Below are 56,744 nucleotides of genomic sequence, written 5' to 3'. Positions count from 1 at the left end.
GTGTGAGCCAGGCCGCGGTCCTTGCGCACGGCGGTAAGGAAGCGCTTGCGGGAGGCGCCGACGAGCACCGGGAACTCGCCCGCGACGAACTCCGGCAGGGCGGCGAGCAGCGCCCAGTTGTCCGCGGCGGTCTTGGCGAAGCCCAGCCCGGGGTCCACGGTGATCTGGGCGGGGTCGACACCGGCGGCCACGGCGTTGTCAGCCAGCGCGGCGAGAATCTGCTGGACGTCGCGCACCACGTCGCCGCCGTGGTCGGCGGCGCCGGAGGCGTTGACGAAGGCGTCGGCGCGCCAGTGCATGAGGCACACCGGCAGGCCCGTCTGCGCCATCGCCGCGTACATGTCCGGGTCGGCGAGGCCGCCGGAGACATCGTTGATGAGGTCCACCCCGGCCTCGGCGGCGACGAGGGCGGTGGAGGCGCGCATGGTGTCCACGGAGGTGCGGATGCCCTCCTCGTGCAGCGCCGCGATCACGGGGCGCACCCGGGCCGCCTCCACGTCGGCGGGCACGCGGGTCGCGCCCGGGCGGGTGGATTCGGCTCCGACGTCGATGATGTCGGCGCCCAGGCGCACGAGCTCGCGGGCGTGCTCGACGGCGTCGTCGACGTTGAGCCAGCGGCCCCCGTCGGAGAAGGAATCCTCGGTGACGTTGACGATGCCCATCACGGTCGTGCGGCCGGGCACCGTCAGGTCCTGCACGGTGGTCACGTTCTAGCTCCTAATCAGGCTCAGGACTTCGGCGCGCGAGGCGGCGTTCGTCTTGAAGCCGCCGCGCACCGCCGAGGTCGTCGTGGTGGATCCGGGCTTGCGGATGCCGCGCATCGCCATGCACAGGTGCTCGCACTCGATGACCACGATGACCGCCTGCGCGCCTAGCTTCTCGACGAGCGCGTCGGCGATCTGTCTGGTCAGCCTCTCCTGCACCTGCGGGCGCTTCGCGTAGAGGTCCGCGAGCCGCGCCAGCTTGGACAGGCCGGTCACCTTGCCCTCCGGCCCGGGAATGTAGCCGATGTGCGCCTTGCCGTAGAAGGGAACGAGGTGGTGCTCGCAGGTGGAGTAGATCGGGATGTCACGCACGAGGACGAGCTCGCTGTGATCCTCGGCGAAGCTCTTGTTCAGCACCTCGGTGGGGTCGGTGTGCAGCCCGGCGAAGACCTCCTCGTAGGCGCGGGCGACGCGGGCGGGCGTCTCCTCGAGGCCGGGCCGGTCGGGGTCCTCCCCCACGGCGAGCAGCAGCTCGCGCACGGCGGCCTCGGCGCGCTCCCGGTCGAAGTTAGTTTCGCTCATCGGGGTCCTCCTCCCGGGGGTTCGGCGGGGTCAGCTCGGTGGTCTCAGGCTTGGCGACGTCCCCCGCGTCCACCCGGGGGATCTCCGACGTCGGGGCGTCCGAGGGGCCCGGCTCCTTTGGGCCGTGCTCCTTCACGCCGCGCTCCTTGTCGGGCTCGCCGGGCCGCTCGTTCTCGGGCAGCTGGAAACCGATCAGCGGCTCGCGCTCTCGGTCAGGCTCGGCGGCGTGGCGCGGGCGCGCGGGCTGCGCGCCGTCGCCGTAGTTGCGCACGCCCGGGTGCTGGGCCTGGTTCTCGGCCTGAGCCTGCTCCGCGTCCCGCGTGTCGGTCCCCGGCCCGGGCAGCACCTCGGTGCGCTGCTCGGCGCCTGTGTAGGTCCAGCCGGGCGGGGGCGTGGGCCCGCCGTAGCCGCCCGCGGGGCCGGCACCCGTGCTCTTTCCGGCGCGCCACTTGGAGGAGCCGCCGGCGGTGATGGTGTCCAGGGCCGGGGCCTGGCCGCGCTCGGCCGTGCGGCGCTTGCGGGCCTCGCGGGACATCTCCAGGAGGGTGACCTTCTTCGGGGGTTCCTCGCCGCGGGCCTCGGCCAGCTCGACCGGGGTGAGCACGGGCTCGCGGCCGGGCTGGGCGGTGAAGCGGGCGTCGACAGCCGGCAGGCCGGAACCCTGCGGCTCGATGCCCTCGAAGATGTCCTCAAGGTCGGGGCGTCGCACGGTCTCCTTCTCCAGCAGCACCGTGGCCAGGCGGTCCAGGTAGTCGCGGTGCTCGGAGAGGATGGTGTAGGCGCGCTGGTGGGCGACGTCGAGAAGCTCGTGCACTTCCCTGTCGATGGTCTCGGCGACCGCCGGGGAGTACTCGAGGGAGCCTCCGCCGCCGCGGCCGGAGAAGGGGTCGCCGTCCTCGGAGCCGTACTTGACGGTGCCCAGGACGCTGGACATGCCGTATTCGGTGACCATCGCGCGGGCGATCTTGGTGGCCTGCTCGATGTCCGAGCTGGCGCCGGTGGTGGGCTCGCCGAAGACGAGCTCCTCGGCGGCGCGCCCGCCGAGCGCGAAGACGAGCCGGGCGAAGAGCTCGTCGCGGTTGTACATTCCCTTGTCGTCCTCCTGCGCCGTCATGGCGTGGCCGCCGGTGCGGCCACGGGCGAGGATGGTCACCTTGTACACGCGCTCGATGTCCCTGAGCGCCCAGGCGGCCAGGGTGTGGCCACCCTCGTGGTAGGCGGTGACCTTCTTCTCCTTCTCGGAGATGATCTTGGAGCTGCGGCGCGGCCCGCCGATGACGCGGTCGGTGGCCTCCTCCAGCGCGTCGGCGGTGATCACGTTGCCGCCGATGCGGGCGGTGAGCAGCGCGGCCTCGTTGAGCACGTTGGCCAGGTCAGCGCCGGACATGCCGGCGGTGCGCTTGGCCAGCGCGTTGAGGTCGGCGTCGGGGCCGAGCGGCTTGTCCTTGGCGTGGACCTTGAGGATCTGCTGGCGTCCGGCCAGGTCCGGGTTGGTCACGGGGATCTGGCGGTCGAAGCGGCCCGGGCGCAGAAGCGCCGGGTCGAGGATGTCGGGGCGGTTGGTCGCGGCGATGAGGATGACTCCCTCGCGGTCGCCGAAGCCGTCCATCTCCACGAGCAGCTGGTTCAGGGTCTGCTCGCGCTCGTCGTGGCCGCCGCCCATGCCGGAGCCGCGCTGGCGGCCGACGGCGTCGATCTCGTCGATGAAGATGATGCAGGGCGCGTTGTCGCGCGCCTGCTTGAACAGGTCGCGCACGCGGGAGGCGCCCACGCCGACGAACATCTCCACGAAGTCGGAGCCGGAGATGGTGAAGAAAGCCACCCCGGCCTCGCCCGCGACCGCGCGGGCGATGAGGGTCTTGCCCGTTCCGGGCGGGCCGTAGAGCAGCACGCCGCGCGGGATCTTCGCCCCGAGCTTCTCGTAGATCTGCGGGTTCTGCAGGAAGTCGACGACCTCCTGCAGCTCGTCGACGGCCTCGTCGGCGCCCGCGACGTCGGCGAAGGTGTTGGTGGGGTTGTCCTTGGTCAGCTGCTTCGCCTTGGAGCCGCCGATTCCGAACATGCCACCGCCGGCCTGCATGCGGTACATGAAGTAGGACAGCAGGCCGAAGATGAGGATCATCGGCAGCATGAAGCCCAACATGGACATGAGGAAGGATTCCTGCGTCACGTTGGTCTTGTAGGAGTCCGCCCCCGAGTCGCGCACCGCGTCGAAGATCTCGGGTGTGGTGCGCGCGGGGTACTGCGCCATGACGGATTCGACGCCGTCGCGCTCCTTGACGGTGATGGGCTCGCGCAGGTCGATGCGGACGCGCTGCTCGCGGTCGTCGATCTGCACCTTCTCGGCGTTGCCGTCCTGCAGCTGCTGCAGGGCGACGGAGGTGTCCACCGTCTGGTAGGTGCGGGTGTCGTCCCCGATCAGCGTGAACAGGTAGAGAACGATGAGGGCGACGGCGCCGGTGAGGCCCCACCGCAGCACTTTTTTGTTGTCCATGTAGTCCTGTGTTCTGTGATGTTCAGTAAGGGTGGCAGAGGCGGTCGGCCGGTGGCCTAGATCTCGCTCGCCTGGATGTCCGCGTGGACGGCTTCCTCGACTTCGCCGCCGTAGACGCGCGGGTGCAGGGTGCCCACGTAGGGCAGGTCGCGGTAGCGCTCGGCGTAGTCGAGGCCGTAGCCGATGACGAACTCGTTGGGGATGTTGAAGCCGATGTCGAGCAGGTCCACCTTCGCGGTCTGCACCTCGGGCTTGCGCAGCAGGGTGATCACGTTGAGGGAGCGCGGCTGGCGCCCACGCAGGTTCTTCATCAGCCAGGACAGGGTCAGCCCGGAGTCGATGATGTCCTCGACGATGAGCACGTCGCGGCCCTGTATGTCCTTGTCCAGGTCCTTGAGGATGCGCACGACGCCCGAGCTGGTGGTCGAGTTGCCGTAGGAGGACACGGCCATGAACTCGAGCTGGCAGGGGATGTCGAGCTTGCGGGCGAAGTCGGTGAGGAAGAACACCGCCCCCTTGAGTACGCAGACGAGGATGAGTTCCTGCTCGGCGTCGCGGTACTTCTCGGAGACCATGTCGGCCAGTTCCTGGATGCGCGCCTGCAGCTCCTCCTCGGGGATGAGGACCGCCTCCACGTCGTCGCCGTAGCGGTTGGCGGGGACGTTGAAGTCCTTGGTGTCGTGCAGCTGGTGGTTAAGCTCCTGGTTAAGCTCGGTCATCGGTGCCCTTTCTTACAAGCCCGCGCGTCTCGCGTAACTTCCTCATCTTGCCACTTCCCCGGCGCCGGGGACAACCACCAGCAGGTTTGCCGCCCGCCGCACGCTGCGCCCGCCGCCCACGGCGACGCCGCCCTGCCCCCTCCAGCGGGTGACGAGGGCGTCGATGGCCTCGAGCTGGTCCCCCTGCACTTCCACCCCCTGTTCGATCAGCCACGCGACGAGCCTGCGGCGCCGGATCGGGGCAGGCTCGCGCGCAAGCTCGGCGCAGTCGTCGGTCGCGGAGAGCTCGCTTATCGACGCCACCAGTGCCCTCTCCTCCGCAATCCGGTCCGCCGTCTTCGCCAGCGCCGGTACCGCGTCGCCGCCGATGAGCTCGCTGAGCTGCGGGATGATCTCGGTGCGCAGGTGCACCCGGCGAAACGACGGGTCGCGGTTCATGGGGTCGTGCCAGGGTTCGACGCCCAGCTCGGCGCAGGCGCCCTCGGTGTCGGCGCGGCGCACGCCCAGGAACGGCCGGACGATGCCGCCCTCGCTCGGCGCCATGCCAGAGGGGTTGCCGCGCAGCGCCCCGAGCAACAGCGTCTCGGCCTGGTCCTCGGCGGTGTGGGCGACCCACACGTCGCGGCCGAAGGAGCGCAGCGCCTCGTAGCGGGCCTCGCGGGCGGCGGCCTCGAGATTGCCGGCGCGCACGCGCACCCGCACCACCTCGGCCTCGAGCCCCCACGCCCGGGCCTGCGCGGCGGCGCGCTCGGCGATGACGGCGGAGCCCTCCTGCAGGCCGTGGTCGACCGCGACCACGCGCGCGTCCTTGCCCTCCGCGGCGGCAGCCGCGGCCAGCGCCAGGGAGTCCGCTCCCCCGGACAGGCCGATCACGGCGGGGCCGGTAAACGGGCGCACGGCGCGCCGGCAGGCGAGGAAGTGGGGCGAGCGGCGCGGCCAGAACGGCTGCATCTAGTACTCCCGCAGCTCCGAGGCGAGCTTGTCCATGGCCTCGCGGGCGGCGGTGATGTCGCTGCCGTTGGACATGAAAGCGAAGGTGTAGACGTTACCCACGCGGCTCGTCACCGTCCCGGCCAGCGCGGAGGTCTGGTCGAGGGTGCCCGTCTTGGCGCGCACCCAGCCGCGCCCGGACAGGTCGGCGTAGCGGTCGTGCAGGGTGCCCTCGCCCGCGGCGACGGGCAGGGTGGCCAGCAGGGGGCGCAGCGGTTCCTTGCGCGCGGCGTCGAGGAGCAGCTGGTCGAGCAGCCGCGGCGGGATGAGGTTGAAGGTGGACAGGCCCGAGCTGTCGGAGAGCGTGACGTGGGTGATGTCGTAGCCGTGCCCGGTGAGCACGTCGAGCGTGGCCTGGGGGCTGGTAGTACCGCGGTGCGCGGCGATCTCGCGGCCGATCGCCTCGGCCATGACGTTGTCGGAGTCCTTCATCATCGCGCGCAGGCGGGTGGTCAGGTTCGGGGACTCCACCCCGGCCACCTTCTCCGCGCCCGCCGGGGCGGGGGCGAAGCCGACGGTCTCGGCGCCGAGCCGGTCGGCCAGCGCGCGGGCGACGTCGAGGGCCGGCGTGTGGGAGCGGGGCACGTCGCCCTCGGTGGCGCCGATGCGCCCGCCGTTGAGCATGAGCGGCTCGAGCGGGGCGACGTAGCCGCCGTCGATGTCCTCCGGGTTCCACCCCGGCAGCATCGTCTCCTCCGGCCAGGCGGAGACGTCCACGTAGACCGCGTTGGCGCTGCCGATCTGGGCGGCGAGATCGTCGATCTTCTCCTCGGTCAGCCACACGTCGCCGGCGGCCTTGATCACCACGTCGCCGGGGTGGGCGCCGGCGACGACGTCGGTGGCGATCGTGTCGGCGGGGCCGAGCTCGAGCAGCGCGGCGGAGGCGGTGAGCAGCTTCGTCGAGGACGCCGGGCGCAGCGGCTCCGCCGAGACTTTGTCAAAGACCACCTCGCCGGTGTCGGCGGACGAGATCCGGGCGCCGAAGGTGGCCAGGGCGGGGTCGGCGGCGAGCTCGGCGAGGGCGGCGTCGCGCGCGGTGGCGTCGATAGGCGCGGGGCTTGCGGGCTCGAGCGCCGGGGCGGGCGCGGTGAGCTCATAAGCGGGGGCGTGGACGAGCGCCGCCCGCTGCTGCTGCGCGGCCACCCCAAAGCCCGCGACCCCTCCGACCGCGAGGACGGCGACCGCGCTGACTGCCCATGTCCATACCTTCATCGGGCTAAAGACTAGTCCACGTATGATGATTTTCCGTAGATTCCTCCACCCTCTGCAGCACGTAAGGAGCGCACATGAGCGACAAGAGCATCGAAGTCATCATCGAGATCCCCAAGGGTTCCCGCAACAAGTACGAGGTCGACCACGAGACCGGCAAGGTCTTCCTCGACCGCTACCTGTTCACCCCGATGGCCTACCCGGCGGACTACGGCTTCATCGACAACACGCTCGCCGACGACGGCGACCCGCTCGACGCTCTCGTCATCACCCCGGAGCCCGTCTTCCCGGGCGTGACCGTCATCGCGCGTCCGATCGGCGTGTTCAAGATGACCGACGAGGCCGGCGGCGACGACAAGCTGCTCTGCGTCCTCGACGACGTCCGCTACGACTCCTTCCAGGACATCGACGACATCGACGACTTCACCAAGGACGAGATCGAGCACTTCTTCGTGCACTACAAGGACCTCGAGCCGAACAAGGAGGTCACGGGCTCCGGCTGGGGCAACCGCGAGGAGGCCGAGCGCATCTTCCAGGAGTCCCTGGACAACTTCAAGAAGGTCGGCGACAACTCCCGCGAGGGCCTCGAGGACGAGAAGGAAGCCAAGACCGAGAACTAGGCTTTTCGACGCCACACCCGGCCACCCGGAGCACGGAAAAGGGCACCCACGGTGGGTGCCCATTTCTTTGTCCGTGCGTTGTGCAGCGGGGGCCGGCTCCCCGCTACCTCGTCGCGCTCAGGTTAGCGCGACGACAACCCGAAGCTGGACGTCGGCTCCGGAGCCGGGCGGAAGAAGTTCTGCACCGACTCCTGGATGTGCTGGATGGGGTGCGCCCCCTGGAGGTTGTGGGCCATATCGGCGGCGTTCTGGATGTGTTCAAACACGAGCTTTTTCCTTTCTGTCGTGATCAGCTTGTGCACGGACCACGATAAAAACCCGTCCTGAAACCACCATGGCGTTTCTCCCCGAGCTGCACCCCACTTCGCTGCGCGAACCCCCGGCCCTTGGGCGCCACATCCCGGCGCCCTGCAAAAACACCCGGCCCCTCGGAGCACACCCCGCCCCCGCTCGGGAGAACATGCAAGCCAGCCGGGCGCACCGCAGTGCAGCTCAGCGTCTACTCGACCAACACGCACCTCCTGCCGAGCATTTCGTCCCTCAAGGATGCCTCTCCGGCGCGAAATCTACCGAAACGGCCCAAAACGGAAAGTGGGCACCCCAGCGGGGTGCCCACGTCACGTTGTTCCCGAAGCTTTCAGCGCTGACCCGGCGCCTCCGGCTGCGCTAGACGAGCTGCTTGCGGCCGAAGTGGAAGGCCGCGGCGCCGAGGACGGAGGCGATCAGGAGCGCCACCAGGCCCTTGGCCAGGGAGTTCGAGCCGGTCTCTGCGCTGATGCCGCGGACCTGCGGGGCGGCGGCCTCTTGGCGGTTGGCCGCGACCTGGATGGAGGGGGCGGCCTGGGACTGGCGCTGCACCTCGGGGCGGTTGCTGCTCAGCAGGCTCTCCGAGGAGGCGCGCTCCTGCGCGGTCGGGGCGGAGCTGGTGCGCGAGGAGCTGTCCACGTAGGTGCGCCCGTCCTGGTTGAGGTAGTAGGAGATGCCGCCGATGATGAGCACGGCCGGCAGGGCGACGAGGGCGAGGCGGGCGGCGTCGCTGGCGGAGCTGCCGCCCTCGATCGAGCCGTTCGCGGAGATGCCGTTGGAGGAGCCGAGGGCGGCGTTGACCACCTGGGAGGCCGTCTCCCCGCCGAGGGTGGCGCTGGAGCCGCCGGCGGTCTGGTTGCCGGTCTCGGTGGCGGGCAGGCTGCTGCCGGGGAGGGCGCCGTTGGCGCTGGAGCCGGCGTTGGCGTTGCCGTTCGCGTTGGTGTTGGTCTCACCGGTGTCGGCGGTGTTGCTCACGGTCGCGGCGGAGGAGCCCTGGTCGAGGACGACGTTGATGGGCAGGGCGCGCTGCAGCTGGCGGGCGAAGTCGACGGTGAGCATGACGCCGCCCTGACCGCCGGCGACGTCCTTGTCCACCAGCTCGCGGGAGTTCACCACGAAGTTGATGTCCCGGTTGTAGTACCACTCCTGGCCGTTGATCTGGCCGGCGGTGTCGCCGACGATGGCGAGCGGGAGCATCGGTTGGGTGGAGGAGGTGGCGAGGAGCTTGAGCACGGACTCGGCGGTGAGGCCGGACTGGCTGGCCTCGGAGGAGGTGCCTGCGCGGCTGCTGCTGTTCTGCTGCGAGCCGGACTCGGGCTGCGCGTAGCCGGCCACGTCGGCGAACTCCTTGGTGGTCATCTGGTCCTCGCCGAGCGCGGCGATGTCGGCGTTGACGTTCTTGACGTCGGCAACGACGTGGGTGCGGTCGGCGTGGTAGTACCAGACGGCGTCCTTGTAGTTGCCGGCCTCGCCGCCCGCCTCCCAGGTCTTGAGGTGGGGCAGGTCTTCCTGGCCCGGGGCGGGGGCGGGCAGTGCGGCGCTGCTCTCGGTGGCAGCGGCGCTGCTGCCGCCTTCTGCGGACTGCGCTGCGGCGGAGGGAGCGACCGCGAAGGTCAGCGCACCGGTCAGCGCTAGGGCGGGGAGGGTTGTGGCGAGGTTCTTCATGGCTGGCTCCAGGACGTTGGGCGCGGGACCCCACCGAGCATCAAGTCTCAAGTGAGGGTTGAGGGTCACGCTCCAATGTAACTCAGATGCACTGAAATCACATCAGTCACACAGACAACACCCGCCCCTGCCCTAATTTGGGGGCACCTTACTCGCCCATGTTGGCCCTGACCTGCTCCTCACTGACAACTCTGTCGAAACGCCAGCCCACCACAGCGTTCTGCACCGAGTCCGCGAGAGGGTTGGCGGGCTGGATGCAGCTGATGGTCAGCAGCCGGCCCGGGGTAGCGCCCGTGCCCCAGATCTCCGCAGACTCGGCGAGCCCGTCCTTCTTCGGCTCGTGCAGATCGGTGGCCACGTACGTCAGCCAGTCGCCGCCCGAGGCCTCCGTGCGCAGGTAGAGGACGTCGCCGATGGAGACGTTGTGGCGCTTGGCCCGGCCGTCGTAAAGCGAATTGAACACGGCGGGCACGCCGGCGCCCGTGTGCCCCGCGATGACCACGACGTCGCGCGCGGCGGAACCGGGCAGGGAGTATGGGCGGTCCGGGGAGGTGTAGGCGCAGGCCTCGCGCAGGGTCGCGGGGTCCAGGGCCTCCCCGACGACGCGGCAGTCGCCCGCCTCGAACCCGGCGCGCAGCCCGATCGAGGGCACGGCCATCTCCACCGGGCGGCTTTCGGCAACGCTTGTCGACGCCGGAGCGGCGATCGGGGAGGGTGCGGCCGTATTGGGCGAGGGCGACGGGGACGAAGGCGGGGACACAGTGGAAGACACCGACGGCGCAGCGCCCTCCCCCGCCGGCCCATCGGGCCCGCCGCAGGCGCGGACCGCCACGACGAGGACGAGCAGAAGCACCAGAAGCGCGACGACGCGGCGCAGCACAAAAACCCGCCGCGGAGGGCGGGTTCTGCGCGGGGCCGCCGGCACCAGCGGTGCCAGCGGGGTCTCGCGCGGGCGGTAACCGGGGTCAGCCATGGGGGTTCACCGAGTGCGGACGCATGGGAAAAAGGTAGCGCGTCGGGGCCCGGTTTCCTCCCCGGCGCGGCCTAGATGAGGCGGCGGCGGCCGAAGGCGAAGGCGGCGGCGCCGATGACGGAGGCGACCAGGAGGGCGGCAAGGGCCCGGGCGGCGGTGTTGGAGCCGGTCTGCGCGGCCATGCCGCGGGCCTCGGCCGAGGTGTCTGCAGCGGGCGCCGTAGTTGCCTCAGCCGGCGCCGGCGCGTCCTGGGCGGTGTTGCTCACCTGCACGCCCGCGGCGGGCGCGGGGGCCGCCGCGCCTCCGGCCTTAGCCTCGGCGATCGCCTGCCGGCCCACCTCGGCGCTGTTGCGCGAGAGCAGGTCGTTGGAGGCGGCGCGCTCCTGTTCGGTGGGCTCGGCGCCTATGCGCTCCATGTCCGTGACGTAGGTTTCGCCGTCGGCGTTGAGGTAGTACGTGCTGCCGTCGATCGAGAGCACGGAGGGCAGGGCGATGAGCCCGGCCGCGACGGGGTGCTCGGAGTCGGCGGAGACGTCGTCCTTGGAGAAGGGCCGCTCGGCGGGGGCGCCGTCTCCGGCCGGGGTGACCTCCTTGGCCGGGGACTCGGCGGCGGCGTCCGCGCCGCTCACGCCCTTCAGGCCGGCGGCCTCGGCGGCGTCGACAGGGACGGACTTCTCGCGGGTCGCGCTGTCGAGCTCGGCGAACGGGGTCGCCACGGCGTCAGCGGAGGGGACGTAGTGGGTGCCCTCCTGGTTGAGGAAGTACTCCTCGCCGGTGGCGGCGGTCGTCTCCGCCGGAAGGTCGGCCGCGCCGGCAGCCGGGGCGATCGCGGCGGGGGCGGCGAGCGCGAGCACCCCTGCGAGGCTCGCGGCCAGGACGGTTGTGCGGGTGCGCTTCATTGCGTCAACTCCTCGGGTCGTCGGCCGCCGGGCGGGCAACCCGGGACCGTAAACTAAAGTCTCAATTGCAACTTTAGCCTTTTTGCGACGGCGCGCCCAACGCCACGCCTGTAGCATCGCGCACATGAGAAACGTCACCGTCCAGGAAGTCCCCTCCGACGCACAGATCATCGACGTCCGCGAGCGCGACGAGTACGCCGCTGGCCACGCCGCCGGGGCGGTCAACCTCCCCCTCAGCGAGCTCACCTCCCTCTACACCCAGATCGACCCCGACCGCGACGCCTACATCATCTGCCACTCCGGCGGCCGCTCCGCCCAGGCCTGCGAATACTTCGAGCAGGCCCTTGGCTGGGACAACGCGATCAACGTCAAGGGCGGCACGACCGCCTGGCTCGACGCGGGGCTCCCGACGCAGAAGTAGGGCGTCGACAAGCGCGAATCGTTGGAGGGGCCAACTGTTTTACTCCTCCACGGCCGCGCGCTAAGTTGGGGCGTATGGCCACATTCGTCGAGCTTCCCTCCGCGCTGACCAAGTCACCCTCCTTCCAGATCGAGCGGGTCCGCCGCCACACGAAGGACGAGGTCGAGCGCACCCTCGCCGCGCACAACGCGACGATGCGCGAGTTCTGGATCCTCACCTGCGTGGCGGAGCGCCCCTGCTCGCAGACCCAGCTCTCCGAACTGCTCGCCATCGACGCCTCCGACATGGTGCGGCTCATCGACTCGCTGGAGACCCACGGCTGGGTCAAGCGCGAGCGCGACCCGAAGGACCGCCGCCGCCAGATCGTCTCCCCGACGAAGAAGGGCGGCAAGGCGCAGGCGGAGCTGGCGGCGAACGTCGCCGCGGCGGAGGAGCGCGCCCTCGACGCGACCTCTCATAAGCACCTCAAGAGCCTGAAGAAGCTGTCGAAGGCAATCCTGCAGGACAACCAGGACGCCCAGGACACGCAGGACACCGAATAAAATTACTGGTCTACTACCAACTATTTTGGCCGTCCACAAACTCCCACTATCCTAGGGAGCCATGAGCACCACCGATAAGCTGCAACGAAGCCACCTCGCCCCTCCCCCACGCACGCTTATCGACGTCCTCACGGCCACCGCCACGGCCTACCCCGACGCCGCGGCCATCGACGACGGCGACGTCCTCACCTACGCCGAACTACTCGAGCGCGTGCGCGACGTCGCCGCCGAGCTGCACCGCCACGGCATCCGCCGCGGCGACCGCATCGGCGTGCGCATGACCTCCGGCACGCGCGAGCTCTACATCGCGATCCTGGGCACCATGTGGGCGGGCTGCGCCTACGTGCCCGTCGACGCCGACGACCCCGACGAGCGCGCCGAGATCGTCTTCGGCGAGGCTGCCATCGACGGCATCTTCACCGACGAGGGCTTCCGCTCGCTCACCCCGCCGCGCAGGGGCCACGGCGGGGACACCGAGCTGCCCCACCTCGACGACGACTGCTGGATCATCTTCACCTCCGGCTCCACGGGCACCCCGAAGGGCGTGGCCGTGACGCACCGCAGCGCCGCCGCCTTCGTCGACGCCGAGGCCCGGCTGTTCTGCCAGGACGAGCCGCTCGGCCCCGACGACCGCGTGCTAGCCGGGCTGTCGGTGGCCTTCGACGCCTCCTGCGAGGAGATGTGGCTGGCCTGGGGCCACGGCGCCTGCCTCGTGCCGGCACCGCGCTCCCTGGTGCGCTCGGGCCAGGACCTCGGCCCGTGGCTGATCCGCCGGGACATCTCCGTGGTCTCCACGGTGCCCACCCTGGCCGGGCTCTGGCCGGCCGAGGCGCTGGACAACGTGCGCCTGCTCATCGTTGGCGGCGAGGCCTGTTCGCAGGAGCTGGTGGACCGCCTGGCCACCCCCGACCGCGAGATGTGGAACACCTACGGCCCGACCGAGGCCACCGTCGTCGCCTCGGCGGCGAAGCTCGCCCCGGGCGAGCCGGTGACCATCGGCTGGGCCCTCGACGGCTGGGACCTGACCGTGCTGGAAAGCGAGCCCGGCGCGGGGGGCGAGCTGGTCATTGGCGGCGTCGGCCTGGCCCGCTACCTCGACCCGGCGAAGGACGCGGAGAAGTACGCCCCGCTGGGCGACTGGGAGCGCGCGTACCGCACGGGCGACAACGTCCGCGTCACCGACGCCGGCCTGGGCTTCATCGGCCGCGCCGACGACCAGGTCAAGATCGGCGGGCGGCGCATCGAGCTCGGCGAGGTGGAGGCCAACGTCGCCTCCCTGCCCGGCGTGTACAACTCTGCTGTGGCGGTGCAGACCACCGGCGCCGGCGACAAGGCGCTGGTCGGCTACGTCTCGCTGGACCACCCCGACGAGCCCTGGGACGTCGCCGCCGCGCGCGAGCGCCTCACCGAGTTCATGCCGGCCGCGCTCGTGCCCCGCATCCACGTCATGGAGGAGCTGCCCGTGCGCACCTCCGGCAAGGTGGACAAGAAAGCCCTGCCGTGGCCGCTGCCCGCCTCCGCGGAGGTCGAGGGCATGACCGAGACGGAGTCCTGGCTGGCGCAGGTGTGGCTGGAGGTGCTGGGCGCCCCGGTGGAGTCGCGCGACGCCGACTTCTTCGCGCTCGGCGGCTCCTCGCTGGCGGCGGCGACGCTGGTGGCGCGCCTGCGCGAGCGGGTGCCCACCATCGCGGTGCGCGACCTCTACGACCACCCCCGCCTCGAGGCCCTGGCCACGTGGATCGACGCGCTCTGCGCCCCGGCGCAGACCGCCCGGGAGCGCCACGTCACCCCGGTCGGCGCGGGCACCCGGCTGGCGCAGACCCTCATCCAGGTCCCGGCGATGACGCTGCAGGCCGCCACCTACGTCACGTGGTGGGCGATCGTGGCCAACGCGCTCGGCCTCGTGCACCTGAGCTGGGCGGCGCTCGCCGTGCTCTTCGTCGTGCTGTGCACCCCGCTGGGCCGCCTGCACGTGGGCGCGCTCGGCGTGCGGCTGATCCGCGGCCGCATCACCCCCGGCGACTACCCGCGCGGCAGCACGACCCACTTGCGTCTCTGGGCCGCGGAGCGCTGGGTGCACGCCTCGGGCGCGCTGAACATCTCCGGCTCGACGTGGGTGGCCTACTTCGCCCGCCTGCTGGGAGCGAAGGTGGGCCGCGGGGTGGACCTGCACACGCTTCCCCCGACAACGGGCCTGCTCACCCTCGGCCCGGGCGCCGCCGTGGAGCCGGAGGTGGACCTGTCGGGCTACTGGCTCGACGGCGACATCCTGCGCGTGGGCGCCGTGTCCATCGGCGAGGAGGCCCGCGTGGGCGCGCGCTCGACGCTCATGCCGGGCACGGACATCCACGCCGGTGCCCACATCGAGGCCGGCTCGACGGTCACCGGCGACAAGCCCGTGAAGAAGGGCGCGCGCTGGGCGGGCTCGCCGGCGCGCAAGGTGGGCCGCTCGAAGCACCGCTTCCCGGACCACCGCCCGGCGCGGCGCCGCCTGTGGGTGTGGGCCTACGGCCTGACCTCGCTGGCCCTGGCCGTGATGCCGGTGGCCGCGCTGGCGGTGGGCGTCGCGGTGGTGCTGGGGCTGATCCGGCTCACCGGGGGCCACCCCGCGGTCGGCGCGGTGCTTTTCGCGCCGCTGGGCGGGCTGTGCTACCTCGGGGCGTCGATAGTGTTCACGTGGCTGGGCGTGCGCGTGCTCTCGCGCGGCATCCACCCGGGGGTCGCCCCGGTGCGCTCGCGGCAGGGCTGGAAGCTGTGGACGGTCACGCGCCTGCTTGACGACGCCCGCACCCGCCTCTTCCCCCTCTACGCGGGCGCTCTGACCCCGGCGTGGCTGCGCTCGCTGGGCGCGACGGTGGGCCGCGACGTGGAGATCTCCACCGCGGTGCTGGTGCCGAAGCTGACCACGGTGAAGGACGGCGCCTTCCTGGCCGACGACACCCTGGTGGGCACCTACGAGCTGGGCCACGGCTGGGTGCGCACGGGCGAGACGACCGTGGGCAAGCGCTCCTTCGTGGGCAACTCCGGCATCACGATGCCGGGGCGCAAGCTGGCGAAGAACTCGCTGGTGGCGGTGCTGTCGTCGACGCCGAAGAAGTCGAAGGCGGGCTCGAACTGGTGGGGTTCCCCTCCGGAGCGGATGCGCCGCGTGGAGGTGGAGGCGGCCGGGGGCGAGTCCCTGACGTACAAGCCCTCGGCGAGCGTGAAGCGCAAGCGCGGCGTGATCGAGACGATGCGGCTGCTCGCTCCGATGGGCAACGCTATGCTCGTCGCGGCGTTCGTGGTGGGCGTCCACTACGCGCTGGTGGAGCTCGGTTTCTGGGCCTACGCGCTGGGCGGGCTAATCTACATGGCCTGCGGCGCGGGCGCGGTGGCGATGGCGTGCGTGGCCAAGTGGGTCTGCGTGGGCCGGCACGTGGCGGGCGAGCACCCGCTGTACAGCTGGTTCGTCTGGCTCAACGAGCTGCAGGACCAGTTCATCGAGCTGGTCGCCGCGCCGTGGTTCTTCGTCCACGCCTACGGCACGGGCGAGATGAACCTCGCGCTGCGGGCCCTCGGCGTGAAGGTGGGCCGGGGCGCGTGGGTGGATTCCTACTGGTTCCCGGAGACGGATCTGTGCGTGGTGGGCCGCGGCGCGAGCGTGGGCCCGGGCACGGTGGTGCAGACGCACCTGTTCCAGGACCGCGTGATGAGCCTGGACACCGTGACCATCGAGGAGGGTGCGACGCTCGCGGCGCACTCGGTGGCGCTGCCGGCCTCGACGATCGGGGCGGGCGCGACGGTGCGGCCGGGCTCGCTGATGATGCGCGGGGACCAGGTCCCGGCGGGCACGGTGTGGCAGGGCAACCCGATCGAACCCGTCTAGCGGTGTCGGCGGCGGCTCCGCTGGATTAAGATCCCGTCAGTGGATCATAAAACCTCTTCACGTTGGCTGGGCCCGGCCCAGCTGACGGCGGCAGGCTTCCTCGCCCTCATCCTGGGCGGGACGCTCCTGCTGTGTCTGCCGTTCGCCTCGGCCGACGGCACCATGACCGACCCGATGGCCGCGTTCTTCACGGCAACCTCCGCCACCACCCTGACCGGGCTCGTGGTGGAGGACACCGGCAGCCACTGGAGCTTGTGGGGCCAGATCATCGTGCTCTGCCTCATCCAGGCCGGCGGCCTGGGCATCATGAGCATCACCTCGCTGACGGGCATGCTCATCACGGGGCGGGTCAAGCTGCGCTCGCGCTTCTCCACCGCCGCCGAGGGCCGCCCGATCTTCCAGGGCAGCATCCGCGGCACGCTGCTGGCCACGCTGGCCCTCACGCTTTTATTCGAGACGGTCGTGGCCGTCATCGTGGGCCTGCGCTTCTACATCGGCTACGACATGACGGCGCTGCGCGCGGTGTGGGAGGGCATCTTCCACGCGATCTCCGCGTTCAACAACGCGGGCTTCGGCCTGCGCTCGGACAGCCTGATCTCCTACAACGCCGACGGCTGGATCATCCTCCCGCTGGCCGGCGCTCTCATGATCGGCGGGTTGGGCTACCCGGTGCTGTCGGAGCTTTTCCGGCGCCTGCGCGAGCGTATCGCCGGCCGACTCCGCGGCCACCCGGTGAGCACCCGCCGCCTGTCGGTGACCACCCGCATCACGCTCGCCGGCACGGCGTGCCTGGTGGTCTCCGCCACGCTTCTCATCGCGGCCCTCGAGTGGCGCGGCTTCCTCAGCGGCATGTCCACGGACGTGAGGTGGCTCAACGCCTTCTTCTGCGGCGTCACGCCCCGGACGGCCGGCTTCAACTCGGTGGACTACGCCGTCGCTCACCCGATCACGCTGATGGTCACGGACATCTACATGTTCATCGGCGGCGGCTCGGCGGGCACTGCCGGCGGCATCAAGCTGACCACGGCTGTCGTCCTGCTCGCCGCGATGTTCGCCGAGTTCCGCGGCCGCCGCGACACCACGGTGGGCCACCGCACTGTGCCGAAGTCGGTGGTGCGCCAGGCCATGACGGTCGCCGCCGCGGGCGTGTGCGCCGTGACCTTCGGCGTCGCAGCGCTGCGCATCTTCGACCCCCAGTTCACCGGCGACCAGGTCAGCTTCGAGGTCATCTCGGCGTTCGCCACCTCGGGCCTGTCCACGGGCATCACGGCGTCGCTGAGCACGCCCTCCCAGCTCGTGCTCTGCCTGCTGATGTTCCTCGGGCGCGTCGGCCCGTTCACTCTTGTGGCGGCGCTCGCCACGCGTAACGTTGTCCGCAGGTTCGACTACCCCGTAGAAAGGCCGTTCATTGGCTAACTTCCCCGGCTCGCTTCTCAAGAGCAAGCAGAAGATCGACATTCCCCCGGTCGTCGTGATCGGCCTGGGCCGCTTCGGTGGCTCGCTGGCCTACGAGCTGACCCGCTACGGCGTGGAGGTGCTCGGCATCGACGCCGACGAGCGGCTCGTGCGCGAGCACTCGGCAGGGCTTACCGACGCCGTCGTGGCCGACACCACCGACGCCGAGGCGCTGCGCCAGCTCGGAGTGGACGAGATGGAGCGCGTGGTGCTGGGCATCGGCTCGGCCCTCGAGGCGTCCATCCTCACCGCCTCCAACCTCGTGGAGCTGGGCGTGCCCGACATCTGGGCGAAGGCGGACTCGGAGTCGCACGCGCGCATCCTGCACCAGCTCGGCGTGCACCACGTGGTGCGCCCCGAGCACGACACGGGCCGCCGCGTGGCCCACCTGCTGGGCGGGCGTTTCCAGGACTTCGCCGAGCTGGCCGAGAACTACGGCATTATCAAGATGGCCCCGCCCCGGGTGCTGCTCAACGGCCCGTGCGACGCGGAGAAGCTGTGGAACAAGCACCGCGTCCAGGTGGTGTCGGTGCGCACGGGCGCCGGCAAGTGGCAGCCCTTCCACCCGGGCGACGTGCTCTCCCCCACCGACCTCATCGTCGTGGCGGGCAGCCCGGAGGATCTCGAGGCGTTCTCCCGCATTTAGAGGCTTCGCGACGCCCCCGTAATGCACACGGGGGTTACGCCACACCGCACAGCGAACGCAGCTACGGCTTCAACCCGTTGATGAAGACGTCGACAAGCCAGTTCATCTCGTCCGGGAAGAGCTTATCGGCGGGGGCTGGCAAGGGCCGCGACAGTGCGATGATCCCCAGGTGAAACTGCACCGCGGGCAGGTCGGGGGGACATAGCCCACGGGACGAGGCGGCGGTGAGCAGCGGACGGTAGATGCGCTCGAGCTCGGCGGTATTACGCTCCACTATCCCGTCCATCTCCCGCCCGGCGAAGGTGGGGAAGATCTGCTGCGCCACGACGGGCAGTGCCAGATCGACGATGGCGTGGATGGTGTCGGACCACGTGCCCGAGGGATCGGCGCTGAAACGCGGCATGTGCTCGGCGATGACGGCGTCAACGCTGGCGAGGGCGTTGCCGATGACGGCCTCGAGGAGACCGTCGCGGTCAGGGAAGTGGCGGGTGGCCGTCGCCACGCCCACCCCGGCCTCTTTCGCGATGGCGCGCATGGAGACGTCGATCCCTTCCCGCGCGAAGAGATCGCGCGCCGCGGCGACGATGGCCACCCGGTTTTCTTCCGCGTCTTTCCTCATTTTTTCCAGCATAGGTTGACAGGCGCAAAAATGAAACACTATGCTCCATTTAGTCAATCTGGAACACCGTGTTCCACCTGAAGGAGAAACCATGACCACCACGGTAAAGTCGTCGCACAACACGAAGCCGCCGAAGGAAACGGTGATGAAGGCGCTCGCCCTCACCTTCGGTATCCCCATCGTCATCGGGCTCATGCTCTGGGCCTTCCTCACCCCCACCTTCCACTCCGGCCCCTCGAATGTGCCGATCGCCATCACCGGCCCCGCCCAGGCCGTCGACCAGATCACCCAGCAGGCCGAGCAGCAGGAGGAGCACCCGGAGTTCGTCCGCGTGGATTCCTCCGAGGAGGCGCAGCGCCAGGTGCACGAGCGGGAGGCCGTGGGTGCCGTCGTGATCGACCCGCAGGGCAGCACGGTCTACACCGCCACCGGCAACGGTGCCCCCTACGTGCAAATGCTCACCGGAATGGCCGAGAAGATGCGCGCCGCCGGCCAGACCGTCGAGGTCACCGACCTCGCCCCCACCACCCAGGAGGACCCCCAGGCAACCGGCGTCAACCTGCTGGGCCTACCGCTGGCGTTCGGCGGAGTCGTCTCCGCGGCGTTGTCCACTTTCATCCTGCGTGGCCACAAGTGGCTGAAGATCGCCGCTCTGTCCGCGATCGCCCTGCTCGGAGCCGGTGTCGCCGTGTGGATGCTGCACGGCATCTACGGCACCCTCGGCGGAAACGTCTGGAAGGAGTGGCTGGGCATCGCCATGGGCATCGCCGCCACCTCCATGCTCACCGCGGGAATGGCTGCGCTGATCGGCACGGCGGGTGTCGCCATCGGCGCGATCCTAACGATCTTCGTCGCCAACCCGCTCTCAGGCTTGGCGACGGGCCCGTGGCTCCTGCCCGCCGGCTGGTCCACCCTCGGCCAGCTGATGCCGATCGGCGCGACCGGCTTCCTCATCCGCTCCCTCGCGTTCTTCGACGGCGGCGGCGCCGCCCGCCCGTGGTGGGTGCTCAGCGCGTGGATGATCGCGGGCGTTGCGATGCTCGCCTTCGACCGCTCCGAGCGTAAGAACCCGCACCCGGCCGAGGCTGCGTAGCCCCTACCGGCCGGTGAAGCGCGGGGGCCGGCCCTCCGCGCGGGCGCGGGTGCTCTCCACCAGATCGTCCGACGCGAACGCCGCGCGCACCGCTGCATCGCGCTCGTCCTCCGAATGGAGGTCGGGCGCGAACTGCTTCTTGATGCACTGCAGCGTCAGCGGCGCCTTGGACGCGGCGAGCGCCGCCAGCTCGACGGCGTCGTCCAGCCCCTCCCCCGCCAGTCCGTAACCGCAGCCCACGGCCACCTCCCGGCTGAGCGTCATCCCGGTGAGCAGCATCGCCCGGGCGAGCGACCCCCCGACGAGATCGGCGAGGGTCTCCACCGTCCAGGCATCGACGCCGATGGCCATGTCGCCCACGGGAATGCGGAAGGACGCCGCGGGGCCGAGCACGCGGATGTCGCACGCCATGCTCAGCATGAGGCCGGCGCCGATGGCGGGGCCGTTGATGAAGGCGACGACGGGGGCGGGGGAACGTCGCAAAGCTCGTGTCAGCTCGTTGAACTCGGCGAAGAAGGAACCACCGACCTTGTCCTCGCTGAGGTCCGCACCCGCACTGAACACGGATCCGGCACCGGTGAGCAAGATGGCGCGATGATTCTCCCCCGCCGCGCGGACCGCCCCGGCGAGCTCGCGGGCAAGCGCCACGCTGATGGCGTTGCGCTTCTCGTCGCGGTTGATGGTGAGCACCGCGACATCGCCACGCGTTTCGGTGGTGACGAGCATTAGTCGCCGATCTGGTCGCGGCCGCGCTTCACAATCAAGGGGTCCGGTTCCCCAACCAGCTCGTGGTCCTTGTTGGTGTACTCGAACTTGCTGAGGATGTAGCGCATCGCGTTGATGCGGGCGCGCTTCTTGTCGTTGGACTTGATGGTGATCCACGGCGACTCGTCCGTGTCCGTGTAGCGAAACTGCTCCTCCTTGGCGCGGGTGTAGTCGTCCCACTTGTCCAGGGAGGCGAGGTCCATCGGCGAGAGCTTCCACTGGCGCACCGGGTCGACCTGGCGGATGGCGAAGCGCGTGCGCTGTTCCTTCTGGGTGACGGAGAACCAGAACTTCGTCAGCGAGATGCCGGAGCCGAGGATCATGTTCTCCAGCATGGGCACCTCGCGGAGGAACTCGGCGTGCTGCGACTCGGTGCAGAAGCCCATGACGCGCTCGACGCCCGAGCGGTTGTACCAGGAGCGGTCGAAGAAGACGATCTCGCCGGCGGAGGGGAAGTGCTGGATGTAGCGCTGGAAGTACCACGAGGTGCTCTCGCGCGGCGACGGCTTCTCCAGCGCGACCGTCCGCGCGCCGCGCGGGTTGAGGTGCTCGTTGAAGCGCTTGATGGTGCCGCCCTTGCCGGCGGCGTCGCGGCCCTCAAAGATGATGATGTGGCGCTGCCCGGTGTCCTTGGTCCAGTTCTGCCACTTCAGCAGCTCGATCTGCAGCGCGCGCTTGACCTTTTCGTACTCGTCGCGGCTCATCCGCTCGTCGTAGGGGTAGTTCTCGCGCCACGTCTCGATCGGGGTGCCGTCGGCCTTCAGGAGGACGGGATCGTCCTCGTCGGAGTCATCGACCCAGTAGCCCTCGGTCTGGGCGAGGTCGAGCATCGGCATGTCGTCATCTTTGTGGTCAGCCATGCTAACAATTTTAGCGCGGACACCTGCCCTGCGCTGGGCGCGAAGGCCTTCGGGTAAGCAAGAAAAAACTCCACCCCGCGCGGGGTGGAGAAGCAATTGCGGCTTTTTCTGCGGGTGATGAGTTACGCGATCAGACCCAGGAGGGTGGAGAGACCGTCAGCGATCTGGACGAACGGACCCATGAAGTCGATGAGAGCATCGAACGGCGCGAGAGCGATAGAAGCGACGGAGGAGCCGAGGTTGAGGGCGCTGGAGCCGTCGAGGGCGTTTGCGATAGCGGAAGAAGTATCCATGATTGTCTCCTTAGAGGGAAGGTGGGGGGTGACTGAGGTGCCGAGGCGCTGTTACTCGCCAGCAGCCTCGTCGATGTTGATGAGGCCGCTGCTCAGCTCAATCTTGCTGGAGGTGCCGACAAGCTCAGCGCCAGCGTCGTCGAAGCCGGAGGAGAGGCCGACGAGCTTCGCGAAGTCATAGTCCAGGAGGCTCTGCAGGCCCCCGACGACCTTGCCCCAGCCCTTCCAGGTGTCGACGAAGTTATCGAGGTGAGTGATGATGAGATCGAGATCCATGTGAAATCCCCTTACGGATGTGGTGCCAAAAGTATGGCGATCGTGGCAGATTCTGACACCCCGCGGGGCGTCGCAAGACAAATATTGCCACAATCTCGCAAGCCGTCAACCACCTCGCGCACATGATTTTTGCAGCTTGTGAGTAAGAAAGTTAGCGAGGCCGAAGGACAGTTTGCTCAGAATCTACTTAAGGGGACGGCCACCTGCGGTTATCAAAGCGTAATACGTAAACGCCGAGTTAACGCATGGCCTCCTACCAAAGAGCAGGTAAGAATACTCGAAAATTTCAGCCGGTGTGCACAGGTCACGAAACCGCCCATATCACCCCAATTCGGGGGTGTTGGACGATTGTACTGATTCATGAGAACCTGGCGGGTTCGCTAACGAACCTCTCCCGTCGCGCGTGGCGGAAGTCTAGAGTGTGGAAAAGCCCTGTAAATAAGGATTGCAAAATTAACATTCCGGCCCGCAATTGGAGCTAAGGACCGCCATGAGCAACACCGCAGATCAGGACACCTACCTCGCCGCCGAATGGGAGGAGGTCTCCCCCGCTGACGTGCCTGCTGCCCCCACAGGCGCGGCCACCTACCGGGTGCGCTACACCGCGGAGGGGGCCCGCGGGTCTGTCCCCATGACGGGCCTTGTCACCGTGCCGGACACCGTCCGCGAGGGCACCGCCATCCTCAGTTGGGCCCACGGCACCACCGGCCTGTCCACCAAGAGCGCCCCGTCTCTCCACACCGCGGGCGACCCGATCGAGCGCTACATCACCCCCTGGACCGAGTACCTGCAGCGCTGGGTTGACGAGGGCTACATCGTCACCCAGCCCGACTACGAGGGCCTCGGCGTGGAGGAGGTCGGAGCCACCTACATGCACCGCGGTTCCCTGGCCTCCTCCATCAACCGCCTGGTCGAGGAGACCGTGGACAAGTTCGCGGCGCAGCCGTCCTGGCTCAACGTCGGCTTCAGCCAGGGCGGCTACGCCGCCCTCGCCGCCGCGGACAACCCCGCGGACGGCATGGTGGCCACCATCGCCATCGCCCCGGGCGACACCGAGCTGGTGAACAAGAACCTGCGCCTCATGGGTGTGCGCCCCGTTGACGTCGCCCGCATGCTCAGGGGCACTGCCGTGCGCTTCTTCCCCATCGTCATCGCCGGCGCACTCAACGCCTTCGAGGGCGTGCACGCCGAGGACTTCCTCAGTGAGCGCGGCGCTGAGCTCGTCGATAAGGCGGAAAAGCTCACCCTCCCCGAGCTGCGCGACGAGGTCGCCGACACCTCCGGCGGGGAGCTTTTCATTTCCAAAGCCAACACCAAACCCATGCAGGACCTGCTCGACGAGCAGCGCCTCGAGCTCATGCACCCGCAGGGCCCCGTCTTCATCGTCGCAGGCGACAAGGACACCACCATCAACCGCGAGTCGCTCAAGTCCGTGATCAAGGTGTGGGAGTCCAACGGCGCGACCGTGGAGTACCGCGAAGTGCCCGACGCTACTCACAGCGACTCCGTGCCCCTGAGCTACGACGCGCAGCAGGAGTGGCTTTCCGCCCGCGGCCACTAGGGCGCGCCTCCGGGCCATGCCGGGGGCGGAGCGGGCCCGGCCGAGACGTCGCCGGCGTTGAAGGGCAGGTGAGCGTTCCTGCCGGTGAAAGGTGGGGTTGGCCATAGAAGATCAGGCTGACAACCGAGGACGGAGCGGTCATCGCGCTGTCGACGCCGTTGAGCGCGCGGCACCGTCAAGGATGGGACCCTGGGCGGCCCTAGTTATTTAAGGGCATCTGGACGGTTGCGATATTCATGAACCGTTCGTTGTTGCTTGGCATGAACACGCCCTCGGTGTAGCCCCGAACCCCACAAGACAACCGCGAAACCGGCGCGGCAAAACGCCAGGTCACCTGTGACGCATGTGACCCCAAAAACGTCATCGCCTTGCAGCAGAACCCAGCACACAAAAAGGGGCGCCGCCCCCGCAATCCGGGAGAGGCGCCCCTTGAGGCGTCGTCAAGCAGACGCTCTTACATCATGCCCATAGACTCCGGGTCCATGCCCGCACCAGCGGAAGCCGGCTCGGGCTTGTCGGCCACGACTGCCTCGGTGGTGAGGAAGAGCGCGGCGATGGACGCGGCGTTCTGCAGCGCGGAGCGGGTGACCTTGGCCGGGTCGTTGATGCCCGCCTCCATCATGTCCACGTACTCGCCGGTGGCGGCGTTGAGGCCCTGGCCGTCGGGCAGGTTGGCAACCTTGTCGGCAACCACGCCCGGCTCGAGGCCGGCGTTCAGGGCGATCTGCTTCAGCGGGGCGGAGAGGGACTCGCGGACGATCTTCACGCCCGTGGCCTCGTCGCCGGTCAGGCCGAGGTCGTCCTCGAGCTCCTTGGCGGCCTGCAGCAGGGCGACGCCGCCGCCGGCGACGATGCCCTCCTCAACAGCTGCCTTGGCGTTGCGGACGGCGTCCTCGATGCGCAGCTTCTGCTCCTTGAGCTCCACCTCGGTGGCGGCGCCGACCTTGATCACCGCGACACCGCCGGCCAGCTTGGCCAGGCGCTCCTGCAGCTTCTCGCGGTCGTAGTCGGAGTCGGAGTGCTCGATCTCGGCGCGGATCTGCTTGACGCGGCCGTCGATCTGGGCCTGGTCGCCGGCGCCCTGGACGATGGTGGTCTCGTCCTTGGTGATGACAACCTTGCGGGCCTGGCCGAGCAGCTCGATGCCGGCGGTCTCCAGGGAGAGGCCGACCTCCTCGGAGATGACCTGGCCACCGGTGAGGATGGCCAGGTCCTGCAGCATGGCCTTGCGGCGGTCGCCGAAGCCCGGGGCCTTCACGGCGACGGACTTGAAGGTGCCGCGGATCTTGTTCACCACGAGGGTGGACAGGGCCTCGCCCTCGACGTCCTCGGCGATGATGAGCAGCGGCTTGCCGGACTGCATGACCTGCTCGAGGACCGGGACGAGCTCCTTGACGTTGGAGATCTTCGCGGAGACCAGGAGGATGTACGGGTCCTCGAGGACGGCCTCGCCGCGCTCCATGTCGGTGGCGAAGTAGGCTGAGATGAAGCCCTTGTCAAAGCGCATGCCCTCGGTGACCTCGAGGTCCACGCCGAAGGTGTTGGACTCCTCGACGGTGATGACGGATTCCTTGTTCACCGCGCCGTTGCCGACGGCGTACATGGCCTCGGCGATCTTCTTGCCAATCTCCGGGTCGGAGGCGGAGATGCCGGCGGTGGAGGCGATCTGCTCCTGGGTCTCGACCTCCTTGGCCGAGGCGAGCAGGGCCGCGGCGACCTTGTCGGTGGCGGCCTGGATGCCGCGCTTGATGCCCATCGGGTTGGAGCCAGCGGCCACGTTGCGCAGGCCCTCGCGGACCAGGGCCTGGGCCAGCACGGTGGCGGTGGTGGTGCCGTCGCCCGCGACGTCGTCAGTCTTCTTGGCTACTTCCTTGACCAGCTCGGCGCCGATCTTCTCGTAGGGGTCCTCGAGGTCGATCTCCTTGGCGATGGTCACGCCGTCGTTGGTGATGGTCGGGGCGCCCCAGGACTTCTCCAGGACGACGTTGCGGCCCTTGGGGCCGAGGGTGACCTTGACGGCGTCGGCAAGCGTGTTCAGGCCGTTTTCCAGGCTGCGGCGCGCTTCCTCATCGAATGCGATCATCTTTGCCATGTGAGTTTGTTGCTCCTCTTAGCTAGTGAGAGTTTTCATCGAGCGACGACACTCCACCGCCCCGGTCTCCCGGGGGCGGTCGTCAGCGGCTAAGCAGGCGCCCGCGACGGCACGGCTGATGAGTGGCTTCAGCCTCACCCGCTTAAAAGTATTCAGGTGTTAGCACTCCATTGCCTCGAGTGCTAGGAACCAGTTTTAGCACTCTCCCCCGCCGAGTGCAACGACGCCTCAGCGCTTGACGACGCCCGAGCAGCCGTAAACCGGTACATCCCCGCGACGATGCCCGCAAAGAGCACCACACCAAGAACGTTTGCCCAGGTCCCGCCGCCGAAGATGGCCAGCGGGCTCTCCCCGCCCGTCGCCGCGATGATGCCGGCGTTGACCACGCCGAACAGCGACTCGCCCACGATCAGGCCCGTGGCCGCCAGGGTGCCCATCCGCTTGGCGAAGTCCGGGTTGCCCCGGCCCGCCGCCCATCGGTTGTAGACGTAGCCGAGGGCGCCGCCCACCGGGATGATGATGGTCACCGTGATGGGCAGGTACATGCCCATGCCGACGGCGAGCGGCGGCAGCGAGTACTTGCCGGTCGCGCGGGTGAGGATCTCGTCGACGACGATGATCACCGCGCCGATGACCGCGCCCAGGAGGATGAGGTTCCAGTTCAGGGAGTCGTCGAAGATGCCCTTGGCCACCGAGGACATCAGCGCCGCCTGGGGAGCGGCCAGCGCGTCCGGGCCCGCGCCCTCCATGCCCTGGAAGCCAAAGCCGGTGAGCATGACCTGGAGGATCGGCGGGATCACCGCCGAGCCGAAGAGCACGCCGATGATCAGGGCCACCTGCTGCTTCCACGGCGTCGCGCCGACGAGCTGGCCCGTCTTCAGGTCCTGCAGGTTGTCGTTGGAGATGGTGGCGATGCCGAAGACGATCGCCGCGGTGAACAGCGTGTAGGCGATCAGCGAGGCCGGGTTAGCGTCCGTGCCCGCCATGATCGCCGCGATGAGCAGCGAGCAGGCCAGCACCGCGATGATGCCCACCGAGGAGATCGGCGAGTTCGACGCGCCGATCAGGCCCGCCATGTAGCCGCACACCGAGGCGATGACCAGTCCGACAACCAGGACGAACACCACGGACAGCGTGATCAGCGCGAACGTGTGCTGGTGGATGTCGGTGCCGCGCAGGAAGTCCCAGAGCAGGAAGCCGATGGGCAGCATCGAGGCGGCGATGACGCCGGCGACGACGGGGAAGGGGATGTCGCGCTCGGTGACGTCGACAAGCTCGCCGTCGTGGCGCTTGCGTGACGACGCCAACGAGGCCGCCACCCCCGAGACCACCGGGCGCGCGATCTTGACCAGCGTCCACAGCGCGGCGATGGCCATCGTGCCCACGCCGATGAAGCGGATCTCCGAGGAGAAGGTGGTGGAGACGACCTCGGCGAGGTCCGCGCCCGCCGGCAGCTGGCCCGCCGTGCGCAGCGGCAGCAGCACGATGAAGGAGATGAACACGCCCACGAGCATGGCGATACCCACCGTCAGGCCCACCAGGTGGCCCACGCCGATGAGCGCCAGGGAAAGCGACCCGCCCAGCATGGTGCCGCCGGGGCCGACGCGGAAGTAGCCCGCGACCTCGCCGGCGACCGCCTTCATGGCGGCCAGCAGGGCGTAGCCCGCCGAGGCGAGCGCGCCGACGATGATGACCCGCAGCCCCTTCGCGTTCTCCTCGTGCGCGGCGGCGGAGGTCTCGTTGTCGCTGTCGCCGACGCGCAGCACCTCGGCGGCGGCCACGCCCTCCGGGTACGGCAGGTCCGAGCCCGTGACCAGTGCGCGGCGCAGCGGGATGGAGTACATCACGCCGAGGATGCCGCCGAGGGCGCAGATCGCCGCGGTGGTCCAGAAGGGGAAGCCCGCCCAGTAGCCCACCATGACCAGGCCGGGCAGGACGAAAATGATCGCCGAGAGGGTGCCGGCGGCCGAGGCGATCGTCTGCACGATGTTGTTCTCGCGCACGTTGTGGCCCGCGAAGCGGCGCAGCACCGCCATCGAGATCACGGCGGCGGGGATGGAGGTGGCGAACGTCAGGCCCACCTTCAGGCCGAGGTAGACGTTCGCGGCGGTGAAGACGAGCGTGATGAGCCCGCCGATGATGACGCCGCGCAGCGTCAGCTCGCGCATGGACGGCTGTGCGGCGGCGGTGGTGTCAGCCATTGGGGCGACCTTCCTCATATATAGGGTGTGCCGGGAATCGGACCGAAAAAGTGTATCCCCGGGCCAGCCGTTTATATGCATCGGAGCCGATAAAACCCACGCTTAGGGCGGTGGTACGTTCGGGGCCATGACTGATCTTTCGCCGCAGCTTTCGCCCCAGCTTTCACCCCAGCGCAGCCGCATCTTCTCCGACCTGTCCGCCCTGGTCTCCTTCAACTCGCCGCACTCCACTCCCGAGCTCGCCGAGCAGCACGAGGCCGCCTGCGCCTGGGTGGTCGCCGCCCTCGAGGAGCGCGGCCTGTCCGTCACCCGCCACCCCACCGTCGACGACGCCGACACCGTCATCGCGGTCAAGGAGCCGGTGGGCGACGCCCCGACCGTGCTCCTCTACTCGCACTACGACGTCGTGCCCGCCGCCAATCCCGAGGCGTGGACCTCCGACCCCTTCCAGCTGACCGAGCGCGACGGTCGCTGGTACGGCCGCGGCGCCGCGGACTGCAAGGGCAACGTGGCCATGCACCTCGAGGCGCTGCGCCTGCTGGAGGAGCACGGCGGCACCGACCTGGGCCTCAAGGTGGTCATCGAGGGCTCCGAGGAGCTCGGCGGCCTCGACGGCCTGGTCCGCCTCATCGAGGCCGAGCCGGAGCTCTTCCGCGCCGACGCCATCCTCATCGCCGACTCCGGCAACGTCGCCGTCGGCGTCCCGACGCTGACCACCTCCCTGCGCGGCGGCGCCCAGGTCAAGGTCACCGTGGAAACCCTCGAGGGCGCCGTCCACTCCGGCAGCTTCGGCGGCGCGGCCCCCGACGCCGCCCACGCGCTGGTGCGCATCGCGGACTCGCTTTTCGACGAGCACGGCCGCACCACCATCGAAGGCGTCAACTGCCTGGAGAAGTGGGAGGGCGACGAGTACACCCGCGAGGACTTCCGCAAGGACGCCGGCGTGCTCGAGGGCGTGCAGCTGCTCGGCACCGTCGACGACGAGCCCGCCGACATGGTCTGGGCGCGGCCCGCCGTCACCATGATCGGGTTCACCTCCACCCCGGTCGCCGAGGCAGTCAACGCGGTCAACCCGCGTGCCCAGGCCCAGTTCAACCTGCGCGTGCCCGCCGGCATGGACTCCGCCTTCGTGGCGGAGAAGATGAAGGAGCACATCCTCGCCCACACCCCGTGGGGCGCGAAGGTGGAGGTGGAGATCTCTGGCGTCAACCAGCCCTTCGCCACCGACGCCGAGCGGCCCGCCGCCGCGCTGCTCGGGCAGTGCCTGCGCGAGGCTTACGGCGTCGACAACCTCTCCGTCGTGGGCTCCGGCGGCTCCATCCCGCTGACCACCACCCTGCAGGAGCAGTTCCCGGACGCCGAGATCGCCCTGTTCGGCGTGGAGGAGCCCCAGTGCGGAATCCACGGCGTCGACGAGTCCGTCGACCCCACCGAGATCGAGCGCATCGCCGTGGCCGAGGCGCTGTTCCTCCAGCGCTACTCCTAAAAAGTGGAACGCTCTTCTCGCCCGGCGGGAAAATTTTTTGGCCGGGTGAGCTGGGCGGACGTCGAAAAGCGCGGGCGAAACGCTACGAGAGTGTTGCGCGTCACGGCGCGGCGGGCTAGTGTGACGAGCATGACATCCGCATTCCTTCTCCAGGGCCTGGGCCTAGCCAAGCGGCTAGTAAAGCTACCGGGCTCGCTTAGCCGAATTCAGGTAATTCAGGCTACGCACCCCGGCCACACATAGCCGGTTCATGTGGCGCGGGGAAGTAGTCGGTAAGAAAATCAGGACTTAGAGGACCGGTCATCCCCACCCCGCTTTCGCCACAGAAGGAATCTTTGCGACCATGGCTACCACGCCTACCCACACGTCCACGTCCGACTTCACCACCTACTTCGAGTCCCAGTTCGGAACGGCGCTGCACGGCACCTCCCACACCCAGCGTCACGCCACCAAGGTCTTCCGCGACACCCGCGACCCCCTCCAGGCTCGCTACGACATCGACGCCAAGCTCCCCCGCGAGCTGCGCGAGGAAGCCGAGGGCATGGACTGGGGCCTGTTCATGGCCACCTTCGCCCCCGCCCCCACGCTCCACATCGCGCTGACCACCACCGAGCAGCTCACCTGGCTGGACAACCGCTACACCGCCGCCGTCACCGCGTTGTCCAAGACCCGCCAGCCCGAGCACACCTCCTCCCAGATCACCGCCACCGGCCCCGCCTCCGCCGTCAGCGCCATCCTCAACGCGCACGGCCGCTACGTCGAGATGCTCGCCTTCCACCAGATCGAGCTCTACGAGGCCACCGTCACCTGCGTCAAGGTCTGCCACCAGGTCGACCACGCCCGCACCGCCTGGGCCATCGGCTTCGGCCCCTCCCCCGCCCACTCCGTCGCCGCCGCCATGTCCTCCGGGGCCCAGCGCATCTACGGCAACCTCTAGGGCGCTGTACTACGCCGCGCGCGGGGGGGCTTCGCCAAAGAAAGGCCGAACCGCTAAAGTTGAAAACGTTGGCCGCGCCACGTCGGGACGCGCCTTTTATCTTGTTGAACTCAAAGCGCAAGTTATTGTGGTGTATTTTCAGCGCCCCCTGCGCCGGGTGGAACCCAGGCGGACCGAGCGCGCGGCCGCGCCCCGTGTCGCCTACGCATTAGGAGGGCCCACCACGTGTTGACGCTGCTGGCCGCGCTCATCGCCGCCACCCTCGCCGCGCCGCTCATGCTGCGCGCGCTCGGCCGGCCCGCCTTCGCCCTCCTGGCGCTCGTGCCGCTCGGCGGCTTCGTCTGGATGGTCAGTCTCTTCCGCGGCGGGGCGTTCAGCGACGGCGGCGAGATCATCGCCGCCTACGAGTGGATGCCCAGCGCCCACCTCAACCTCGAGTTCCGCCTCGACGCCCTGGCCGGGCTGTTCAGCCTGATCATCCTCGGCGTCGGCGCGCTCGTGCTGTTCTACTGCTGGGGCTACTTCGACTCCAACCCGCGGCGCCTCGCCATCTTCGGCGCCGAGCTCACCGCCTTCGCCACCGTGATGTACGGCCTGGTCATCGCGGACAGCTTCCTGCTCATGTACGTGTTCTGGGAGCTCACCTCCGTGCTGTCCTACCTCCTGGTCAGCTACTACGGGGAGCGCGCCTCGGCGCGGCGCTCCGCCATCCAGGCCCTCATGGTCACCACCTTCGGCGGGCTGGCCATGCTCGTGGGCATCATCCTCCTCGGCAGGCAGACGGGCATCTGGCGCCTCTCCGAGATCCCCCTGTTCGCGGACATCGCCGCCACCCCGGCAATCTCCGCCGCGATCGTCCTGATCATGCTCGGCGCGCTGACCAAATCGGCCCAGGCCCCGTGGCACTTCTGGCTGCCCGGCGCGATGGCCGCCCCCACCCCGGTGTCCGCCTACCTGCACGCCGCGGCGATGGTGAAGGCCGGGATCTACCTCGTCGCCCGGCTCGCCCCCGACATGGCGCCGGTGAGCACCTGGCACATCGTGGTCATCGGCACGGGGGTGTTCACCATGCTGCTCGGCGGCTGGATGGCGCTGAAGCAGTACGACCTGAAGCTTATCCTCGCCTACGGAACCGTCTCGCAGCTCGGGTTCATCACAGCGGTGATTGGCGTCGGCTCGCGCGAGGCGACGCTGGCGGGCCTCGCCCTGACCTTCGGGCACTCCCTGTTCAAGGCCGCGCTGTTCATGGTGGCCGGCGCCATCGACCACGTGACCGGGACGCGCGACATCCGGGAGCTGTCCGGCCTGGGCCGCCGCGAGCCGCTCGTCTTCGCGCTCGCCGCGATCTCCGCGGCCTCCATGGCGGGCATCCCCCCGCTGTTCGGCTTCGTGGCCAAGGAGAGCGCCCTGGATGCGGTGCTGCACGAGGAGCTGCTGGTGGGCATGCCGGGCGGGATGATGCTCGTCGGCCTGGTCGTCGGCTCGGTGCTCACCATGGCCTACTCGCTGTACTTCCTCTACGGCGCCTTCGCCACCAAGGGCGACGGCATCGTCTCCGAGGCGGTCGAGGGCATGCACCGCATCGGCGCGACGCTGTGGGCCCCGCCGCTGGTGCTCACCGCCCTGTCCGTCATCTTCGGCGTGTACCCCGCGTGGGTCTCAGAGGCGTTCAACGAGTACCTCGACGTGCGCTTCCCCGACGTGGAGGGCTCCCACCTCGCGCTGTGGCACGGCTTCACCGTGCCGCTGGCGCTGACCGGCGTGATCGTGGCTGCGGGCGCGGTCATGTTCTGGCAGCGCGACCTGGTGGCCAAGGCCCAGTTTGACCCGCCCGCGCTCGGCGACGCCGACCGCGTCTGGGACGCCCTGCTCGCCCGGCTGCGCACGTGGTCGCTCAAGCTGACGGCCTCCACCCAGCGCGGCTCCTTGACCATCAACCTCGCGGTCATCTTCCTCGTCCTCGCCGCGGTACCCCTGGCCAGCCTCGTGTTGGGCGAGTCCAACTCGATCCGCATGATCGTCTGGGACAGCCCCCTGCAGGGCATGGCCGTGGTGTTCATGGCGTTCATCGCGGTGGCCGCCACCGTGCAGAAAAACCGCCTCTCCGCCGTCATCATGGTGGGCCTGACCGGCTTCTCCGTCGCGCTCATCTTCGCCCTGCACGGGGCGCCGGACCTCGCCCTGACGCAGGTGCTGGTGGAGACGATCTCCATGGTCGTGTTCATGCTCGTGCTGCGCAAGATGCCCACCGAGATCCCGCAGCGTCGCGACGACATACGCCTGCGGGCCTGGCTCGCCATCGGCACCGGAGTCTCCGTCGTGGTCGTCGCCATGACCGCCATCTCCTCGCGCACGGCGGAGCCGATCTCCACGGCCATGCCCAGGCTCGCCCACGACATCGGCCACGGCCGCAACGCCGTCAACGTCCTGCTGGTTGACCTGCGCGCGCTGGACACCTTCGGCGAGATCTCGGTGCTGGTCATCGCCGCGACCGGTGTGGCCAGCCTCATCTTCGGCACCGGCTCCGTCGACCGCCGCTCGCGCCGCCCCGTGCTCTTGACCAACAAGCCGCGGTGGCTCGCCGCCGGGGTGGACTCGGAAACGGCGCAGAACCGCTCGATCATGGTTGACGTGGTGACCCGCCTGCTCTTCCCCGCCATGATGATGCTCTCGCTCTACTTCTTCTTCGGCGGGCACAACGCCCCCGGCGGCGGTTTCGCCGGCGGGCTCGTCGCGGCGCTGGCCTTCTCGCTGCGCTACCTCGCCGGCGGGCGCCGCGAGATCGAGGAGGCGCTGCCCGTCGACCCGGCCAAGCTCCTCGGCACCGGCCTCATCGTCTCCGGCGCCACGGCGCTCGCCCCCATGCTGTGGGGCTACCCTCCCCTGACCACCGGCTACGTCGAGCCCGAGCTGCCGCTGATCGGCCCGGTCGCGATCACGTCCGCTCTGCTTTTCGACGCCGGCGTCTACCTCATCGTCATCGGCCTGATCATGCAGATCCTCACCACCGTCGGCGCCTACCTCGACTACGAGGAGGAGGCCCGCAAGGAGCGCGCCCGCCAGCGCGCCCGCGAACTGCAAGCCAAGAACCTGCGCCGCCGCGAGGAGCAGGCCCGGCGGCGCCAAGCGCGCGCCGCGCAGCGCGAGGCGATCGCGCAGGGGGGATCGACGGCCGTTGGGGCGTCGACAAGCGAAAGGAAGGAAAGCTAGATGGAAGCGAACCTCTTCCTGCTCATCGGCGCGGGCGTGCTCGTGGCGTGCGGGGTCTACCTCATGCTCGACCGCGCCATGACACGCATGATCATGGGCATCATCCTGCTGGGCAACGGGGCGAACCTGCTGATTCTCCAAGCGGGCGGGCAGGCGGGCTCCCCGCCGATCATCGGGCGCGAGAGCGCGCTCTACGGCGAGCGCATCGCCGACCCCCTCGCCCAGGCGATGATCCTAACCGCCATCGTCATCTCGATGTCGATGACCGCATTCATGCTGGCCCTGGCCTACAGGCAGTACCGCTACCGCACCGCCGACGTCATCGAGCGCGACCAGGAGGACCAGGCCATCGCGGCGCGGCCCGCCACCGCCTCGGCCGCCCCCGACCACGACGCCTCCGACGACCCCCGCACCGGCCGCATGAACGCCTCGGGCGACAACTTCGGGCCGCGCAGCTTCGAGGAACCCGTGAAGGAGGCCGACGGTGAGCGCTAGCCTCGTCTCCTACGCCGCGTGGGCCCTGCCCGCCGCCCACATCCTCATCCCGCTGATGGTCCTGGTGCCGGCGCTGGCCGCCGCCGTGATCCTCGTCGCGGGAAAGCGCGTGCAGCTGCAGGGCGCCATCGCGTTCATCGCCCTGCTCATCCTCGCCGTCGGAGCCGCGACGCTGCTGCTCATCGCCGACATCTACGGCATTCAGACGATCCAGGTCGGGGGCTGGGACGCGCCGGTGGGCATCACGCTCGTCGCAGACCGCCTCTCCACCGTCATGCTGCTCGTCTCCTCCATCGTGCTCTTCGCCGTCATGTGGTACGGCATCTCGCAGGGGGTTCGCGACGGCGACGAGGACGACCCGGTCGCCGTCTTCCTGCCCACCTACATGCTGCTGTGCATGGGCGTGAACCTGGCGTTTCTGGCGGGCGACATGTTCAACCTCTACGTCGGCTTCGAGATCTTCCTCGTCGCCTCCTACATCCTGCTCACCCTCGGCGCCTCCCCGGGCCGCGTGCGCTCCGGCATCTCCTACGTCATGGTCTCCATGGCGTCCTCTCTGGTGTTCCTGCTCGCCCTCGCCCTGGTGTACGCCTCGGTGGGCACGGTGAACATGGCGCAGGCCGGCCTGCGGATGGAGGGCGTGCCCGAGGGCACCCGCTCCGCGATCTTCGCCACCCTTCTCGTCGCCTTCGGCATCAAGGCGGCGATCTTCCCCCTCGACGCCTGGCTGCCCGACTCCTACCCCACCGCCGCCTCCCTGGTCACCGCCGTCTTCGCGGGGCTGCTGACCAAGGTGGGCATCTACTCGATCATCCGCATGCGCTCCACCGTGTTCACCGACGGCTCCCTGGACACCATGCTCATGTGGGTCGCGCTAGCGACGATGATCGTCGGCATCATGGGCGCCCTCGCCCAAAACGACATCAAGCGCCTGCTCTCCTTCACCCTGGTCAGCCACATCGGCTACATGGTCTTCGGCGTGGCCCTGGGCACCCTCCAGGGACTGTCCGGTGCGATCTTCTACGCGGTGCACCACGTCCTGGTGCAGACGTCGCTCTTCCTCGTCGTCGGCCTGATCGAGCGCCAGGCCGGGACCTCCCAGCTGCGCCGCCTCGGCTCCCTGCTCTACTCCGCCCCGCTCATCGCGCTGCTCTACTTCATCCCCGCGCTCAACCTGGGCGGAATCCCCCCGTTCTCCGGGTTCTTGGGCAAGGTCATGCTCCTCGAGGCCGGGGCGAACGAGGGTTCCTGGCTCGCCTGGGTGCTCGTCGCCGGCGCGGTGGTCACCTCGCTGCTCACCCTCTACGTGATGATCCTCGTGTGGTCGAAGGGCTTCCTCCGCGACCGCGCCGAAGCCCCCGAGGGCGACGTGGCCGTCGCGCGCCCCTCGGCCCTCTCCGATATCAACGAGACGGTCCCCGTGGCAGAGCGTGACGACGTCGGACGCCTGCCCGCGGGCATGTTCCTGTCCACGGCCACCCTCGTCGCCGCCTCCCTGGCCATCACCGTGCTGGCCGGCCCGATCGCCGCGGTGACGGACCGGGCAGCCGAGTCGGCCGCCGACCGCACCATCTACCGCAGCGCCGTGCTTGACGCCGGGCCCGGCGCCCCCACGCGCCGCCTCGAACGGGGCGAGCCCGAGCACAGCTACGGCGGCCGCGACGCCATCGCCGCGCGCCGAGACGCCGGCGGCAGCTCCGAGCCCGTCACCACCGGCGTGACCACCTTCGCCGTGCCCGCGCCCATCGACAACGAGGGGAAGGGGAACTGAGCATGGACGGACTGAAGAACCGCTTCCGCCCCACCTTCGTCGTCGTCCTCGCCCTCATGTGGATCCTCATGCAGGGGGAGATGACATGGGGCAACGCGCTGGCGGGCCTGACTCTCGGCACGCTCGTCGTGGTCCTGCTGCCGCTGCCGCCCGTCCCGCGCAGCGGCTACAAGGTGCACTGGGGCAGGCTCGCCCGCTTCCTCGTCGTGTGGTTCGGCGACCTCCTCGTCGCTTCGGCGAAGGTGGCGTGGCTCGCACTGCGCCGCCAACCCCCGCCCCGCAGCGCCATCCTCCGGGTGCCGATGCGCGTGCCCAACGAGCTGGTGCTCTACCTCGCCACCTGCGCCTACAACCTGCAGCCGGGCGGGTCGGTAGCCGACATCGACATCGCCAACCGCGAGTGGACCATCCACGTCCTCGACGCCGACAGCGACGAGGACATCCAGCGCGAGATCGCCCAGGTGGCGAAGCTGGAGCGGCAAATGATAGACATCTTCGAAAGCAGGAGCTAGCCCCCATGGACCCGACCCTGTACACGATCTTCCTCGCCATCGCCGCGGCGTTTATCGTCGCCGGCTTCTTCATCATCTGCTGGCGCATCATCGTCGGCCCGGACTCGATGGACCGCGTCCTCGGCAACGACGCCATCACCGCCTCGCTGCAGTGCGTGCTGGCCCTCTACATCGCCTGGACCCTCGACACCACCGTGGTCAGCGTCATGATGGTCATCGCGCTGCTCGGGTTCATCTCGTCTCTGGCGGTGGCCCGCTTCCGCAAGAGGGACGGCTCGCTGTGAACTGGCACCTCGTCGCGGACATCGCCTCCCTCGTCCTCATCCTGCCCGGTGCGTTCATGGTCTTCTCCGCCGCCGTCGGCACGGTCCGTTTCCCCTCCACCATGGCGCGCGTCCACGCCATCACAAAGCCGCAGACCACCGGCCTCGTGCTCATGGTGCTGGGCACCCTCCTGCGCGTGGTCTGCCACCCGGAGTTCGGCGCGCACGAACGTGCCGACGTCGGCGTGCTCGCACTCCTCGTCCTCTTTGCCCTGATGACCAGCCCCGTGACCGCGCAGCGACTCGGCCGCGTCGCCCGGCGCGAGGGCCTCTACGGCGACGAGTCCGTCCTCTCCGTCAACGAGCGCCCCGCACCCCGGCACCCCAACCGGCCCGAAGAGCGGCGCTCCTAGCCCCAGGTCAGCTCGGACATCTCCCGGCACGTCGCGTCGACGACCGGCTTCCAGTCCCGCTCCACCTGGTAGATGCGGCGCTGGCGCTGGTAGCCCGCGCCGCGCTCGAGGATCTCGTTGACCAGGTTCAGCTCGGCGACGCAGCCGAGGTCCTCCGCGATGGGGGTGAGGACGTCGACAAGCTCCGCGAGCTCCTCCGTCACCCACCGCTCCTCTGTCTCCCGAGAGGTGATGACCAGCGCTTCCAGGCCGTAGCGGGCGCCGCGCCACTTGTTCTCCGCGAGGTGCCACGGCTGCAGGCTCGGCAGCTGCCTGCCCTCGTCGATCATGCGGTCGTAGTACACGACCAGGCAGTGCGTCAGCGCCACCACCGCAGCCAGCTCCCGCAGATTCGACGTCGCGTCCGAGATGCGCACCTCGATGGTGCCCCACTTCGCGGCCGGGCGGATGTCGAAGTGCATCGACCCGGTGTGGTTGATCACGCCCGAGGTGCGCTGGTCCGTCATGAACTGCACCCACTCCTCCCAGGTGTCGAAGTGGTAGGGCATGCCCGCCGTGGGCAGCTGCTGGTAGAGCATGGTGCGGTTCGAGGCGTAGCCCGTGTCAATCCCGTCCCACCCCGGGCTCGACGCCGAAAGCGTCAGCAGGTGCGGGAACTTGGTCATCAGCGCGTTGATGATCGGCCACACCCGCTCCTCGTGGCGGATCCCCACGTGACAATGGATCCCCCACAGTAGCATCTGCTGCCCCCAGTACTGGGTGCGGTTGATGATCTCCTGGTACGTGATCTTCGGGCTCAGCGGCTGCGTCCGGAAATCCGAGAAGGGATGGCCCCCGCCGGCCCACAGCCGGAGGTTTTCCTCCTCCGCAACCTCCCTGACCTTGCCCAGGGTGTCGGCGAGGCTGTCCACCGCCTCCCTCGTGTTCGCGCACACCGGGGTCACCAGCTCGATGGTGTTCTGCAGGAACTCCCGCTCTAGGTGGACGTGCGGGTAGCGCGCCGTGACCTCGTCGATCACTTCCGGGGCCCGGGGCACAAGATCCCTGGTCACGGGGTCGGTGAGGCAGATTTCCCACTCCACACCGAGGGTCGGGCGCGCGGAGCGGGCGAAGTCGCGGTACGGATCCATGCGAAAAAGCTTAGCGTTTGGCCCGCCCGCCTCCCGCCTTTTTCATTCCCCCGGCGCGGTGGCGGGGCTGGGGGTGGCAGATTTTGGGGCGGGCGGTGGNTATCAAAGGGGTGACTCGTCGGATGCGTAAGATGGTTATAGGAGCCCAGATTTTGGGGCGGGCGGTGGATTCTGGCACTCGGCTTGCCGGGGCAGTGCCACATTTTGGCCGGCTTGGCCGGCGACCTGGGGAAAGTGACAGATTTCCGGCCGCATCCCCAAAATCTGGCACTCGACTCCCCGGCGCAGTGCCAAACTTTCACCGCCCCGCCCGGCGACCTGGGGAAAGTGACAGTTTTCACGCCGCATCCCTAAAATCTGGCACTCGACTCCCCGGCGCAGTGCCAAACTTTCACCGCCCCGCCCGGCGACCTGGGGAAAGTGACAGATTTCCGGCCGCATCCCCAAAATCTGGCACTCGACTCCCCGGCGCAGTGCCAAATTTTTGCCACCCCACCCAGCGACCTGCAGAAAGTGACGGATCTCAAGCCGGCGGGGCGAAATCTGGCACCCGGCGCACCCGGCACACTCAGCGCACCCGGTTACCCGGCGAGGACGACGGTGAGGGCGTTGCCGTTGCTGGTTGCCTCGCGGGGCAGGGAGGCGCCCTCGGGGAGGTCGCGAACCGAGCGCGGCTTCCCGCCGACGCGTTGCGCGATGTCCGCGGCGACCTGCTCCGCCCCGCCGACGGCGGGGTCGAAGAAGACGTAGGTTTCCGGGAAGATCCCGAAGCTCTGCTCGGGCAGGTTCATGCGCGCGGCGTCGTCCGACTTGTTGGCAACCTTGAAGTCGGGAGCCAGCTTGCCGGCGGTCTGGCCCGCCAAGTCCGGGGTGGGCGAGTTGTTGAACACCAGCACCTCAGCGTTCTCCCTGGTCAGAGCGGGAGCCGCCTGAGGAGAGCCTGCCGGGGCGCTTTGCGACGCCCCACCCGGCGCCTCGCTGGGCGACGGTGCGCCCGGTGCCTGGCTGGACGCCGGTGCCGAGGCGGGGGCCGACCCGGCGGCCGAGCTGCCCGGCGCGCCCGCGGAAGAGGACGAGGACGGCGCCGCGGAACCGGCCGAATCCGTGGAACCGGGGTCCTTCTGCGTCAGGGCGTAGACGCCCCAGAGCAGGAGTACCGCCGCGACGGCGATGAGGATCATGCCGAGGCCGCGCTTCGGGATCCCCCCGGCGACAGCCGCCGTGCTCCCAGCCGCCGTGCTCCCGGCCGCGGGGGCCTCCTCGCGGGCGCGGTGCGCGCCGCGGTACTCAGCGACGCTCTCGGCGCCGGCCTCGGCACCGGTCTCGTCGAGGTACTCGGCGTCGTAGATTTCTTCGCCACGGTCGCCATTCTCAGGATTCACATTAGTCACACGGGAAACTCTAGCCCCTGCCGCGCGGGGTGGTGGAGAGCGACGCGCCGGGGCGCCGACAGAGGGGCGCCGGGGGCGTCGACAAAGGGGCGTCGAAAAGCGTGCGCGCGCTAGAACGCGCGGGCGTCGCGCACGCGCTGCAGGCGCCGCACGAGCTGGGGGCGGGCGGCGAGGGCGTCGGGGGAGTCGAGGAGGACGTTGAGGCGCTGGTAGTAGCGCACCGGGCTCATGTCCAGGCGATGGCGGATCGCCTCCTCCTTCGCCCCCAGGCTGCGCGGGGCGGAGGCCTCGAAGTCGAGGAGAGCTAAATCGTCCGCACTAAGCATGCCTAATATACTAAGCATGACAATTCGACCGATCGTGATCCACGGCGACCCCGTCCTGCACAACCCCACCAAGCTTGTGGAGCAGCCGGTGGAGGAGCTGGCCGAGCTCATCGCCGACATGCACGAGACCATGGACGCCGCGCACGGCGTCGGCCTGGCCGCCAACCAGATCGGCGTGCCCCTGCGCCTGTTCGTCTACCACTGCCCCGACGGCGACACGATGCGCCGCGGCACCGTGATCAACCCGGTGCTTGAGACCAGCGAGATCCCCAAGACCATGCCCCGCGACGACGGCGAGGACGACGAGGGCTGCCTCTCCGTGCCCGGCGAGGGCTGGCCGACGGGCCGCGCGAACTGGGCGAAGGTCACGGGCCTCGACGAGAACGGCAACGAGGTCGAGGTCGAGGGCGAAGGTTTCTTCGCCCGCTGCCTCCAGCACGAGGTGGGCCACCTCGACGGCTTCCTCTACACCGACGTGCTCACGGGCCGCTACAAGCGCGAGGCGAAGCGCGCCATCAAGGCGAACGGGTGGACGGAGCCGGGCAACACGTGGATGCCGGGCGTCGACGAGGACCCCTTCGGGCACTAGATGTCCAGCTTCTTCCGCTCCGACGACATCGCGGTGGGCGATCGCGTTGTCGTGCGCCAGCGCCGCGGCGAGCACGCCAGTGACGTGATCGGGCACGTCGAGAAGCTCGAGCCCCTGACGATCCGCCCGCAGGAGGTCGGGGGCTTTCCCTCCTTCAGGGAGGCGATCGAGGTGCGCGACGTGCACATCGTGAAGAAGCTCTCGCCGCGCACGGTGCGCAACTCCGACATCCGCGCCCTCGAGACCGCCTACGCCAAGGCCTTCCCCGGCCAAGAGCACGAGCTTATCGACGGCTGGCTCGCCCGCTCCGGCGCCGACATCGCCGAGCGCTCCAACTCGGCGGTTCCCCTGGGCCACAGCGCCGGCTTCGCCCCCGTGCCGCTGGAGGCGCTCAAGGAGTTCTACGCCCGGCACGACCAGCCGGTGGTGCTGCTCATCCCGGAGCGCATAGGCAAACCCGCGCTCAAGCTGGTCGAATCCGGTGGCTGGACCCTCGGCGAGGAGATCCTGGTGATGACACACCCGCTCACCGGCCTCGCGGAGGCGTCGGCGCACTTCGACATCGCGGACACGCCCGATGATGACTGGCTGGCCATGTACCACTACCGCGGCCGCGCCCTGCCCGTCGACGCCCTGAAGGCCGTCAACGCCGAGATCGACGGGCGCATCGCCTTCGCCCGCCTGCTCGTCGACGGCGAGACCGTGGCCGTCACCCGCGCCACCCTCACCGAATCCACCGACGGGCGCTCGTGGCTCGGTTACTCCGCCGTCGAGGTCGCACCGCACCTGCGCCGCCGCGGCCTGGGCACCGAGCTCACCTCCAGCCTGCTTGCCTGGGGTGCCGCCCGGGGCGCCGACGCCGCGTACCTGCAGACCCGCGCCTCCAACACCGCCGCCGTGGCGATGTACCGCAAGGCCGGGTTCACCGAACACCACCGGCACCGCTATGCGCAGCTAGGTTAGGGTGTAAGGCATGCGGATAGCCACCTGGAACGTCAACTCGGTACGCACCCGCGCCGAGCGCATTGCCGCCTTCCTCGAGCGCCACGACATCGACGTGCTCGCCATGCAGGAAACCAAGGTGACCGACGAGAAGTTCCCGTACTCCGTGTTCGAGGCCGCCGGCTACGAGGTCGCCCACGTCGGCCACTCGCAGTGGAACGGCGTGGCCATCGCCTCCCGCGTCGGGCTGGACAACGTGCGCGACTCCTTCGAGCGCCAGCCCACCTTCGCCAAGACGGGCGACCCGGTCGTCGAGGCCCGAGCGGTCGGCGCGACCTGCGGCGGCGTCGACGTGTGGAGCCTCTACGTGCCCAACGGCCGCTCCATCGGCGATCCCCACTACGACTACAAGCTCGAGTTCCTCTACTGCCTGCGCGACGCCGTCGACGCCGCCGCCCCCGCCGCCTACTGCGGCGACTTCAACATCGCACCCCGCGACAAGGACGTCTGGGACATCTCCTGGTTCGAGGGCAAGACCCACGTCACCGAGCCCGAGCGCGCCGCCTTCCAGATGCTGCTGGAGGCCGGCCTCGAGCCCGTCGCCCACGACGAGCCCTACTCCTTCTGGGACTACAAGTCCATGCGCTTCCAGAAGAACGAGGGCATGCTCATCGACTTTCAGCTGGTCACGCAGGCCTTGGGGCGTCGATTAGCGAAGGCGTGGGTGGACGTCGACGAGCGCCGCGGAAAAGGCGCCAGCGACCACGCGCCCGTCATCGCCGACTTCGACACCACGAACCTCTCGCTCGACGACGTCCGATGACCCTCCAGCTGGACATCTCCTACTGGCAGCTGGCGCTCATGGCGCTGGACTACGGCATCAAGTTCGTCATGATCGGCGTCGTGCCCTCCAACCGGCGCCCCTCCAGCGCCAACGCCTGGCTGCTGCTCATCCTCCTCCTACCCGTCGTCGGGCTGCCCCTCTACCTCATGATGGGCTCGGCCTACGTCTCCCGCCGCCGCCACCGCATCCAGCAGCTGGCCAAGGCTGAACTGGAAAACGTGCACGTAGACGTGCCCGACTACCCCGCCGGCTCGCAGCTCTCCGACGAACTCGAGTCGATGGTGCGGCTCAACCGCACCCTCACCGGCTTCCCCGCCGTCCACGCGCACGTGCGCCACCTCTGGGCCGACTACGAGATGACCATGACGCGCATCGCCACGCTCATCGACAGCGCCCAGCAGTACGTGGACATCGAGATCTACGCCGTGGCCTGGGACGACACCACCGACCGCGTCTTCCGCGCCATCGAGCGCGCCGTCCAGCGCGGCGTCCACGTCCGCCTCCTCTACGACCACATCGGCTCGCTCAAATACCCCGGCTACCGGCGCCTCCGCCGCCGCCTCCGCGACATTGGCGTCGACTACCACCGCATGCTCCCCCTCGACCTCTTCCGCAGCCGCTGGCGGCGCCCCGACCTGCGCAACCACCGCAAAGTCATCATCATCGACGGGCAGGTCGGCATGCTGGGCAGCATCAACCTCATCGACCGCACCTACCTCACCCGGCGCCACGTCCGCGCCGGCCGCAAATGGGTCGACGCCTTCGTCGAGCTGGAAGGGCCCATCGTCACCTCGCTCGAGTCCATGTTCGCCGTCGACTGGTACACCGAATCCGGCGAGCTGATCAACCTCGAACCCCCCGCCGACCTCATCGGGGCGCGCGACGACGGCAACATCGTCCAGCTCGTCCCCTCCGGGCCCGGCTACCAGGCGGAACCCAACCTGCGCATGTTCAACACCCTCATGCACCACGCCCGCGAGCGCCTCATCCTCTGCTCGCCCTACTTCGTCCCCGACGACACCCTCCTCGAGGCCATCACCACCGCCTGCTACCGCGGCGTCCGCGTCGACCTCCTCGTCGGCGAACGCGCCGACCAATTCATGGTCCAGCACGCCCAGTCCTCCTACTACCAGCAACTTCTTGAAGCCGGCGTGCGCATCTGGGAGTTCCCCGCCCCCTACGTCCTGCACACCAAGTTCGCCCTCGCCGACCCCGGCCTGCCCAGCTCGGTGGGCGTCATGGGCTCGTCCAACATGGACATGCGCTCGTTTACCCTCAACTACGAGAACTCCCTCTTCATCTGCCGCGGGTCCCTCCTCGACCAACTCCACGACCTCTCCCTCGCCTACTTCGCCGTCTCGCGCCAGCTCACCCTCGAGCGCTGGAGCCAGCGGCCCTGGCACCGCCGCTACATCGACAACGTGATGAAGCTGACCTCCGCCCTGCAGTAGGTTTCCCGGGCGCGAGAAAAGGGGCCGGGCCCACAACGGACCCAGCCCCCGGAGGCGCAGCGAGCGAGCTTAGGCGTCGCGCCTTTCCAGCAGCACGAGCCCCACGATCCACAGGACGGCAGCCCACGCCGCGAAGACTCCCAGCGACTCCCAGACGGTGAAGGTGCCGGTGGGCATGTTGAACAGGAACGCGTAGAGGTTCGAGAAGGGCATGAACTTGGCGACGTCCTCTCCGACGCGCGGGACCAGCCCCACCAGCGCCTCGACCACGAACTGGGTGCCGAAGGCGAGGACGATCGCGCCGGCGGTGTTGCGCACGAGCCAGCCGATGCCCTGGTTGAACAGGGTCAGGGCGGCGGCGCCGAGCGGCAGCGCCCACAGGGCCCGGGTGGTGGCGGGGTTCGACGCCCAGTTGGCCGGGTGGTAGGCCAGCGCGTCGCCGAGCGTGAACGCGAGGACCAGCGCGAGGAAGGTGAGCAGGGCCGCGATGACGGCGTAGAGCCCGAGCTTGACGACGGCAACCTGCCACCGCGCCGGGGAAATCCGGTAGGTGGTGGCGGGGATGCCGAAGCGGTACTCGGTGGTCACCGTCATGGTCGCCTGGACCGTGATCACCACGGCGGTGACCATCGCGACGGCCATGATCACGGTGAGGGGGATGTAGACGAAGGCGTTTTCGGAATCTGCGCTGGCGAAGATCGCGGCGAGGAGGGTCGGGATGGCCAGCATCAGGCCGCTGGTCCACCAGAAGGAGGCGGTGGTGCGCAGTTTGGTCCACTCGGAAGCGACGATGTTAAGCATTGAATCCCTCCCGGGAAGAGTACTGGGCCTGGCCTTCGGTGGAGTGCATGTAGGCGTCCTCGAGGGAGCCGCGGCGCTCGGTGAGCTCGTTGAGCTGCACGCGGTTCTCGAAGGCGAGGGCGCCGATGTCCTCGCTGGTGCGCCCCTCGACGGTGACGATGGGGCGCCCGGCCGCGTCGGCGCCGCGGACGAAGGGGATCTTGGCGGAGGACAGCGCTGCCTCGAGCGCGGCGGGGTCCGCGGGGCGGGCGACGGCGGCGACGGCGGAGTTGGAGGAGATGAAGTCGGCGACCGAGGTGTCGGCGACCAGCTTGCCCCGGCCGATGACCACGAGGTTGTCGGCGGTCTGCGCCATCTCTGCCAGGAGGTGGGAGGAGACCAGGACGGTGCGTCCTTCGTCGGCAAGCGAGCGCAGCAGGGAGCGCACCCAGCGGATGCCCTCAGGGTCGAGGCCGTTGATGGGCTCGTCGAGGATGAGCACCTCGGGGTCGCCGAGCATGGCCGAGGCGATGCCGAGGCGCTGCCCCATGCCGAGCGAGAACCCGCCGACCCGCGAGCCGGCGACGTCGCTCAGGCCGACCAGGTCGAGGACCTCGTCGACGCGGCTGGTCTCAAGGCCGGCGGCGCGGGCCTGCCACAGCAACGTGTTGCGGGCGCTGCGGTTGGGGTGGACGCCCTTGGCGTCGAGCAGGGCGCCGACCCGGCGCGCGGGGTTGTTCAACTGGCGGTAGGGGGTGCCGTCGATAAGCGCCGTGCCCGAGGTGGGCCTGTCCAGGCCGAGCACCATGCGCATCGTGGTGGACTTGCCGGAGCCGTTGGGGCCCAGGAAACCCGTCACCACGCCGGGCTTCACAGAGAAGGTGAGGCCGTCGACGGCGCGGACCTGACCGTAGACCTTGGTGAGGTCGTGAACGTCAATCATGCGTTTCAGTATGCCCGAGGAGCCCGTCCAGCGACGCCTCGAACCCGGGGTGGAGGGGCAGCTCGCGCACCCGGTCGAGGGCGACCCAGCGCAGCTCCTCGCTCTCCTCGTTGGGGGTGACCTCGATCGGCTCGCCCGTGGTCGTTTCCGCGAGGACGGTCGTGTAGGTCCAGCCGGAGTCGAACGGGCCGGCGGTGACAAGCTCGCCGCGCACCCGGACGAGTGCGGGGTCGATGGCGCACTCCTCGACGGCCTCGCGCAGCGCCGCCTCCGCAACCGTCTCGTGGGAGTCGCGCGCTCCCCCGGGCAGGCCCCACGTGTCGCCCTGCGCGGTCCACGCTGCCCGGTGCTGCAGCAGAACACGCTCTCCTGCCTGCAGAAACAGACCGGCCGCACCGAAGCGGCCCCACATTTTCACTCCGTTCGGGCCGGGGACCCAGCCGTTGCCGTCACCTTCCATATCCCCCACAATAGGCAAGCCCACGACACCGCGATATTCTGCGATATTCTTGGGTGTTATGCGTGAGGCTACGAGCGACCCGCGCGGCACCGCCGCCGCATCCTCGTCCGCGCGCGATCCGCGCGGCGCAGTGGTGGCGCTGCCTGAAAAGCCCGACGCCCTCGAGCCGGCGGACGCCTGGGGGGACGATGACTGGCTCGACCAGCTGGAGGACCGCCCGGAGAACCGGGGGGCGCGCTCCTTCGTCACCGACACGTTCACCGGCCCGCTGCGCTGGGTGCGCCGCGTGCTGGACTTCGCGGGGACGACGCCCGGGCGCATCATCGCGATGATGACGGTGCTCACGCTCGCCCTCGTCGCCGCAGGCTGGGCGATGAGCCAGTCGATGGCGCAGCGGCAGCAGTCGCTGAACGTGCTGATCAACTCGACCGAGCCGATGAGCAATTCGGCGCACGTGCTGTTCACCTCGCTGTCGCAGGCGGACACGGTCTCGACCACCAGCTTCATTTCGCCGGGCATGGTCCCGGAGGAGGAGATGAACCTCTACCTCGCCTCGCTCGACCGCGGGGTCGTGGCGGCGAACGAGGTGCTCGAGGGAACGGTCGATTCCGACGGCGCCGCCAACCGCGACAAGGTGCGCGACCTCGTCACCCAGATCCAGCGAGACGTGCCCATCTACGCGGGGATCATGGAGCGCGCCAAGACGAACCAGCAGATGGGCAACCCGGTCGGCGTGGCCTACATGTCCGAGGCCTCGGGCATCATGCGCGAGCGCATGCTTGACGACGCCTCATCGCTGTTCCAGCTCAGCCGCGAGCAAGTCGCGGCGGAGATGGGCCGGCTCTCCGCGCCGCAGTGGTTCCCCCTCTCCGGGCTGGTGGCAGCGTTCGGCTTCCTCATCGCCGCGCAGATCTGGCTGTGGCGGGTGTTCCGCCGCCGCCTCAACAAGGGCTTTTTGGCCGCCACGGCGATGATGGTGGTGGCCATCTCGTGGGTGAGCGCGTCGAACTACGCGGCGTGGCAGTCGGGGGTGGTGGGCTTCGAGAAGGCCTCGAACCCGTGGCAGGAGCTGACCACCGCGCGTATCGACGCCCAGGAGACCCGCACCGACGAGATCTTCGCCCTGCTGCGCCGCCAGTCGGTGGACGAGTCCGAGAGCTCCTTCACCACCACCTACGCCGAGGTGCACAGCGCTTTGGACGCGGCGGCCCCCACCGCGGACGCCTACCTGATCCAGTCGGGCCGCGACGCCCTGGAGCAGTGGGCGGTGGCGCACCGCAGTCTCGTCGACACGCTCAACCAGGGGCGCTTCGACAACGCCATCGGCATCCTCACCAACACGGACAGGGAGACCCAACAGGTGTCCTCGGCGCTGGCGTACGCCCAGCTCGATTCCGTGTTCTCCGAGCTGATCAAGCAGTCTCGCGCCAACATGCGCGAGTACATCAGCGCCTCCCTCGACGCCACCCGCGCCGTCTCCGGCGTGGTGGCCGGGCTGACGCTGCTGTCCATCGTCGCGATCTGGCTGGGCATCCGCCGCCGTCTGGGGGAGTACCTATGAGAAGGCAGCTGATCGCGCTCGCCGCCGGCGGGGCCCTGGCGGCCTGCGCGGCCTGCGGCGCCCCGCCCGCTCCCCCGCCCCCGTCGGATCCGCCGCTGGCGTACGCGGGCCTGCCGCTGCCGCCCGGCGCTTCCCTCGACCCCGCCGGGGTCCAGCCGCGCGCCGCCTTCTCGGACGACACGATGTGGCCGGGCTCCCTGCGCCCCGATTCCGCCACGCCGGAAGAGCGCATTCCGGAGATCGTGGAGCGCGGCCGCATCATCATCGGCGTGGACCAGTCCCAGTACCTGCTGTCCTACCGCGACACCGCGGTGGGCGACCTGCGCGGCTTCGAGATCGACCTGGCCCACGAGATCGCCCGCGACATCTTCGGCGACCCCACCAAGGTGGACTTCCGCTTCGTGGATTCGGGCAAGCGCGTGTCCACCCTCGAGGCCGGCGACGTGGACATCGTCGTGCGCACGATGTCCATCACCCCCGAGCGGGTCGAGCGCGTCGACTTCTCCATCCCCTACCTGGCCAGTTCGGTGCGCCTGTTCACCCCGCAGAACCGGGGGATCGGCGGCATCGACGACACGGCCGGCAAGTCCGTGTGCGTCGTCGACGGCTCCAACCTCCTCGAGCTGGCGCGCGCCGTCGCCCCGGCCAGCAAAATCCTGCGGACCCGCAGCTGGGCCGACTGCCTCATGGCCACCCAGCAGTACCAGGCCGACGCCGTCCTCGCCGACGACGCCATCCTCGCCGGCATGACCGCGCAGGACCCGCACACCCGCGTGCTGGAGGACACCTTCGGCACCCAGAGCTACGCCGTGGGCGTGCGCAAGGGAGAGGACGGGCTGGTGCGCCAGGTCAACTCCACCCTCGAGCGCATCCGCACCGACGGGACGTGGAGCCGCATGCAGGGCGCCTGGCTCGCCGACGCCCTGTCCAGCCCCGAGCCGCCGCCCGCCCGCTACCGAGCGGAGACGGAAGGAACGGAAAGGACAGCTCCATGACGGACAAGCAGCAGCCCGAGCCGACCGAAGCCGTCCTGTACGACCCCTTCGCCGACGACCCCGCCACCGAGGCTGTCGCCTTCGACCCCTTCGCCGATGACGAGGACGACGACGAGGACGCCACGGACCGCCACCTCGTGGATAGCGGCCCCGGCGAGGAATACGCCGGGCTGGGCGACATGGCGGGCCTGCTCAAGGACCTGGACAAGTTGCGCGAGGGCGGGTCGCAGGAGGACTCCTCCCAGCGCTCGCGCCGCGAGGCCCTGGACACCTTCCGCGAGCTGCGCGGCACGCAGCGCGCCGCCCGCGTCGTCGCCGACGGCATGGTCGAGCTGCCGTGGGTGCCCCCCGGCGACCCCGCCGACGCCCTGAAGGACCCGCGCGTCGCACACGCCGAGAAGGGCATCCCCCTGCCCCAGCTCGACCCCGGCGACATCGTGGCCAGCCAGTACGAGATCATGGGCGTCATCGCACACGGCGGCATGGGCTGGATCTACCTGGCGCACGACCACCACGTCGCCGGGCGCGTCGTCGTGCTCAAGGGACTGCACTCCACGAAGAACGCCGACGAGACCGCCGCCGCCGCGGCCGAGCGGGAGTTCCTGGCCGACGTCACCCACCCCGGCATCGTGAAAATCTTCAACTTCATCGACGACCCCCGCGTCCCCGGCGGGTTCATCGTGATGGAGTACGTCGGCGGGCCGTCGCTACGCGAAAAGCGCAACAACGAACCCACCCACCTCCTCCCGGTGGACGTCGCCATCGCCTACATCCTCGAGGTCCTCCCGGCGCTGGCCTACCTCCACTCCCGCGGCGTGGTCTACAACGACCTCAAGCCCGACAACATCATCGTCACCGAGGACCAGGTCAAGCTCATCGACCTCGGCGCCGTCTCCGGCATCGGCGCCTTCGGCTACATCTACGGCACCAAGGGGTTCCAGGCTCCGGAGGTGGCGTCGGAGGGGCCGTCGATAAGCAGCGACATCTACACCGTCGGGCGCACCCTCGCGGCGCTGGTCGTGGACCTGCCGCGGGAAAACGGCGTCTACGCCCCCGGGGTCCCCTCCCCCACCCACGAGCCGCTGTTCCGCCGCTACCTGTCGCTGTACCGCCTCATCGTGCGCTGCTGCGATCCGGACCCCGCACAGCGCTTCAGCAGCGTGGACGACCTCGAGGCGCAGATGCTGGGCGTGCTGCGCGAATGCATCGCGATCCGCGACGGCATCACCTTCCCCGCCCAGCACTCCCTGTTCTCCCCGCAGCGCACCACCTTCGGCACGAAGCACCTCGTCTTCCGCACCGACCAGCTCATCGACGGCATCTCCCGCACCGTCGAAATCACCCCCCAAGAGGTCGTGGCGGCCCTGCCCTCCCCGCTCATCGACCGCTCCGACATCGGCGCCTCCATGATCCAGGGCTCCTCCTACCAGGAGCCGCAGGAAACCCTCGAGAACCTGCGCCAGGCGATGCAGACTCCGCAGTACGAGCAGTCGATGGAAATCCCCTTCGGCGTGGTCCGGGCGATGCTCGACATGGGCCTGACCTACCAGGCGCGGACCTGGCTGTCCTCCCTCGCCGACAGGCTCGGCCACAACTGGCGGTACGCCTGGTACTCCGGCGTGATCAACATGCTCCTCGGCGAGTACCGCGAGGCGCAGCGCGACTTCACCTCCGTCCTCGCCCACGTCCCCGGCGAGGCCGCCCCCAAGCTCGCCATCGCCGCGATCGACGAGCTCATCAGCCAGCAGGCCGGGCCCTACGCACTCGACCTGCTTAACGACGACATCGCCCGCGCCACCTCCGGCATCCGCACCAACCTGGCCGACCTGCCCAGCTCCGTCTTCGAGGACTGGGAGGCCCGCGGCATGCTCACCCCCGGCTGGGAGCTGCTCAGCGACGACCCCGCCGTCCTGCGCTACAACGCCCTGCGACTCTACGCCCTGGTCTGGCAAACCAACCCCACCACCGTCTCCGCCGCTTTCGGCCTGGCCCGACTCCTCATGGCCGAGTCCGAGGTGGAACTCGCCGTGGCCGCCCTCGACCGCGTCTCTCCCTCTTCGCGACACCACCGCATGGCCAAGCTCACCACCATCCTCGACCTCGTCTCCGCCGAACTGACCGAGTCCCGCATCCGCCGCGCCGCCCGCCGCCTGGAGGAGATCCCCAGCAACGAGCCCCGCTTCCTACAGATCAAGGTCTACGTCCTGCGCGCCGGCCTGACCTTCCTCCGCGACGCCGGGGTAGAAAAGGCCGCCTCCAGCCACAACCTCTTCGAATACCCCTTCACGCTCCGTGGCCTGCGCCGCGGCCTAGCCATCACCCTGCGGGAGCAGGCCCGCGTCGCCCCCTACGCCCACCACCGCTACGCGCTCGTCGACATGGCGAACAAGGTGCGCCCCGCCACCTGGTTCTAGGGGTTCGTCGTCGGTTGGCCCCACAAGACGACCGCGAAACCAGGTGGGCAAAACCCTAGGTCGGCTGTGACAGATGTGACGCCGAAAACGTCATCGTCTTGCAGCCCCGCGCGAGAATCAGGGCGCGTCCCCAAGGAGCTGTATCGCCCGCTCAACCTTGCGCAGGAACTCACCGTTGTGCAGTTCCTCCCAGCGGACGCGGATCAGGACGGGGCTGCCGTCGAGAAGCCAGCGTTCGCGCTCCCTCTCGTGCCGCACGGCGGTCACGTAGTCGTCGCGTTCTTTGCGGCGGCCGTCGAATTCGACGAAGACCCGCCCGTTGATGACCATGTCGGCGCGCCCTCTGCGCGGTGCACCCTCGACGTCGGTGTAATCGAAGGTCACTTGCCGTTCGATGCTGTCGACCCCGGGCAGAGATGCCTCTACCAGCCGGTAGCGCCCCAGTGTCTCCGTCACGCTTTCGCTTCTTTCCGACGCCCCGCCGAGCATCTCCACGAAACCCCTCTTCCCCGTGGCCCGCGGCAGTGTTTGCGCCTCCCGGAGAAGGTATTTCCTGCTCACGTCCTTGTGCTGCAGCGCGGACTCCGTCGAGCCGAGGGCGGGCAGGTAGCCGTGGTAGCGGAAGGTATCGAACAGCGCCATCACCAAGGAGACGATGGTGAACCCCATGAACGAGCGGCAGTGCTGCGGGTCGACCCGGCCGCTGCGGTGGCGGATGTGAGGCCCGCCGTTGACTGCGGGCCTCGTGTCTCCGCGCAGCGCGAGGTCGACAACCCGCACGCGGTGCAGGGTGACAAAGCCCATCACGCGGATCGTGGCCGGCGCGGTGAACAGCGCCGTCTTTCTGCCCTGGTAGGCGCGAGCGATCAGCGCCAGCTCCTTCTCCCCCGAAAAGTCCATGCTTCCAGGGGGTACCATCCCGCGCGCCACCCCGCCCGACGAGGACCTGCGGGCTGCGGATAACTCGCGCGATCTGTCTACATCCTCGCGGCGACCTTGGCGGCCTTCTGCGCGATGGCGAGCTCCTCGTTGGTGGGCACGACCAGGACCTTCACGGCGGAGTCGTCGGTAGAGATGATCCGCGGGCCGTCGTTGGGCATCGCGTTGCGCTCGTCCGAGATCTTGATGCCGTACATCTCGAGGTTGTCGAGGGCGTCGCGGCGCACGAACCGGTCGTTCTCGCCGACGCCGGCCGTGAAGGTGATGGCGTCGACGCGGCCGAGGGCGATCATGTAGGACCCGATGTAGCGGCGCAGCTGGTTGATGTAGACGTTGTACGCCATCCAGGCGTCCTGGTTCTCGTCCTCGATCATGGCGCGCAGCTGGCGGAAGTCGTTGACGCCGGAGAGGCCCTTGACGCCGGACTGCCTGTTCAGGAGGTTGTCGATCTCGTCGATGCTCATCCCGCCCTGGCGGGTGAGGTGGAAAATGATGCCGGGGTCGATGTCGCCGCAGCGGGTGCCCATGACCAGGCCAGCGAGCGGGGTCAGGCCCATGGAGGTGTCGATGGGCTGGCCGTTCGCCACGGCGGAGCAGGAGGCGCCGTTGCCGAGGTGGAGCACGATCTGGCGGGTGTGCGCGGGGTCGCGGTCGAGGAGCGCGGGCACCTGGGAGGACACGAACTCGTGGGAGGTGCCGTGGAAGCCGTAGCGGCGGATCTGGTTCTTGCCCGCAACCTCGGCGTTGATGGCGTAGACCGCGGCGGCGGGAGGCAGGTGGCGGAAGAAACCGGTGTCGAAGACAGCGACGTGAGGGATGTCGGGAAGCAGCTCGCGGGCGACCTCGATGCCGTCGATGTTGGCGGGGTTGTGCAGCGGCGCGAGCGGGATGAGCTCGCGGATCTTCTCCACCACCTCGTCTACGATAAGCTCCGGCTCGGAGAACACCATGCCGCCGTGGACGACGCGGTGGCCGACCGCGGTGATGTCGAGCTGGGTGGGCCCGAGGCCCTTGGAGTCGAGGATGCGGAACGCTTCCTGCAGGCCCACCTTGTGCGTCGGGATAGGCTTTTGGGCGACTTCCTTGCCGTCGGGGTGCTTGACGGTGACGCAGCCGGAGGGCTCACCGATCTGCTCGACGAGTCCGGAAACGAGCGGGGCGTCGGCGGCGCCGGCGTTGGGGTCGACGATCTGGAACTTGATGGACGAGGACCCGGAGTTGATGACGAGCGAGTACATTTAGTTTCCCCCTGCCTGGATCGCGGTGATGGCTACTGTGTTGACGATGTCGCGCACGGTCGCGCCGCGGGAGAGGTCGTTGACCGGCTTGTTCAGCCCCTGGAGGATCGGTCCGACGGCGAGGGCGTCGCCGGTGCGCTGCGCGATCTTGTAGCCCGCGTTGCCCGCCTCGAGGTCGGGGAAGATGTAGACGTTCGCCTCGCCCGCGACCGGGGAGTCGGGGGCCTTCTTCTTGCCGACGCCCGGGTCGCACGCCGCGTCGAACTGCAGCGGCCCGTCGACCTTGAGCGAGGGATCGAGCGCCCGCGCGGCCTCGACGGCGGCGGCTGCGCGGTCGACGTCGGGGCCGGAACCCGAGGTGCCGGTCGAGTACGACAGGATCGCGACCTTCGGGTCGATGCCGAACTGCGCCGCGGTGCCCGCGGAAACGGCCGCGATCTCGCCGAGTTGCTCTGCGGTGGGGTTGGGGTTGACGGCGCAGTCGCCGAAGGCCCAGAGGCGGTCGCGCATGACCATGAGGAAGATCGAGGAGACCACGGAGGCACCGGGGGCGGTCTTGATGATCTGGAACGACGGCTTGATGGTGTGCGCCGTGGTGTGGGCGGCGCCGGAGACCATGCCGTCGGCGAGCCCTTTGTGCACCATCATGGTGCCGAAGTAGGAGATGTCGCGCATGGTCTCACGGGCGTCGTCGAGCGAGATGCCCTTCGCCTTGCGCAGCTCGGCGAAGTCGGCCGCGAATTCCTCGAGGAGGTCGGACGAGAGGTGGTCGATGACCTGCGCCTGCGACAGGTCAACACCGAGGTCGCGGGCACGGCGCTCGATATCCGCCGGCTCGCCGAGGATCGTGAGCTTCACGACGCCCCGCTCCAGCAGCTCCCCCGCCGCCTGCAGAATCCGGTCGTCCTCGCCCTCGGGCAGGACGATGTGCGCCTGCTTCTCCCTGGCGCGGTTGATCAACCACGACTCGAAGACCATGGGGGCCATGACCTGGCGGGCCTCGGGGAGGGCGCCGGAGAGGGCGTCGTCAAGCTGTTCCTCGGTCACGACGGTTGCGGCGGCACCGAGAGCCTGCACCTGCTTCTCGACGAGCCGGGAACGCTCCGGGGAATCCGCCAGCACCACAACCGGGATGCCGAGCGCCGAGGCGAGCTCAGCGTCAAAGGAAAGATCTCCCGTGCCCGCGATCAGCGAGGCACCATCCGCCAGCGGATCGGCGGAGAAGACGTCACCGAGGTCCGCGTCCTGCGGATCCAGCTGGAGAAGGCGGAGACCGCGGGAAGAAGCAAGCTGGTCGAGGTCAATTCCGTCAAAGTTGCGGTTGGCCAAGGTGAGTAGCACGGAGGACGAATCGGTCAATTTTTCTACCTTTCAATTCCAATTGCACATGCGGCGCAGGTAGGGAGAAACAAACTTTCTCCAGTCTATCTATGTGATTAGTGTTCGTCCTCCGAAATTACGTGAACAACATCACATAACGACCGCAGCCTCCACTACACCAGGGTGCTCGCCGCCTCTGCGGCGCGCTGCCGCGCCTCCTCCACGGAGTCGCCGGTGGAGCGCAGCACGACGGTGTCGCCTACGACCACCGCGCCCGTCTCCTCCACGGCCAGGGCGCGGGCCAGCGCGTCGCGGCCGAAGCCCTGGGCCTGCACGAAGCGGGCGGCGCCGGGGCTGGTGAGGGTGACGTCGATAGGCAGGCCGAGGACTGCGCGGGCGTGGAGGTCGAACTCGTTGATGCGCTGCGTAGCGCCGGTGATCATGCCGTCGAGGGTGGGCCGCGGGCTGACCTGAGAGAAGTAAACCTCGTCGCCGTCGACGAACAGGTCGATGGCGTAGATGCCCTGCACCCCGATCGCTCCCGAGATGCGCGCGGCGATGGAGCGGGCGTTGTCCATGGCGTCCTCCGTCAGGGGCGCGGGCTGCCACGCCTCGACGAGGCGCCCGTCCTCGTGGCGGGTGCCGATGGGCTCGCAGAACCAGGTGGACAGCTGCCCGGTGGCGGGGTCGATGGAGCGCACCGTCAGGATGGTGCACTCGTAGTCGAAGTCAACGTAGCGCTCCACGGCTACGCGCCCGTCGAGCTCCGGGTCGTAGGCCTTCTCCCAGGCCGCGGGGAGCTCGTCGGGCCCGGTGACGACGGACTGCCCCTCGCCGCCCGTGGAGGTGCCGGGCTTGACGACGCACGGGTAGCCGACCCTGTCAGCGCACGCGCCCAGCTCGTCGACGCTGTCTGCGAACTCGTACGCCATGGTGGGCAGCCCGTGCTCCTCGGCGGCGGTGCGCCGGATGCCCTCCCTGTTGCGGGTGATGCGGCACGCCTCGACGGTGGGGACGAGCTCGCTGCCCGTCGCCGCCGCGATCTCGGCGAGCTGCTCCGAGGGTGCGGCCTCGCACACCACGGTCAGGGTGGGGTTGACCCCCTCCGGCACGCCGTGGGCGGTGCCCAGCTCCAGGCTGCCCACGACGGGTTCGAAGCCCAGGCGCCGGAACGACGCCGCCAGCTCCTCCGCCAGCGTCCCGCTGCCGAGGATGAGCACCTGGCTGTTTTCTGCCGAGATCATGTAGGTAGCACTGCCTTTCCCTCAAAATATGCACAACACCCTAACGCAGCGGACGGGGCGCGGTGAAGCGGGAAGGGCTTAGCGCTCCATGACGTCGTTGCGCACGATCGTCTGGTCACGGCCCGGACCCACGCCGATGTAGCTCATGGGCGCACCCGAGAGCTCCTCGAGGCGCAGGACGTAGTCCTTGGCCTTCTGCGGCAGGTCGTCGAACTCGGTGATGCCGGTGATGTCCTCGTCCCAGGCGGGCATGGTCTCGAAGATGGGCTGCGCGTGGTGGAACTGCGACTGGGTCAGCGGCATCTCGTCGAAGCGCTCGCCGTCGACGTCGTAGGCGACGCAGATGGGGATCTCCCCGATGCCGGTGAGCACGTCGAGCTTGGTGAGGAAGAAGTCGGTGAAGCCGTTGACGCGGGCGGCGTAGCGCGCGATGACGGCGTCGTACCAGCCGCAGCGGCGCTTGCGCCCGGTGTTGACGCCCACCTCGCCGCCGACCTCCTGCAGGTAGTCGCCCCACTTGTCGAAGAGCTCCGTGGGGAAGGGGCCGGCGCCGACGCGGGTGGTGTAGGCCTTGATGATGCCCAGGGAGGCGGTAATGCGCGTCGGACCGATGCCCGCACCGACGCACGCGCCGCCGGCGGTGGGGTTCGACGAGGTCACGAAGGGGTAGGTGCCGTGGTCGACGTCGAGCATTGTGGCCTGCCCGCCCTCCATGAGGACGTGCTTGCCCTCGTCGAGGGCGGTGTTGAGGGTGTACTCGGCGTCAATGACCATGGGTTTGAGCCGGTCGGCGTAGCCCATGAAGTAGTCCATGATCTCGTCGACGGCGATGGCCTTGCGGTTGTACATCTTGACCAGCATCTGGTTCTTCACGTCCAGCGCCGACTCGATCTTCTGGCGCAGGATGGACTCGTCGAAGATGTCCTGCACACGCAGGCCCACGCGGGCGACCTTGTCGGCGTAGGCGGGGCCGATGCCGCGGCCGGTGGTGCCGATGGCGCGCTTGCCCAGGAAGCGCTCCTGCACGCGGTCGAGGGTCTGGTGATACGGGGCGACCAGGTGCGCGTTGCCGGAGATGCGCAGGCGCGAGGCGTTCGCGCCGCGGGCCTCGAGGCCGTCGATCTCCTCGAACAGGGCCTGGAGGTTGACCACGACGCCGTTGCCGAGAATGGGGGTGGCGTTCTCGCTGAGCACGCCGGCGGGGAGGAGCTTGAGCTCGTATTTCTCGCCGCCGACGACG

The 56,744-nt window shown here is 69.1% G+C and carries 51 protein-coding genes (2 of these 51 cut by a window edge); 23 read left to right on the top strand and 28 right to left on the bottom strand.

Going from position 1 to position 56,744, the window contains the following annotated elements:
- From folP to dacB, 6 genes are all read right to left on the bottom strand, one after another.
- Window positions 1–662: the 5' portion of a dihydropteroate synthase gene (gene folP, locus DYZ02_RS08375; protein ID WP_115686437.1), read on the bottom strand. The gene continues 142 nt to the left of window position 1, outside the view; 662 of the gene's 804 nt are visible here — the first part of the coding sequence; its start codon is at window positions 660–662; its stop codon lies off the left edge, out of view.
- Window positions 663–710: 48 nt separating this feature from the next.
- Entirely contained in the window at window positions 711–1,286 is a 576-nt protein-coding gene (gene folE / locus DYZ02_RS08370; protein WP_115685834.1) for a GTP cyclohydrolase I FolE, read from the bottom strand.
- A complete protein-coding gene (gene ftsH, locus DYZ02_RS08365) occupies window positions 1,273–3,780 on the bottom strand; it encodes an ATP-dependent zinc metalloprotease FtsH (RefSeq protein WP_115685833.1) in 2,508 nt (835 codons plus the stop codon). Before ftsH ends, folE begins: the two co-directional genes overlap by 14 nt.
- 56 nt (window positions 3,781–3,836) lie before the next feature.
- The gene (hpt, locus tag DYZ02_RS08360) at window positions 3,837–4,466 is read right to left on the bottom strand and encodes a hypoxanthine phosphoribosyltransferase (RefSeq protein ID WP_115686436.1); all 630 of its coding nucleotides are present in this window, start codon (window positions 4,464–4,466) and stop codon (window positions 3,837–3,839) included.
- Window positions 4,467–4,541: 75 nt separating this feature from the next.
- Window positions 4,542–5,450, bottom strand: coding sequence for a tRNA lysidine(34) synthetase TilS (gene tilS / locus DYZ02_RS08355; RefSeq protein ID WP_115685832.1), 909 nt, complete (start codon window positions 5,448–5,450; stop codon window positions 4,542–4,544).
- Window positions 5,451–6,701 carry a D-alanyl-D-alanine carboxypeptidase/D-alanyl-D-alanine endopeptidase gene (dacB, locus tag DYZ02_RS08350; RefSeq protein ID WP_115685831.1) on the bottom strand — a complete coding sequence of 417 codons (1,251 nt, stop codon included), beginning with the start codon at window positions 6,699–6,701 and terminating at the stop codon, window positions 5,451–5,453.
- A gap of 74 nt (window positions 6,702–6,775) precedes the next feature.
- On the opposite strand from dacB, the gene DYZ02_RS08345 reads away from it, so the two are divergent.
- Window positions 6,776–7,318, top strand: a complete 543-nt coding sequence (locus DYZ02_RS08345; protein ID WP_115685830.1) for an inorganic diphosphatase — start codon at window positions 6,776–6,778, stop codon at window positions 7,316–7,318.
- 122 nt (window positions 7,319–7,440) lie between these two features.
- On the opposite strand, the gene DYZ02_RS11405 is transcribed toward DYZ02_RS08345, so the two are convergent.
- The 4 genes from DYZ02_RS11405 to DYZ02_RS08330 form a co-directional block, all read right to left on the bottom strand.
- On the bottom strand, window positions 7,441–7,584 hold the full coding sequence (locus DYZ02_RS11405) for a hypothetical protein (protein WP_181896937.1): 144 nt from the start codon (window positions 7,582–7,584) through the stop codon (window positions 7,441–7,443).
- 400 nt (window positions 7,585–7,984) lie between these two features.
- Complete coding sequence (locus tag DYZ02_RS08340) at window positions 7,985–9,289, bottom strand: hypothetical protein (RefSeq protein ID WP_115685829.1); 1,305 nt, start codon at window positions 9,287–9,289, stop codon at window positions 7,985–7,987.
- 148 nt (window positions 9,290–9,437) lie between these two features.
- Window positions 9,438–10,262, bottom strand: coding sequence for a sortase family protein (locus DYZ02_RS08335; RefSeq protein ID WP_115685828.1), 825 nt, complete (start codon window positions 10,260–10,262; stop codon window positions 9,438–9,440).
- Window positions 10,263–10,333: 71 nt separating this feature from the next.
- On the bottom strand, window positions 10,334–11,161 hold the full coding sequence (locus tag DYZ02_RS08330; protein WP_115685827.1) for a hypothetical protein: 828 nt from the start codon (window positions 11,159–11,161) through the stop codon (window positions 10,334–10,336).
- Between the two features lie 124 nt (window positions 11,162–11,285).
- Here DYZ02_RS08330 and DYZ02_RS08325 point away from each other — a divergent pair, with 124 nt between their 5' ends.
- The 5 genes from DYZ02_RS08325 (at window position 11,286) to DYZ02_RS08305 (ending at window position 18,090) form a co-directional block, all read left to right on the top strand.
- Window positions 11,286–11,582, top strand: coding sequence for a rhodanese-like domain-containing protein (locus DYZ02_RS08325; protein ID WP_115685826.1), 297 nt, complete (start codon window positions 11,286–11,288; stop codon window positions 11,580–11,582).
- A 74-nt stretch (window positions 11,583–11,656) separates the two neighbouring features.
- Entirely contained in the window at window positions 11,657–12,124 is a 468-nt protein-coding gene (locus tag DYZ02_RS08320) for a MarR family winged helix-turn-helix transcriptional regulator (RefSeq protein WP_115685825.1), read from the top strand.
- Window positions 12,125–12,185: 61 nt separating this feature from the next.
- Window positions 12,186–15,989: a Pls/PosA family non-ribosomal peptide synthetase gene (locus DYZ02_RS08315; RefSeq protein ID WP_115685824.1), complete on the top strand. Its 3,804-nt coding sequence runs from the start codon at window positions 12,186–12,188 to the stop codon at window positions 15,987–15,989.
- Between the two features lie 39 nt (window positions 15,990–16,028).
- Window positions 16,029–17,405 (top strand): TrkH family potassium uptake protein, encoded by a 1,377-nt coding sequence (locus DYZ02_RS08310; RefSeq protein ID WP_115685823.1) that lies wholly within the window; start codon window positions 16,029–16,031, stop codon window positions 17,403–17,405.
- The gene (locus DYZ02_RS08305; RefSeq protein ID WP_115685822.1) at window positions 17,398–18,090 is read left to right on the top strand and encodes a potassium channel family protein; all 693 of its coding nucleotides are present in this window, start codon (window positions 17,398–17,400) and stop codon (window positions 18,088–18,090) included. Before DYZ02_RS08310 ends, DYZ02_RS08305 begins: the two co-directional genes overlap by 8 nt.
- A 61-nt stretch (window positions 18,091–18,151) precedes the next feature.
- Here DYZ02_RS08305 and DYZ02_RS08300 read toward each other — a convergent pair whose 3' ends face one another.
- Window positions 18,152–18,709, bottom strand: a complete 558-nt coding sequence (locus tag DYZ02_RS08300) for a TetR/AcrR family transcriptional regulator (RefSeq protein WP_181896936.1) — start codon at window positions 18,707–18,709, stop codon at window positions 18,152–18,154.
- Window positions 18,710–18,800: 91 nt separating this feature from the next.
- Between DYZ02_RS08300 and DYZ02_RS08295 the strand changes: the two genes are divergently transcribed.
- Window positions 18,801–19,802, top strand: a complete 1,002-nt coding sequence (locus tag DYZ02_RS08295) for an ABC transporter permease (RefSeq protein ID WP_245945727.1) — start codon at window positions 18,801–18,803, stop codon at window positions 19,800–19,802.
- Between the two features lie 3 nt (window positions 19,803–19,805).
- On the opposite strand, the gene DYZ02_RS08290 is transcribed toward DYZ02_RS08295, so the two are convergent.
- From DYZ02_RS08290 to DYZ02_RS08280, 4 genes are all read right to left on the bottom strand, one after another.
- A complete protein-coding gene (locus tag DYZ02_RS08290) occupies window positions 19,806–20,528 on the bottom strand; it encodes an enoyl-CoA hydratase-related protein (RefSeq protein ID WP_115685819.1) in 723 nt (240 codons plus the stop codon).
- A complete protein-coding gene (gene ppk2 / locus DYZ02_RS08285) occupies window positions 20,528–21,427 on the bottom strand; it encodes a polyphosphate kinase 2 (protein WP_115685818.1) in 900 nt (299 codons plus the stop codon). The genes DYZ02_RS08290 and ppk2 overlap by 1 nt, the downstream gene beginning before the upstream one ends.
- 122 nt (window positions 21,428–21,549) lie before the next feature.
- The gene (locus DYZ02_RS11400; protein ID WP_181896935.1) at window positions 21,550–21,720 is read right to left on the bottom strand and encodes a hypothetical protein; all 171 of its coding nucleotides are present in this window, start codon (window positions 21,718–21,720) and stop codon (window positions 21,550–21,552) included.
- A gap of 51 nt (window positions 21,721–21,771) precedes the next feature.
- Window positions 21,772–21,996, bottom strand: coding sequence for a hypothetical protein (locus DYZ02_RS08280; RefSeq protein ID WP_115685817.1), 225 nt, complete (start codon window positions 21,994–21,996; stop codon window positions 21,772–21,774).
- 490 nt (window positions 21,997–22,486) lie between these two features.
- Between DYZ02_RS08280 and DYZ02_RS08275 the strand changes: the two genes are divergently transcribed.
- Complete coding sequence (locus DYZ02_RS08275) at window positions 22,487–23,557, top strand: lipase family protein (protein ID WP_115685816.1); 1,071 nt, start codon at window positions 22,487–22,489, stop codon at window positions 23,555–23,557.
- Between the two features lie 454 nt (window positions 23,558–24,011).
- On the opposite strand, the gene groL is transcribed toward DYZ02_RS08275, so the two are convergent.
- Window positions 24,012–25,649 carry a chaperonin GroEL gene (groL, locus tag DYZ02_RS08270; protein WP_115685815.1) on the bottom strand — a complete coding sequence of 546 codons (1,638 nt, stop codon included), beginning with the start codon at window positions 25,647–25,649 and terminating at the stop codon, window positions 24,012–24,014.
- Between the two features lie 182 nt (window positions 25,650–25,831).
- Window positions 25,832–27,850: an OPT family oligopeptide transporter gene (locus DYZ02_RS08265; protein WP_115685814.1), complete on the bottom strand. Its 2,019-nt coding sequence runs from the start codon at window positions 27,848–27,850 to the stop codon at window positions 25,832–25,834.
- Window positions 27,851–27,977: 127 nt separating this feature from the next.
- Here DYZ02_RS08265 and DYZ02_RS08260 point away from each other — a divergent pair, with 127 nt between their 5' ends.
- The 8 genes from DYZ02_RS08260 to DYZ02_RS08225 all read left to right on the top strand — a co-directional run bounded on the left by DYZ02_RS08260 (window position 27,978) and on the right by DYZ02_RS08225 (window position 36,937).
- Entirely contained in the window at window positions 27,978–29,336 is a 1,359-nt protein-coding gene (locus DYZ02_RS08260) for a dipeptidase (RefSeq protein ID WP_115685813.1), read from the top strand.
- Window positions 29,337–29,679: 343 nt separating this feature from the next.
- A complete protein-coding gene (locus tag DYZ02_RS11395) occupies window positions 29,680–30,273 on the top strand; it encodes an acetyl-CoA acetyltransferase (protein WP_245945725.1) in 594 nt (197 codons plus the stop codon).
- A 225-nt stretch (window positions 30,274–30,498) separates the two neighbouring features.
- Complete coding sequence (locus DYZ02_RS08250; protein ID WP_115685811.1) at window positions 30,499–33,483, top strand: Na+/H+ antiporter subunit A; 2,985 nt, start codon at window positions 30,499–30,501, stop codon at window positions 33,481–33,483.
- On the top strand, window positions 33,484–33,978 hold the full coding sequence (locus DYZ02_RS08245) for a Na(+)/H(+) antiporter subunit C (RefSeq protein ID WP_115685810.1): 495 nt from the start codon (window positions 33,484–33,486) through the stop codon (window positions 33,976–33,978).
- A gap of 55 nt (window positions 33,979–34,033) precedes the next feature.
- Window positions 34,034–35,749: a Na+/H+ antiporter subunit D gene (locus DYZ02_RS08240; protein ID WP_425451042.1), complete on the top strand. Its 1,716-nt coding sequence runs from the start codon at window positions 34,034–34,036 to the stop codon at window positions 35,747–35,749.
- Between the two features lie 2 nt (window positions 35,750–35,751).
- Complete coding sequence (locus tag DYZ02_RS08235) at window positions 35,752–36,261, top strand: Na+/H+ antiporter subunit E (protein WP_115685808.1); 510 nt, start codon at window positions 35,752–35,754, stop codon at window positions 36,259–36,261.
- 5 nt (window positions 36,262–36,266) lie between these two features.
- Entirely contained in the window at window positions 36,267–36,545 is a 279-nt protein-coding gene (locus DYZ02_RS08230) for a monovalent cation/H+ antiporter complex subunit F (RefSeq protein ID WP_115685807.1), read from the top strand.
- Window positions 36,542–36,937, top strand: coding sequence for a monovalent cation/H(+) antiporter subunit G (locus DYZ02_RS08225; RefSeq protein ID WP_115685806.1), 396 nt, complete (start codon window positions 36,542–36,544; stop codon window positions 36,935–36,937). The genes DYZ02_RS08230 and DYZ02_RS08225 overlap by 4 nt, the downstream gene beginning before the upstream one ends.
- Here DYZ02_RS08225 and DYZ02_RS08220 read toward each other — a convergent pair.
- From DYZ02_RS08220 to DYZ02_RS08210, 3 genes are all read right to left on the bottom strand, one after another.
- Window positions 36,934–38,067 carry a glutamate--cysteine ligase gene (locus DYZ02_RS08220; protein WP_115685805.1) on the bottom strand — a complete coding sequence of 378 codons (1,134 nt, stop codon included), beginning with the start codon at window positions 38,065–38,067 and terminating at the stop codon, window positions 36,934–36,936. The two genes, DYZ02_RS08225 and DYZ02_RS08220, sit on opposite strands and share 4 nt — an antisense overlap.
- Before the next feature lie 581 nt (window positions 38,068–38,648).
- Window positions 38,649–39,458 (bottom strand): hypothetical protein, encoded by an 810-nt coding sequence (locus tag DYZ02_RS08215; protein ID WP_147291495.1) that lies wholly within the window; start codon window positions 39,456–39,458, stop codon window positions 38,649–38,651.
- A 110-nt stretch (window positions 39,459–39,568) separates the two neighbouring features.
- Window positions 39,569–39,784, bottom strand: coding sequence for a DUF3263 domain-containing protein (locus DYZ02_RS08210; RefSeq protein ID WP_342767218.1), 216 nt, complete (start codon window positions 39,782–39,784; stop codon window positions 39,569–39,571).
- Window positions 39,785–39,800: 16 nt separating this feature from the next.
- Between DYZ02_RS08210 and DYZ02_RS08205 the strand changes: the two genes are divergently transcribed.
- Genes DYZ02_RS08205 through cls form a run of 4 tightly spaced genes read left to right on the top strand, consistent with a single transcriptional unit; the run spans window position 39,801 to window position 43,610 of the window.
- Entirely contained in the window at window positions 39,801–40,373 is a 573-nt protein-coding gene (locus DYZ02_RS08205) for a peptide deformylase (protein ID WP_220272203.1), read from the top strand.
- Window positions 40,374–41,336 (top strand): N-acetylglutamate synthase, CG3035 family, encoded by a 963-nt coding sequence (locus DYZ02_RS08200; protein ID WP_115685802.1) that lies wholly within the window; start codon window positions 40,374–40,376, stop codon window positions 41,334–41,336.
- Between the two features lie 10 nt (window positions 41,337–41,346).
- The gene (locus DYZ02_RS08195; RefSeq protein WP_115685801.1) at window positions 41,347–42,138 is read left to right on the top strand and encodes an exodeoxyribonuclease III; all 792 of its coding nucleotides are present in this window, start codon (window positions 41,347–41,349) and stop codon (window positions 42,136–42,138) included.
- Window positions 42,135–43,610, top strand: a complete 1,476-nt coding sequence (cls, locus tag DYZ02_RS08190) for a cardiolipin synthase (RefSeq protein WP_115685800.1) — start codon at window positions 42,135–42,137, stop codon at window positions 43,608–43,610. Before DYZ02_RS08195 ends, cls begins: the two co-directional genes overlap by 4 nt.
- Before the next feature lie 69 nt (window positions 43,611–43,679).
- On the opposite strand, the gene DYZ02_RS08185 is transcribed toward cls, so the two are convergent.
- From DYZ02_RS08185 to DYZ02_RS08175, 3 genes are read right to left on the bottom strand one after another with little or no spacing between them, the layout of a single operon-like run.
- Complete coding sequence (locus tag DYZ02_RS08185; protein ID WP_115685799.1) at window positions 43,680–44,411, bottom strand: ABC transporter permease; 732 nt, start codon at window positions 44,409–44,411, stop codon at window positions 43,680–43,682.
- Entirely contained in the window at window positions 44,404–45,333 is a 930-nt protein-coding gene (locus DYZ02_RS08180) for an ABC transporter ATP-binding protein (protein ID WP_115685798.1), read from the bottom strand. The genes DYZ02_RS08185 and DYZ02_RS08180 overlap by 8 nt, the downstream gene beginning before the upstream one ends.
- The gene (locus DYZ02_RS08175) at window positions 45,326–45,793 is read right to left on the bottom strand and encodes an NUDIX domain-containing protein (RefSeq protein WP_115685797.1); all 468 of its coding nucleotides are present in this window, start codon (window positions 45,791–45,793) and stop codon (window positions 45,326–45,328) included. The genes DYZ02_RS08180 and DYZ02_RS08175 overlap by 8 nt, the downstream gene beginning before the upstream one ends.
- A gap of 58 nt (window positions 45,794–45,851) precedes the next feature.
- Here DYZ02_RS08175 and DYZ02_RS08170 point away from each other — a divergent pair, with 58 nt between their 5' ends.
- From DYZ02_RS08170 to DYZ02_RS08160, 3 genes are read left to right on the top strand one after another with little or no spacing between them, the layout of a single operon-like run.
- Window positions 45,852–47,354: a hypothetical protein gene (locus tag DYZ02_RS08170; RefSeq protein WP_245945723.1), complete on the top strand. Its 1,503-nt coding sequence runs from the start codon at window positions 45,852–45,854 to the stop codon at window positions 47,352–47,354.
- The gene (locus DYZ02_RS08165) at window positions 47,351–48,349 is read left to right on the top strand and encodes a glutamate ABC transporter substrate-binding protein (protein ID WP_115685796.1); all 999 of its coding nucleotides are present in this window, start codon (window positions 47,351–47,353) and stop codon (window positions 48,347–48,349) included. Before DYZ02_RS08170 ends, DYZ02_RS08165 begins: the two co-directional genes overlap by 4 nt.
- Window positions 48,346–50,763 carry a serine/threonine protein kinase gene (locus DYZ02_RS08160; protein ID WP_115685795.1) on the top strand — a complete coding sequence of 806 codons (2,418 nt, stop codon included), beginning with the start codon at window positions 48,346–48,348 and terminating at the stop codon, window positions 50,761–50,763. The genes DYZ02_RS08165 and DYZ02_RS08160 overlap by 4 nt, the downstream gene beginning before the upstream one ends.
- A gap of 117 nt (window positions 50,764–50,880) precedes the next feature.
- Here DYZ02_RS08160 and DYZ02_RS08155 read toward each other — a convergent pair whose 3' ends face one another.
- The 5 genes from DYZ02_RS08155 to DYZ02_RS08135 all read right to left on the bottom strand — a co-directional run.
- Complete coding sequence (locus tag DYZ02_RS08155) at window positions 50,881–51,663, bottom strand: hypothetical protein (RefSeq protein ID WP_115685794.1); 783 nt, start codon at window positions 51,661–51,663, stop codon at window positions 50,881–50,883.
- A gap of 77 nt (window positions 51,664–51,740) precedes the next feature.
- The gene (locus DYZ02_RS08150; RefSeq protein ID WP_115685793.1) at window positions 51,741–52,940 is read right to left on the bottom strand and encodes an acetate kinase; all 1,200 of its coding nucleotides are present in this window, start codon (window positions 52,938–52,940) and stop codon (window positions 51,741–51,743) included.
- Window positions 52,941–54,299, bottom strand: coding sequence for a phosphate acetyltransferase (pta, locus tag DYZ02_RS08145; protein WP_115685792.1), 1,359 nt, complete (start codon window positions 54,297–54,299; stop codon window positions 52,941–52,943).
- A gap of 134 nt (window positions 54,300–54,433) precedes the next feature.
- Window positions 54,434–55,504, bottom strand: coding sequence for an ATP-grasp domain-containing protein (locus tag DYZ02_RS08140; protein WP_115685791.1), 1,071 nt, complete (start codon window positions 55,502–55,504; stop codon window positions 54,434–54,436).
- Window positions 55,505–55,582: 78 nt separating this feature from the next.
- Window positions 55,583–56,744 carry the 3' portion of an adenylosuccinate synthase gene (locus DYZ02_RS08135; protein WP_115685790.1) on the bottom strand. 128 nt of this gene lie beyond the right edge of the window, so the window shows 1,162 of its 1,290 coding nt (coding positions 129–1,290); the start codon falls outside the window, past its right edge; its stop codon occupies window positions 55,583–55,585.

Origin of the sequence: Corynebacterium senegalense, assembly GCF_900411315.1 — a bacterium.
GTDB lineage: Bacteria > Actinomycetota > Actinomycetes > Mycobacteriales > Mycobacteriaceae > Corynebacterium > Corynebacterium senegalense.
The sequence above is the reverse complement of the archived record's forward strand: the minus strand, read 5'-3'. Positions and strand labels throughout refer to the sequence as shown.

Coding starts and splice junctions, on each gene's coding strand:
- folE (WP_115685834.1), bottom strand. CDS start 1,286: ATGAGCGAAACTAACTTCGACCGGGAGCGCGCCGAGGCCGCCGTGCGC.
- ftsH (WP_115685833.1), bottom strand. CDS start 3,780: ATGGACAACAAAAAAGTGCTGCGGTGGGGCCTCACCGGCGCCGTCGCC.
- tilS (WP_115685832.1), bottom strand. CDS start 5,450: ATGCAGCCGTTCTGGCCGCGCCGCTCGCCCCACTTCCTCGCCTGCCGG.
- dacB (WP_115685831.1), bottom strand. CDS start 6,701: ATGAAGGTATGGACATGGGCAGTCAGCGCGGTCGCCGTCCTCGCGGTC.
- DYZ02_RS08345 (WP_115685830.1), top strand. CDS start 6,776: ATGAGCGACAAGAGCATCGAAGTCATCATCGAGATCCCCAAGGGTTCC.
- DYZ02_RS08340 (WP_115685829.1), bottom strand. CDS start 9,289: ATGAAGAACCTCGCCACAACCCTCCCCGCCCTAGCGCTGACCGGTGCG.
- DYZ02_RS08335 (WP_115685828.1), bottom strand. CDS start 10,262: ATGGCTGACCCCGGTTACCGCCCGCGCGAGACCCCGCTGGCACCGCTG.
- DYZ02_RS08330 (WP_115685827.1), bottom strand. CDS start 11,161: ATGAAGCGCACCCGCACAACCGTCCTGGCCGCGAGCCTCGCAGGGGTG.
- DYZ02_RS08325 (WP_115685826.1), top strand. CDS start 11,286: ATGAGAAACGTCACCGTCCAGGAAGTCCCCTCCGACGCACAGATCATC.
- DYZ02_RS08320 (WP_115685825.1), top strand. CDS start 11,657: ATGGCCACATTCGTCGAGCTTCCCTCCGCGCTGACCAAGTCACCCTCC.
- DYZ02_RS08315 (WP_115685824.1), top strand. CDS start 12,186: ATGAGCACCACCGATAAGCTGCAACGAAGCCACCTCGCCCCTCCCCCA.
- DYZ02_RS08300 (WP_181896936.1), bottom strand. CDS start 18,709: ATGAGGAAAGACGCGGAAGAAAACCGGGTGGCCATCGTCGCCGCGGCG.
- DYZ02_RS08295 (WP_245945727.1), top strand. CDS start 18,801: ATGACCACCACGGTAAAGTCGTCGCACAACACGAAGCCGCCGAAGGAA.
- DYZ02_RS08290 (WP_115685819.1), bottom strand. CDS start 20,528: ATGCTCGTCACCACCGAAACGCGTGGCGATGTCGCGGTGCTCACCATC.
- ppk2 (WP_115685818.1), bottom strand. CDS start 21,427: ATGGCTGACCACAAAGATGACGACATGCCGATGCTCGACCTCGCCCAG.
- DYZ02_RS11400 (WP_181896935.1), bottom strand. CDS start 21,720: ATGGATACTTCTTCCGCTATCGCAAACGCCCTCGACGGCTCCAGCGCC.
- DYZ02_RS08280 (WP_115685817.1), bottom strand. CDS start 21,996: ATGGATCTCGATCTCATCATCACTCACCTCGATAACTTCGTCGACACC.
- DYZ02_RS08275 (WP_115685816.1), top strand. CDS start 22,487: ATGAGCAACACCGCAGATCAGGACACCTACCTCGCCGCCGAATGGGAG.
- groL (WP_115685815.1), bottom strand. CDS start 25,649: ATGGCAAAGATGATCGCATTCGATGAGGAAGCGCGCCGCAGCCTGGAA.
- DYZ02_RS08265 (WP_115685814.1), bottom strand. CDS start 27,850: ATGGCTGACACCACCGCCGCCGCACAGCCGTCCATGCGCGAGCTGACG.
- DYZ02_RS08260 (WP_115685813.1), top strand. CDS start 27,978: ATGACTGATCTTTCGCCGCAGCTTTCGCCCCAGCTTTCACCCCAGCGC.
- DYZ02_RS11395 (WP_245945725.1), top strand. CDS start 29,680: ATGGCTACCACGCCTACCCACACGTCCACGTCCGACTTCACCACCTAC.
- DYZ02_RS08245 (WP_115685810.1), top strand. CDS start 33,484: ATGGAAGCGAACCTCTTCCTGCTCATCGGCGCGGGCGTGCTCGTGGCG.
- DYZ02_RS08240 (WP_425451042.1), top strand. CDS start 34,034: ATGGTCCTGGTGCCGGCGCTGGCCGCCGCCGTGATCCTCGTCGCGGGA.
- DYZ02_RS08235 (WP_115685808.1), top strand. CDS start 35,752: ATGGACGGACTGAAGAACCGCTTCCGCCCCACCTTCGTCGTCGTCCTC.
- DYZ02_RS08230 (WP_115685807.1), top strand. CDS start 36,267: ATGGACCCGACCCTGTACACGATCTTCCTCGCCATCGCCGCGGCGTTT.
- DYZ02_RS08220 (WP_115685805.1), bottom strand. CDS start 38,067: ATGGATCCGTACCGCGACTTCGCCCGCTCCGCGCGCCCGACCCTCGGT.
- DYZ02_RS08210 (WP_342767218.1), bottom strand. CDS start 39,784: ATGCTTAGTGCGGACGATTTAGCTCTCCTCGACTTCGAGGCCTCCGCC.
- DYZ02_RS08205 (WP_220272203.1), top strand. CDS start 39,801: ATGACAATTCGACCGATCGTGATCCACGGCGACCCCGTCCTGCACAAC.
- DYZ02_RS08200 (WP_115685802.1), top strand. CDS start 40,374: ATGTCCAGCTTCTTCCGCTCCGACGACATCGCGGTGGGCGATCGCGTT.
- DYZ02_RS08195 (WP_115685801.1), top strand. CDS start 41,347: ATGCGGATAGCCACCTGGAACGTCAACTCGGTACGCACCCGCGCCGAG.
- cls (WP_115685800.1), top strand. CDS start 42,135: ATGACCCTCCAGCTGGACATCTCCTACTGGCAGCTGGCGCTCATGGCG.
- DYZ02_RS08185 (WP_115685799.1), bottom strand. CDS start 44,411: ATGCTTAACATCGTCGCTTCCGAGTGGACCAAACTGCGCACCACCGCC.
- DYZ02_RS08180 (WP_115685798.1), bottom strand. CDS start 45,333: ATGATTGACGTTCACGACCTCACCAAGGTCTACGGTCAGGTCCGCGCC.
- DYZ02_RS08175 (WP_115685797.1), bottom strand. CDS start 45,793: ATGGAAGGTGACGGCAACGGCTGGGTCCCCGGCCCGAACGGAGTGAAA.
- DYZ02_RS08170 (WP_245945723.1), top strand. CDS start 45,852: ATGCGTGAGGCTACGAGCGACCCGCGCGGCACCGCCGCCGCATCCTCG.
- DYZ02_RS08165 (WP_115685796.1), top strand. CDS start 47,351: ATGAGAAGGCAGCTGATCGCGCTCGCCGCCGGCGGGGCCCTGGCGGCC.
- DYZ02_RS08160 (WP_115685795.1), top strand. CDS start 48,346: ATGACGGACAAGCAGCAGCCCGAGCCGACCGAAGCCGTCCTGTACGAC.
- DYZ02_RS08155 (WP_115685794.1), bottom strand. CDS start 51,663: ATGGACTTTTCGGGGGAGAAGGAGCTGGCGCTGATCGCTCGCGCCTAC.
- DYZ02_RS08150 (WP_115685793.1), bottom strand. CDS start 52,940: ATGTACTCGCTCGTCATCAACTCCGGGTCCTCGTCCATCAAGTTCCAG.
- DYZ02_RS08140 (WP_115685791.1), bottom strand. CDS start 55,504: ATGATCTCGGCAGAAAACAGCCAGGTGCTCATCCTCGGCAGCGGGACG.